Here is a 57671-nt window from a genome sequence, read left to right as displayed (position 1 = left end):
CCGGCCAGGGGGGGCATGCGGCGAAATTCAATGTAGAGGAGCAACGTCCCCCATTCGTCCCCCAAAGAATAATCCGGCGTCGGCTTCGTTGGTGCGTGGCAACACTTCCCTGTCCGGCGTCGGTGTTCGCAGGTCCGCCGGCCCTCTACAATGCGCTTACCTGCCAAGTCCAATAGAAAACATCTTTATGGTTTCCGAACCGCCTTCAACGCCCAACGGGCTTTCGCATCATGGACTGGACGATGCGCTGCAAGTGAGCGGATCGCTTTGGGTGCATCGTGGCAATGCGTCGCTTGGCGGCCACGCCAGAATTGCATTGCTCGAACAGATTGCCGCGCATGGGTCGATCACGGCCGCCGCGAAAGCCGCCGGCATGAGTTACAAGGCCGCATGGGATGCCGTGGATGCGATGAATCAGCTCGCCGGCGAACCGCTGGTGGCACGCAGCACGGGCGGCCGTGGCGGTGGTGGCACCCGTCTCACCGCACGCGGCGCGAAGCTCGTGGCGGCGTTCCGGGCGGTGGAGGTGGCGCAACGGCAATTCCTCGCGCGCGTGGCGACCGATCTGGAACATTTCGACGAGCAGTGGCCCATCATCGCGCGGCTGGGACTGCAGACCAGTGCACGCAATCAGTTGCACGGCACGGTCACCGCGATTCGGCGCTGCGGCGTGAATGACGAAGTGACGCTCACGTTGCCCGGCGGTGAAGCGATCACAGCATCGCTCACGCACCACAGCACGCAGACGCTGGGGCTGGCGACCGGCAGCGATGCGTTCGCACTCATCAAGGCCCCGTGGATCGAAATCGCGCGCGGCGCCGATCTCGCGGGTTTGGCCACCGCGAACCGCCTTGCAGGCACGGTGGACGCCATCGCCGACGACGCGGGACAGGCCGAAGTCATTCTGGCGTTGCCCGGCGGCAGCCGGCTCGCCGCCGTCATGCCGCATGACACGCTGACCGCTCGCGGGTTGACGGTGGGTGTCGGCGCGACGGCCGCGTTCGCGGCCGCCAGTGTGATTCTGGGGGTCATGGCCTGACGCACTCGCGTCGGGCCCGCGTGTGGATCACAACGCGGGCGTTTCGCAGTTGGGCACGACGGATGGCTTTGCGTCGCGACGATCCAGACGCAGGCTCAGCAGCGCCACGCCCACGCCCGCCAGCGGCGCGAGCGCCGCCACCCAGGGCACGGCCGTCAGCCCGGGACCGTGTTCGATAACGAAGCCGCCGAGCCACGCGCCGATGGCGTTGCCGAGGTTGAACGCGGCGATATTGAAGCTCGACGCCAGGCTTTCCCCCGCCCCCGAGGCCTTTTCCATCACCCACAGTTGCAGCGGCGCGACCGTCGCGAAGGCGGTTGCACCGAGCAGGGCCACGAAGACGATGGCCAGCCAGTGCGAGTGCAACGCGAACGTCATCAGCCCCAGCACCCCAGCGAGCGCCAGCAGGCTGCCCAGCACTGTCGGTACCACGCGACGATCCGCAAACCTGCCGCCCAGCAGGTTGCCAACGACCAGACCGCCACCGAAGATCAACAGAATCGGTGAGACCGCGCCCTCGGCAAAACCGGTCACTTCGGTCAACAGCGGGGCGATGTACGTGAACACGCCGAACACGCCCACCCAGCCGAGCACTGTCGTGAGCAATCCGAGCAGCACGGGACGGCGTGCCAGCGCCCGCAGATCCGCCCGCCAGTCACCCGCATCCTTAGGCGCGGCGATCTTCGGCACGAACCCGGCGATCACGAGAAACGCGAGCGCACCGATCAGCGTCACCGCCCAGAAGCTCGCGCGCCAGCCAAAGTGCTGCCCCAGCCAAGTACCGAAGGGCACGCCGAGAATATTGGCGACGGTCAGCCCCGTAAACATCACGGCGATGGCCGACGCACGGCGCTCGCGCGGCACGAGGCCGGTGGCGACCACCGAACCGACGCCGAAGAACGTGCCGTGCGCGAACGACGTCAGTACGCGGGCTGCCATCAGAGCCGCATAGCTCGGCGCCAGTGCACAGGCGGCATTGCCGATGGTGAAGATCGCCATGAGCACCAGCAGAACGGTCTTGCGCGGCCAGCGCGCAGTGACCGTGGTCATGAGCGGGGCGCCGACCACGACACCCAGGGCATAGCCGGAGATCAGCAGGCCGGCGGCCGCGATCGAGACGCCGAAATCGGCGCCGACGTTGAGCAGCAGACCCATGATGACGAATTCCGTCACGCCAATGCCAAAGGCACCGGCGGTCAGGGCATAGAGAGCGATAGGCACGAAAGACTCCTGTCTCGGGATTAAGGAAGGTCAGGCCACTCAGGGAATGGCGATACACCAATGTGCGGAATATAGACGCCCTAGCATTGGTGAAATAGACTGCGCGAAGGAACATGATTTGTGACTTGATGTCACAATGGCCCGCATCCCCTTTCACAGGAACGCCGGAGGACACCGCCGATGGGTCGACAGGACGTCAATCGCTCCGGCGATATGGAAGTTTTCTCGCGTGTAGTCGAGCTCGGCGGCTTCTCGGCGGCGGCGCGCGCGCTGCATATGACGCCGTCCGCCGTGAGCAAGCTGATTGCGCGGCTCGAGGCGCGTCTGGGTGCCCGCTTGTTCAATCGTTCGACGCGCCGCCTGCAACTCACCCCCGAGGGCACGGCCTTTCACGAGCGGGCGATGCGCGTGCTGGCCGACATCGAAGCCGCAGAGCGCGAAGCGGCGGCGGGTGCGGTGCCGCGCGGGCTGCTGCGGGTGAATTCCAGCGTACCGATCGGCTCGCACTATCTGCTGCCGGTCATTCCGGCATTTCTCGCGCAATACCCCGAGATCCGTCTCGATCTGACACTCACCGACACGGTCGTCGATCTGCTGGAGCAACGCGCCGACGTCGCCGTACGGGCCGGCCCGCTGCGCGATTCCCGGCTGGTCGCTCGCAAGCTCGGCGAGAGTCGTGTGCATGTGGTGGCGTCACCGGACTATCTCGCCCGCAACGGCCCATTGCGCACGCCGGCCGACCTGATTCACCACAACGTCATGGCCTTCAATTTCGACCGTCAGGTGCAGGGTTGGCCATTTCTCGACGGCGCCGGCGGCATCACGCACTACCCGCAGGTCGGCAATATGGTCGTGAGCGACGGCGAGATCATGCGCAAGCTCGCGGTCCAGGGGCTGGGGCTGGCCCGCCATTCGCGCTACCACGTCGACGACGATCTGCGCGCCGGCCGGCTCGTCACCGTGCTCGATGACTACAACCCGGGCGATCTGGAGCCCGTGCATGCGGTGTATGTGGGGCAGGGCGGCCATTTGCCCGCACGCGTGCGGGCGTTCCTCGACTTTCTCGTGGCGAACGTGCGTCTGCCGTAGCGGGGCAAGCGTGTGGCACGCGTCGAGCCCATTTCACGCGCTTCCGCCATTGACAGACGCAATGCGCCCGGGGCCTGGCGCCCAGGGCTGCGCGGACGATCAAGCCCGCGCCAGGCCGCGATGCGACCAGACAAAGAGCGGCCATGCCAGCGCGGCACACACGAGCCCGCCGGCCCACACCAGTCCCCAGCCGCCAATCGACAGCAGCAGCGGAATCGCGAGCGGCGTGAGGAACATCGTCATAAACACACCGGTGTTGCCGATACCTAGCGCCGTTCCCGCACGCGACGCCCCGGCAAGCGTGGCCAACTCAGTGAATGCCACCCCATGCCAGGCCGACGCCACCACACCTCCCGCAATCAGCAGCGCGATCATCCACGGCGTGCCATGCGCCAGCCATTCCGGGCGATGCGTCAGCGCCGTCACGAGCAGCGCCAGCGAGGCGAAGACCGCCCCCACCGCCATCGCGCACAGACGCAGATATTGCGGACGGTTGCGGCGCTTGTCGGTGAAGCGCCCGCTCCACACCCGCGTGATGGCGGCCCCCGCCTGTACGGCGCCAAGCGTGAGCGAGATGGTTGCCACGCTGGCGTGCGCCACATCATGCAGAAACACCGTGCCGAACGTGAGCACCGCGATCTGCGGCATCGCAAGGACCGCCATGCCCAGCGCCGTACTCAGCAGGCGGGCATCGCGCAACGGCGAATAGCTTGCGGCCGCGCGTGCGTCGGCGGCCGTCTCCCCGCGTGCCGACTTGCCGGCGTCCTCCTGCAGTGCCTCCGGCGGTTCGAGCAGCCACCGCCATGCTACGACCGCGGCAGCAAACGACGCCGCAGCCAGCCCGGCATAGACCGCTTCGAAGCCGAAGTGCTGCGCCGCGCCGGGCAACACCAGCGCGCCGACCCCGCCGCCGAGCGGCACGGCGCATTGCCGCACACTCATTGCCAGTCCTCGCTCGCGATCGTGAAACCAGCGCATGATGGCGCGCCCGCTCGAGCCATTGACGCTGCCACCGAGGATGCCGATCGCCAGCATCCCCGCCGCAAGCATCGGCATCGACGGGACGAAATGCGCCGTCGGCACACCCCAGATCGCCAGGCCAACAAGCGCGAACGCCGTCACCATCAATCCGACAAGCAGCACGCGCCGGTCGCCCCAGCGGTCGGTGAGCATGCCCCACGGCAGTTCGGAGACGGCGATGCCCAGCCCGATCATGCCGAGCACGATGCCGAGATCGCTATTGGCCAGGGCGTAGGCGCTGCGCATTTGCACTGCGGTGGCGGGAATGCCACCCATCGCAGCGGCAAAGCTGGCATTGGCGGCCACGCCAACACCCAGCACCTTCCAGCGGTGGTTGCGGCCCAAACCGCGGGGGGCCATCGAGGCATTCGATGCCGGGGCCATCCGACGGGCAGTGGCGGGAGCGGTACACAGACGTTCGTTCATGTGTGACGGTGCGCGGCCCGCAGGCACACGGCTCATAGGGGAAGAGGGGGGAGTCGCGGCGTCCGACGCGTGCCGATGCACAGTTCGGGCCACCATGAACCGCATCCTACGGATAGACATTGCATCGGAAAAGCGGGAAAATTCGATGCCGTATATCGTGTTTTCCGGATCATCATCGCAAGGGCCACCATGAACCCCCGCGCCTTCGACCTCACGCAGTTGCGTACGTTTATCGCCATCCACGACGCCGGCAGCATTTCGGCGGCAGCGGAGCAGATCTTCCTGTCGCAATCGACGGTCAGCGAGCAACTTCAGAAGCTCGAAGCGCGCGCCGGCCAGCCGTTGCTGGTGCGATCGCGCAAAGGCATGCGTCCGACCCCGGCGGGCACGCGGTTGCTCACCTATGCACGGCAGATCTCGGCACTGTCCGAGGCAGCGTTCGAGGATCTGCAGGGCGTGCTGCTCGATGGCGAGTTGCGCATCGCCATCACCGACTATTACCGTCCGCACGACGTCGGCCGCGTGCTCAAGCGATTCACGAGCCTTTACCCGCGCCTGCGGCTGCATGTGAGCGCCATGCAAAGCGCGCAGATCGAGCGCACCGCCCTGACCGGCGAACACTTCGACGTAGGGTTGGTGTTGCGTCTGATGAACGAGGATATCGGCCGTGGCGCGAAGGCGCTGGGCTACCGGACGTCGGGCACGCTGGTGCGCCGCGAGCGTCTCGTGTGGGCGATGTCGTCGACGCTGGGCGAGCCGCTGGGCGAGCCGCTGCCGCTGGTGACAATGCCGCCGTCATGCACGCTGCAAAGCCTCGTACTCACCGTACTGGAGCGGCACAACGTGCCCTATCGCATCTCCCACTCGGCGGCGGGCGTGGCCGGCATGCAGTTGGCGCTCGGCGCGGGGCTGGGGATTTCGTGCCTGAATGAATCGGCACTCACCCCCGATCTCGTCGTATGTCCACCGTCGCTTGGCCTGCCCCCGCTGCCGCGCGCGGAATTCCACCTGCTGCCCGGACGCGCCGACGAGACCGACCTGATCCGTCACGCCCGCAATGCGCTGCTGCGCCTGTTCGCGTGATACCTTTGCCCCCTGATCCCGATTTTGTCCGCTCATTGCGGTTGCCGTCATGCCGGAAGCCACGCCGATTCGTCTGAATTTCAACACCCGCCGCGCGCTGCTGTTCGCGCTGACGGCCGAGCGTCTGTCGGCCTTTTACGAACATGGGCAGTGGATGACGGACAAGCAGGGCGCGACGCTCGCGCAACTGTGGCTGTCGCGCTCGAAGCTTCAGCTACCGCTCGAAGAGCGCCGCCTGCTTTCAACGTTGAGCGACGATTTCGCGCGCGAACTGGCCGGCACGCTCTCGCGCGAAGCCGGCCTGTATACGGCGCATGAAATGACGGAATCGCTCGACGCGGACTATGCGTTTGCGTCGGCGGTAGCGCAGGATCTGTTGGAAGACTGCACGCGGCGCCTCATCGAGGCGGGAATTCCGGAATCATGACGGCGTAGCGAATTCGAGGCGTTGACGGGGTTTATCAGCGCGCGCGTCACGCCATCATGCAACGATGCCACGTTCCTGTACGAGCACCCACGGCGCGACAACCACCGCCCAAAGCTCCGGCGTGCGCGCGGAGAAATCGGCGGCTTGCTCGGCCTGCATGCGCTGCACCAAGGCCGACGATAGCCATTGAGACACGGTGGCCTTATCGTCGTTGGCAACCGCCTCGGCGACCGATACGAGGTCGACGCCGGGCGCCACATACAGCAGCACACCGCGCGCGAAGAACGATTCCAGATCCTTCCAGTCGATCTTGGCGGTTTCACCGAGCAGGCGCAAATAGACGTCGCTGGCACCGGACGCGGCGGCTTGGGAAGCTTGAACTGATTGGGCGGACTTGGGCGAATCCATGACAACGGGCTCCAGAGGGCGCGGGTCGACGACAACGACTGCGCCGGGCAAGCGTAAATAACGAAAACCCGCATTGTAATGTGCCCCGGCATGCGCGACGGTGGTAGCATCGGAACCCCACGTAGCGCGCCGGTGCCGCAGCGACATGGCACGACCGCCGCGGGGTGGCTAACGTTTTACCGAGGAACCGCATGTCCAAACAAAAAACCGATCCCAAGCTGGAACAAGCGCTGACGCGCGGCGATCTCGCCATGCGCCAGATCAACTCTGCCCGTGCGACCGCGCTGCTGCGCGCCCTGGGCGAGATGATCGTGGCAGCGTCGGCAACGATCGGCGTCGAAGCGGTGGTCGACGTGCCCAATGGCGACAAGGTCTACGACCCGGAAGAGGGTGTGTGGCCGCAGGCGCTCATGCTGTCGTTCGACGGCCCCATCGAAGAGGCCGACGAAGAAGAGCTGCGCACCGTACGGTTGAGCGCTGAAAAGTATCCGGAAACCTTCGAAGTGGTGTGGCACCGCGCCGATGGCAAGATGGGTCGCCATGAAGCGCGTCCGCTCGCGATGGTCGCGTTTCTGACCGACGTCGAAGTACCTTGGCTCGACGACGAAGCCTGATCCCGAATCGGTCCTGACACTGTCGCTGTCGCTGACGGTACGAGGGGGCGGCATCGCCGCTGTCGCGTGTGCTGCGTGCCGGTAAACCGCCGCCCGAGGCTCACACCTGGGCGGCGGTTTGGTTTGCGCAGGGGCTACACGTCGTAGCGTGCCGACGTTGCGCCATCCCCCGGTCGATCCCAGACTGCAATCACGAGTCCGATGGCGATGAAGCCTGCGCCGAGCAGGCCTTCCTGACTCAGCCGGTCGCCGAAGAGCGCGAATCCGAAAAGCGTCGCGAACAGGGGATCGCTGGTCTCGATGATCTGCACTTTGCTGGCCTGACCGCTCTCCACCGCCCGAGTGGTGAAATAGAAGCCCCCGATCGTTGGAAGCAGCACGAGCGCGCATAGCGTTATCCAGGCCACGCCGCTGGGCATGGCGAATCCCTCGCGCAGCAGGGGTATCGACAGAAAGGCACTGCCGAACCCGAACAGCCAGACGAGCTGCGGCAGTCCCGACCCGATCCTGAACCACTTGGCGAGGAAGATGAACAGCGCGTAGCCGCATCCACCGGCCAGCGCCAGGGCGATGCCCGCCGTGCTGCCGTCGATGCCGCTTTCGAACAGGCCCATCACACCGACGCCGAGGACGATTGCCAGAAAGGCGGCCGTCTTCCGACGCGTTGTCGTCTCCCCGAGAAACCGACCGGACAACGCGAGCGTCGCGCCGCCCGCCGCATACGTGAGGAACGAGACGAGCGGAATCGATGCGTGCGAGAACGCCGTCGTCTCGAAGTGGTAAAGGCTGAAAATGCCGAGAAACGCGAGACATGCAAACTGAGGCCAGCGACGGGCCAGCCGAACGGTCTGCGTGCCGAGATCGTGACGACAGGCACAGAGCAGCGACACCACGACGAAGGCACCGAAGCACTTCCAGAAGGCGATCATCGCGGGCGTGGCCCCTTGATCCAATCCGGTTCGCGTCAACACGCCGATCGTGCCGTTCAGAACGGCGGCGACCAGCGCGCAGACCTCCGGCCCCAAGCCGGCCGTCATCTGCGCGAAGGCACGATGCCCGCGCGTATCAGATCGACGCCAGCGCAAACGTGCGGCCCGTCGCGAGCTTGTCCACCACACCGCCCTGCTTGAAATGCAACGCGTCGAATTCACCGAGCACGGTGGCGTTCTCGCCCTGCACATGCAGCGCCGTACCCTCTGGAATGGCAACGACGCGTTCGTCCGGATTGATCGCCAGATACTCGGCCAGACGCTCCTCGCGCGATTCACCGTTGTGCCCCGTCGGCTTCCCACTGATGAAATGCGGATTCACCTGGAACGGAATCAGGTTGAGCGCTTTGAGCGTCGGCGGCTCGACGATCGGCATGTCGTTGGTCGTGCGAATGGTCGGGCACACCACGTTCGCCCCGGCGCTCCACCCCACGTAAGGCATCCCCGCGTTCACACGCTCGCGCAGCAGGCCCACGATGCCCGCGTTGTACAGGCGATCGAGCAGCACGAACGTATTGCCCCCGCCCACCACGACGGCCTGCGCCTGCTCGACGGCGGCGCGCGGATCCTTGTGATGATGAATCGACTCGAGGGCATAGCCCAGCCGCTCGAACGTCGGCTTCACGCGCGCTTCATACTCGTCGTAGCTGTACGTGATGCCCCCGGCGTACGGCACGAACAACACGTGTTTCGCGCGATCCCTGAGCACCGCATGCACCTGATCGTCGGCATGCGCCAGAAAGCCCTGGCTGCCCTTGCGGGAACTGCTCATCATCAAGATCTGTTTCACGACTCATGCCTCCAGGGCAGATGTTTTCGGGGGAACGGCCCGGCGCGGGCGCGTCGCGCACCTTCGGCGCAAACGGTGAGTGTACCCGTCACCTCAACACAGGCACGACGCACCTCGAACCGCGTAGCGGTCGCCGCCGCGTACGGCGCCCCCATTTCTCATGAAGTGAAATGCCATATCGAATGCTGCAACCGCACCACCCGCTTTCGGTATCCGACGCAAAGCCCCGTGGCGCCGGCCTCATACGCAAATCCTTATGCCGCCTATAAGTTGCGGGAGTATCACGACGCGAAATCCCGGGTTTCCGAGCGCCCGGAGAAGGATTACACTCAGGGTCTTATATAAGACTGCCCCTTATCGTCAACCACCCGGTCGTCATCCTCACGCCAACCGCGTGGGTGTCTCGGCAAGGTCACTGGACGAAATCGCGTCAACCTGGTTTTCAAACTCGAGTACAGCATCATGACTTCCACTTCCCAGCGTGGCGGCCTGACGGTCGCAGACAATCTGATCGCGTTCATCGAAAAGGAAGCCCTGCCGGGCACCGGTGTCGATGTCGATGCGTTCTGGAAAGGCTTCGACGCCATCGTTCATGACCTCGGCCCGAAGAATCGCGCCTTGCTCGCCGAACGCGACCGCCTGCAAAGCGAACTCGACACCTGGCACCGTGCCAACCCGGGTCCCATCGCCGACGCCGCAGCCTATCGCGCGTTCCTCGAAAAGATCGGTTACCTGTTGCCCGCGCCTGCCAGCGTGCAGGCCACCACGGCCAACGTCGACCATGAAATTGCCGAGCAGGCCGGTCCGCAGCTCGTGGTGCCGCTCTCCAACGCCCGCTACGCCCTGAACGCCGCCAACGCGCGCTGGGGCAGCCTGTACGACGCGCTCTACGGCACCGACGCCATCCCCGAAACGGACGGCGCAGAAAAGGGCACCGGCTACAACCCGAAGCGCGGCGAACGCGTGATCGCCTTCGCACGCGGCTTCCTCGATCAGGCCGCACCGCTGGCCGACGGCTCGCATAAGGACGCCACCGGCTATCGTGTCGAGAACGGCAAACTCATCGTCACGACCAAGACCGGCGAGACGGGCCTGGCCACGCCTGCCCTGTTCGTCGGTTATCAAGGCGACGCCGCGGCGCCGACGGCCGTGCTGCTCAAGCACCACGGTCTGCACTTCGAGATCCAGTTCGACGCCAGCCACCCGATCGGCAAGACCGACGCGGCGCATATCAAGGACGTGCTCGTCGAAGCCGCCGTCACGACCATCATCGACTGTGAAGACTCGGTCGCCGCCGTGGACGCCGACGACAAGGTCGACCTCTATCGCAACTGGCTCGGCCTGATGCAAGGCACGCTGACGGAAGCCGTGGAAAAGGGCGGCAAGACGTTCACGCGCCGTCTGAACGCCGACCGCGAATACACCGGCGCCAACGGCCAACCGGTGACGCTGCACGGCCGCTCGCTGCTGTTCATCCGTAACGTCGGTCACCTGATGACCAACCCGGCGATCACCGATCGCGAAGGCCGCGAGATTCCGGAAGGCATTCTCGACGGCGTGGTCACCGTGCTCGCGTCGCTGCATGACCGCAAGCATCGACTGAACTCGCGCACCGGCTCGATCTACATCGTCAAGCCGAAGATGCACGGCCCGGCCGAAGTGGCCTTCGCCGATGAACTGTTCGGCCGCATCGAAGCGCTGTACGACCTGCCGCGCAACACGCTCAAGATGGGCATCATGGACGAAGAGCGTCGCACGAGCGTGAACCTCTCGGCCTGTATCGCCGCCGCCGCGTCGCGCGTTGCATTCATCAACACGGGCTTCCTCGATCGCACGGGCGACGAGATGCACACCGCGATGGAAGCCGGTCCGATGATGCGCAAGGGCGACATGAAGTCGTCGGCATGGATCACGGCCTACGAGAAAAGCAACGTGCTCGTGGGTCTGGCCGCCGGCCTGCGGGGCCGCGCGCAGATCGGCAAGGGTATGTGGGCCATGCCGGATCTGATGCAAGCCATGCTCGAGCAGAAGATCGCGCATCCGAAGGCCGGGGCGAACACCGCCTGGGTGCCGTCGCCGACCGCCGCCACGCTGCACGCCCTGCACTATCACATGGTCGACGTGCAGGCCGTCCAGCAGGAACTCGAGAAGATCGACTACGCGAAGGAACGCGACACGCTGCTCACGGGCCTGCTGACGGTGCCGGTCGTGGCGAAAGCCGAATGGTCCGCCGACGAGATCCGCAAGGAGATCGAGAACAACGCGCAGGGCATTCTGGGCTACGTCGTTCGCTGGATCGATCAGGGCGTGGGCTGCTCGAAGGTGCCGGACATCAACGACATCGGCCTGATGGAAGACCGCGCCACGCTGCGCATTTCGAGCCAGCATCTGGCGAACTGGCTGCGTCACGGCGTCATCACGCGCGCACAGGTCGAAGAGACCTTCAAGCGCATGGCCGCCGTGGTCGACAAGCAGAACGCGGGCGACGCGCACTATCGTCCGATGGCGCCGAACTTCGACGACTCGCTGGCGTTCCAGGCGGCAAGCGCCCTGGTGTTCGAAGGGCTGACGCAGCCCAGCGGCTACACCGAGCCGCTGCTGCACAAGTACCGTCTGGAACTGAAGGCAAAGCAACGCGGGTAATCGCACGACGATAAGTCGATCGGTTCGCGGCTTATCATTGGACGCCCGACGGGGTAACCTGTCGGGCGTCTTTGTATTTTAGGAGCCGGCTGCGCATGGACCCCGCCATCGCCCTGCAACGCGCCGAGCGTCGCGCCCTGTGGTTTCTTGTGGCCGCGCTGGTGATCTTCGTCGCCACGCTCTTCATGCCGGAGCACTTCGTCACGGGCTGGATCCGGGCAGCGGCCGAAGCCGCGATGGTCGGCGGACTGGCGGACTGGTTCGCGGTCGAAGCGCTGTTCCGGCGCATTCCGATCCCAGGGCTCGCGCGGCACACGAATATCCTGATTCGCAAGAAAGACGCCCTCGGCGACGGTCTCGCCCGCTTCGTGCGCGAGAAGTTTCTCGACACCCCCTCGGTCGTTCGGCTCATCCGGCAACAAAACCCGGCGGACGCCGTCGCGCACTGGCTCGGCTCGTACGAGAACACGCGTCAGTTGAGCGCGGTGCTGGTGAAAGTGGCCAGCGGTGTGCTCGACGTGATGGACGAGCGCAACGTGCAGGCCTTTATCCGCCGCGCGCTCGACACGATGATCGACCGGCTCGACCTGTCGCAATCGGCGGCCGCCATGCTCGACACGCTCACGCGCGACGGCCGTCATCAAGCGCTGCTCGACGAGACGCTCGACTACCTCGTCGAGCTCCTCAATGAGCCGCAGACGCGCGAATTCATTTCGGCGCGCATCGTCGACTGGCTCAAGAGTGATCATCCGAAGAAGGAGAAGGTGCTGCCGTCGGAGTGGATCGGCAACAAGGGCTCCGACATGATTTCGGCGGCCGTCACCCGCCTGCTGGCGCAAATGGAAGCGGACGAATCGCATCAATTGCGTCAGGCGTTCGATCGCGCGGTCGCGGGACTGATCGAGCGGCTCAAGCACGACGCCGACTTCCAGGCGAAGCTCGACGCTTTCAAGACCCAACTGAAAGGCGACACCGCGTTGAACGCCTATGTCGGCGGTCTGTGGAACGAGTGGCGAAGCTGGGTGAAGCGCGACCTCGCGCGCGACGACTCGGTGATCGGCGCCAAGATCGCCGGCGCGGCCGCGTGGATGGGTCAGGAGCTGGCGCGAAGCGACTCGCTGCGCAAAGCGCTCGACGCGCAATTGCTGGATGCCGCCGAGCGCATGGCACCGGGGTTTGCCGACTTCGTGACCGAGCACATCCGCGCCACAGTGCATGGCTGGAATGCCGAACATCTGTCGCAACAAATCCGCCTGAGCGTCGGACAGGACCTGCAGTACATCCGCATCAACGGCACACTCGTCGGTGGACTGATCGGCGCCGTGCTCTATTTGATTGCCCAGGCACCGGTGCTGCTTTCGCGCGGCCACTGACGAGCATCGGCGTCGGACCGGGTAGCAAACGCCCACCGCTCAACCGGACTGAATCTGCCGTCGCCCCCCTTTTGCTGCGTTGCGCCGACCGTTGCACAAATACCGGCCAACCCTAGGGAAAACCCGTGGTTTTTTCGCAACGCAGCGGCGTTGGCACCTCGCGGATTGCCGAATTCCAAAAAACCAATGAAAATCAATCACTTAATACGAGCAATAGGGGTGGATGCCACCGGTCTGACGCGGATCACAGCACGAATTAGAGGGAAATGTCGCGGCGCGCAACAACTTGTTTGATCTGACGGGGTTTATCGCGAAGTGCGACAGCAGTAGAGTGACAACATGATGAAGTCAGTCGACGTCGTGGCTCGCAGGGTGCACCGCACCGCGGACGACGCCGGCTCGTACAGGAGCATTACCATGGCTGCCCTCGGTTCTTTCCTTCTGCTGGCGAGTGCCTCGCTGCTCACCGCGTCGTATCTGCGCAGCCGTGCCGCGCGTACGCGCCGTCAGCAAGCGCGCGTGACGCGTCGCTGAACGCTTCGACGCCAAGCGATACCGGGCGCATCACTGCGGCGCATAGTGTCTGAGCTCGTTGTCCTGCACAACGAATCAGGCTTTTCGACGTTTGATTGTTTCATTTTCAGCAATACTCCCTTCTCCGGGAGCGCATTTTTCTCCTTGCTGCGTGGGCGTAGATTGGCGCCAATGATGGCGCCCATGGTGGACGTCTCGCCAGACAGGAGAAATGAAAATGAAGTCCATTCTGATCGCTTCGGCCTTCGCTGCCGCGCTGTTGAGCGCAGGTGCCGCGAGCGCCGCCGAGAATGCCCAATCGGCTGCCCAACCGCAGCAACCCCAGACGCAAGCGCAAGTTCAAGTGCGAACGCAGGCCCAGCCGGGTGCCGTGGCCGCCACCACGCAAACGACGACCGTCGCCCCGGCCTATGAAGTCCCGGGCCGCGTGAATCGCGCCGGTTCGATCTACTTCGGTCAGTAAGCTGCGCAATAAAACGGCAAGCCGGGGCGCTGCCCACCGGCCTGCCGAATTCCCGATGCTCGGGCACCCCCACACGCCTCCCCGTCCCGTCGTTCCCCCTCAGTAGGTTCGCTTCATCGCTGCCGCACACGCGGCGGACAGGCATCCCACCGCCAGCACATACACCGCGATCCACCATGGTTTGTGACCGCCGTATTCGAGCAGCGTCGCCGCCACCAACGGTGTGATCGAGCTGGAAACGATTCCCGACACTTGATACACGACCGAGATGCCCGTGTAACGAACCCGCGTGTCGAACAGTTCGCAGAACATCGACGCCTCGGGACCATAGACGAACGCATATACAACGCCCAGCGGCACAATCACCGCGAGCGACACCCACCAGACGCTCGTCGCATAGTGCATCACCGCCAATGCCGGTATCGCCGACACGCCACAGGCCAACGCACCCCAGCCGAACACTCGACGGCGTCCCACGCGGTCCGACAGCTTCGCGGCATACGGAATCGTGACGATCAAGACCATGGCCGCGAGCGTGACCGCCAGCAGGATCGGCGTCTTCGGAAAGTGCAGCGTGCCAACGAGATACGAGATGGCGAACACCGCATAGACATTGAACACCACGCCATCGATGTAACGCGCGCCCCAGCCCAGCAGCACGTTACGCCGGTAATCGCGCGCAATCTCCGAGAGCGGCACATGCGCGACGCGCTGACTGTCCTTGATGCGCGCGAACTCGGGCGTCTCCAGCACGCGCAGCCGGATGAACATACCCACCGCCACGAGCACCACGCTGAGCATGAACGCCAGACGCCAGCCCCATGCCATGAACTGTGCATCGGTCAGTGTCGACGAGAGCAGCGCGACCACACCGGTCGACAGGCACAACCCCACGGCGAGCCCGATCTGCGGATACGCCGCGAACCGCCCGCGCCGGTCGCGCGGCGCGTACTCAAACGCCATGAGCACCGCGCCGCCCCATTCGCCGCCCAATCCAATGCCCTGCAACAGACGCAGGAACAGCAGAATCAGCGGGGCCGCCATGCCAATACTGTTGTAGGTCGGCACCAGTCCGATCAGGAACGTCGACACCCCCATGATGGAGAGCGTGACAATGAGCAATGGCTTGCGTCCCAACCGGTCGCCGAAATGGCCGAACAGGATGCCCCCGATCGGCCGCGTGGCGAATCCCACCGCGTAGACCGTATAGGCGAGCGCGGTGGCAATGAAGGCATCGCCGCTGGGAAAGAAGAGCTTGTTGAAGACGAGGCCTGTCACGGTGCCGTACAGGAAGAAGTCATACCATTCGACGGTCGTGCCGATCAGGCTGGCCAGCGCGACCGTGCGCACCGCTTTTTCGGCGGAGACGGCATCGCTGCCGCCCACGCCCGTGAGAACCTGTTCCATTGCGCCTCCTGTTGATGCGCCGCGCCGTGGCGGCGCGCTGCGACGCACCGGTCTGCGCCGGGCGTCTGTCTCCTGGATGTCTCGGTGCCGCCTTTGGATCACGCGGCTATGTTTTGATGATGCGGATTACGGGGACTGCGGGTAAGACGCGAAAACACGCATGCGCGCGAACGCATACGACCGTAGCGGCCACCTGACGATCAGGCGGTGGCGCCGATGAAATTGCGTCCGCGCGGACCGTCGAGCGCGGCGGCGATCATCGCGCTCGATTCCGGCTCGGACACGCCATAGGCCGAAAACTCGGTCGCCACGCCCAAACCGTTGAGAAACGCGGTGAGCTTGTCCGGGGCGCGGCCAATGTCGCCGTCGAACACCTGCGCCAGCACCGCGTCGCGATCGACACGGCGGCCTATCGCCAGACGCATCACCGCCGGCAAGGTGAACGAGCACGCAATGCCGTGCGGGAGTCCATGTCGAATCGTCATGTCGTACGAAATGGAATGCGCCAACGCGGTCTTCGTGTTGGAGAACGCCATGCCCGCTTGCAGTGCCGCGAGCGCCGCCTGAGCGCGCAACGTCTCGTCGTCCAGTGACACCATCAGCTGCGGCAACACGCGCATCATGTCGCGCGCCGCCGTCACGGCGAAGGTGTCGGAAATCGGATTGGCGTTGACATTCCAGATCGCCTCGAGCGCGTGCGAGAGGGCGTCGAGCCCGCTTTGCAGCGTGATGGCGTGCGGCAGCGAGCGCGTCAGTTGCGGATCGACAATCGCCGCCTCCGGCCACGTCTCGGGTAAATGCAGCGAGTACTTCTTGTGCTTCACATGACGATCCCACAGCGTGGCCCACGGGGTGACTTCGCTGCCGGTGCCGGCCGTCGTCGGAACGGTGATGAGACGCTTGGTCCGCGATGGCCGGAAGTCGCCCCCCGCATCAAGCGCATCGACGAGCGTCGCAAAGCGATCATCCTCGCCCGCGACCATCAACAGCTTGGCCGTGTCGAGCGCGCTGCCGCCGCCCAGCGCCACGATCACCTCGCACTGGCCGTACCGCCGCCAGAAATCGCTGTACATCGGGGCGAGTTCGCGCACATCCGGGTTCGGGCTGACACGATCGATCGTCCCCGCCAGCCGTTGCCCGAGCAGCGCTTCGACGCGTCCCGTCATGCCGAGCGCCCGCGCTTCGGGCATGGTGACGAGCACAACCCGCCGCTCGCCGACCAATTCGGGCAACTGAGCAAGGGCACCCGCACCGAAGCGAACATCGACCGGATTATGGAAACGTGAACATGCAGTCATGGTGAGGAGGTGCCGCTGCACCCGCGGGCGCTGCGATCGATTGACGAAGATTGAGCTGGATTATGGTGAGGACCGTTCTATACTTCCAATTCACAATTTTTCGTTAAAGTATTGATAAAACCTATACCTCGTCACGGGAGCGTCATCGATGCGGATTACCCAACTGCGCTCGTTCCATGCGGTGGCGCACCACGGCAGCGTGACGCGCGCGGCCCAGGCGCTGCATGTGAGCCAGCCCACGATGACCACGCAGATTCGTGCGCTGGAGGAGACCTACGGTGTCGAACTGTTCTACCGGCACGGCCGTGGACTGACGCTCACGCCGACCGGAAAATCGTTGTATGCGGTGAGCCTGCGTATCTTCTCCGACGAAGCCGAAGCGCTTGGTCTGCTCAAGGAGCACGGTGAGCTACGCACCGGCGAACTACGCCTGGGTGCCGTCGGACCGCATCACGCGATGGAGATCGTGGCGGCATTCCAGCCGCGTTACCCCGGCATTCGCATTTCCATGCGGCCGGGCAATTCCGAAGAGATGATCGAGAGCCTGCTGGCCTACCGCACGGACGTGGCGGTGCTCGCGCGCTATCACGACGACGCGCGTCTGCATGCCGTGCCCTATCGCACGCATCCGGTCGTGCTGTTGGTGCCGCGCGCCCACCGCTTCGCCAAGCGACGCAGCGTGCCGCTCGCGGCGCTGGCTGACGAGCCGATGCTCATGCGCGAGCCGGGATCGACCACGCGTCACGCGCTCGAAGCGGCGTTGCAAGCGGCGGGGGTGACACCGACCGTGGCGATGGAGATCGGCAGTCGCGAAGCGATTCGCGAGGCGGTGATTCTGGGGCTGGGAATCGCTGCAGTGTCGGCGCGTGAGCATACGCCCGACGCGCGACTTGCCACCGTATCGATCAGCGACGCACGCGTGGAGACGACAACGGTCGTTGTGTGCCTGGCGCAGCGGCGAGCGTCGCGAGCGATTGCGGCGTTTCTGGAGGTCGTGGCGGGACTGGTGTAACGCCCGTGGGTATGGCGTAGGCAGCGCCTGGCACGCCGCCCACGCAAGACGTCACCTGACCGACTACAGATACTGGCTCGCCGCCAGCACGACGCCCGAGGCCACGAGGCAGTAGATGCCGAACAGATACCAGCGGCCGTGTTCGAGCCAGCGCGACAACCAGCGCAGCGCCACCAGACCGGCGAGGAAGCTGAACACCATGCCGACGAGGCTCGGCGTGAGCACCGTCATGTAGTGACCGGAGAACGATTGCGCGCCGCCCGACTTGTACAGGCGGTAAGCTTCCTTGACGATCACCGGTGGCGTGAGCACCACGGCCAGCGCGAAGCTGAATTCCTCGACACGGATTTTATCGAGCCCGCGCATCATCCCCGTCGAGATGGTCGATCCCGAGCGCGAGAAACCGCGGAACGGCAGGCACAAGCCCTGCACCGCGCCGATCCAGGCCGAGTCGGCACCGCGCAACGGGCGATCGCCCATCGGCGGACGCTTGCTGCCCGAAATCAGAATCAGGATGCCCGCCATCGCGAGGCCGCCGGAGATGATGTACAGATTGCCGAACAAGTGCTCGATCTCGGCGTGTTGGGAGCCACGCATCAAGACCTTCTCGATAAACAGCATCAAGGCCAGCCCGATCACGCCCGTGAAGCCCGTCGCGATGACGACTTGCTTCGCGTTATGCATGAAATCGTGCTTCGACGAGAAATAGCGCTCGCGCCACGACTTCCAGAAATAGACGATGACGGCGAGCATCGTGCCGGTGTGCAGCATGACGAGCAACAACGTCATGGCGGGCGCCGACGGGTCAAGACCCATCAGTTTCTCGGCCATGATCACGTGTGCCGAACTCGACACGGGAAGCAACTCCGCCACGCCTTGCACAATCGCGAGCACGAGCACTTGCAGATAATCCATGCGAAATCCTTGTGAAATGGGCAAGGAGCCTACGCCGGATACATGACACTTTCGTGACGATCACATGACGGCGGCGCCGGTTCCCTGCCCACCACCGGCTGCCGCGCATGATACTCCAACAGACGTGTCACGAAGCGAGCAAGTGAGCCGTTTCCGACGGACACCTTGGGTCAATGCGGCGCGACTTGCCCACCGGAAATCCACAGCTTGGTCACAGGTGCGCCACAGCTTACCCACAGGGTTATCGACAGATTTGTCCACAGGGCGCGACGCATCGCAAAGGGGGGAAGCACAAAACAAAATCGGCCACGCGATGTGGCCGATTTGTGATCGGAGGCAGCGACCCGGAGTCACGACGCGCCGCACAGGCGCTGGCTCACGGGAGGTGCCGCCGGTACTGCGGTGGGTGACGCGAATCAGCTACCGAAGTACGTGCTGCCGGCAAGGGCGAGGTTGATGATCGACCCCGGGGTCGCGGCTACCGCTGCAGCGCCCGAGTTGGCGATCGACTTCGGATAAACCGAATCGTGTTGCTGCAGCAGACCGGCTTGCTGGGCTTGCGCCAGCTCCTGACCGACCTGAGCGCGGGTCAGCATGCTGGTTTGCGGCACCCACGAGAATTCCGTCGGGCCGTCGAAGGCATCGCTGGCAAAGGCCGAACCGGCCGACACGGCCAACATTGCGGAAACCAGGGCTGAGGTAATAAGAGCGCGCTTCATGATGTTTTCTCCTGTCTGTTTGAGTCGCGGCGATGTTCAATTCATCGTCGACAATTGCAGTCTATTGGCATCGACATGCGCAATAAAGACGATATTCGTCCATATTAAATTGCTGAATATGAAATAATCGGGTTGACTTTGGGCGATTCTGCCCATCTCGGTGCGCGCACACTTACGCGCCCAATGAAAACGGGACGCCATCAGGCGTCCCGCGTCCCCCAGTTGGGATTCCGGATCGCGAGCCCGTGATCGGCGCGCGATGTGGGTCGGCTATTTCGACGTGGCGGCGGCTTCCGATATCGCTGTCGAGGCCCCCGGCGCCACCGTTTGCGCAAGCACTGGCTTGAGTGCGATGCCGGTGTGGCTCGCCGCGACCTGCGTCAGCGCATCGGGTGACGTCGCGGCGACGACCGTCCCGCCGTTCTTGCCGCCCTCCGGGCCCATATCGACGATCCAGTCGGCTTCGGCAATCACATCGAGGTTGTGCTCGATGACGACGACGGTATGCCCGCCATTCACCAGCCGATGGAGCACATGGATCAGACGCGCCACGTCCGCCATGTGAAGGCCGACCGTGGGCTCGTCGAGCACATACAGCGTGTGCGGCGTCTTTTGTCCGCGGCGCGTGACGTCGTCGCGCACCTTGGTCAACTCCGTCACGAGCTTGATGCGCTGCGCCTCGCCCCCCGACAACGTCGGCGACGGTTGTCCCAGCGTGAGATAGCCGAGCCCGACGTCCTGCATCAGTTGCAGCGGATGCGCAATGCTCGGCATCGACGCGAAGAACTCGACGGCTTCGTCCACTTCCATCGTCAGCACGTCGCCGATGCTCTTGCCGCGCCACGTGACGGCCAGCGTCTCGGCGTTGAACCGCTGCCCGTGACAGACGTCGCACAGCACCTTCACGTCGGCGAGAAAGCTCATGCCGATGGTACGCACGCCCTGCCCCTCGCACGCCGGGCAGCGGCCTTCGCCGGTATTGAATGAGAAGCGTGACGCCGCATAACCACGGGCGCGGGCTTCGAGCGTATCGGCAAACAAGCGGCGAATCGTGTCCCAGAAGCCGATATACGTGGCCGGGCACGAGCGCGGTGTCTTGCCGATGGGCGTCTGATCGACTTCGAGCACGCGATCGATGGCCTCCCAGCCGGTCACCGACGCGCAACCGTGCCACGCGTGCACCACAGGACCGCGAGGCTGCGCCGGTGCCGCCGACGTCGCACGCGGCTTACCGTCCGCCTTCACCGCGTGACGCACCGTTCCCTTGCGGGCACGTCGCTCGGCGGGTGACGACAGCACCGAACGCCCCACCGCGTCGAGCAGGTTCGTCATCAGCACGTCGCGGGCGAGCGTCGATTTTCCCGACCCCGACACGCCGGTAATGGCCGTAAGTCGCGCCAACGGCAACGACGCCGTCACGTCCTTCAGATTGTGGAGCGTGGCGCCATGCACCGTCAGCCAATTCGGCGGCACCGCCTCGACGCCGGTCGCAGGCGCAATGACTTCACGGCGTGGATGAATCGGGTGTTGCAACGGTTGCGCCAGGAACTTGCCGGTCAGCGACTCGGGGTGCGAGGCCAGATCGGCGACGCTGCCCTGCGCGACCAGCATGCCGCCACGTTTGCCCGCACCGGGACCGATGTCGATGATGTGATCCGCGCGGCGAATCGTGTCTTCGTCGTGCTCGACCACCACCAGCGTATTGCCCTGATCGCCCAACTTGCGCAACGCGCCGAGCAGAATGCCGTTATCGCGCGGGTGCAGGCCGATGGTCGGCTCGTCGAGCACGTAGCAAACACCCTGCAGATTGCTGCCAAGTTGCGCCGCGAGCCGAATGCGCTGCGACTCGCCGCCCGAGAGCGTCGGCGCCGCGCGATCGAGCGTGAGGTAGCCGAGCCCGACTTCCTCGAGAAATGCCAGACGTCCCTGAATCTCGCTGATCAGATCGCGCGCGATGCTCGCTTCGCGACCGTGCAATTCGAGGCCTTCGATCCACTCGCGCACATCGGTCACGGTCCACTGCGCAACGCCGGAGATCGCGTGCTCGTCGAACGTCACCGCGCGCGCGACGGTATTGAGCCGCGCCCCGTGGCAATCCGGACACGGCTGATCGCCCACGCCCTCCGGCTCCTGCTCCTCCGACGGCAACGAATGCTCGCGCCCCCGGTTGTCCTGATTGAGCACGGTGTCGTCGAACGCTTCGCGCTGCTCGCGCGTGAGCGCCAGGCCCGTGCCCACGCACGTTTGACACCAGCCATGCTTGCTGTTGAACGAAAACATGCGCGGATCGAGATCCGGATAGCTCGTGCCGCACACCGGGCAGGCGCGCTTGACCGAGAACACCTCGATCTGGCCCACGCCTTCGCCCGGTTGCTCGTTGCCCATCGCGTCGCCGAGACCGTCGAGCGGCGCGAGCAGATGCATCACGCCCTTGCCTTGCTCGAGCGCCGCCGCCAGCAGCGTGCGCAGCAAGCCTTCGGTCTCGGGCGTGACGATCACGTCGCCCACCGGCAGTTCGATGGTGTGCTCGCGGAATCGATCGAGCTTTGGCCACGGGTCGACCGGCAGGAACACCCCATCGACACGCAGATGCGAATGCCCGCGCGCCTTGGCCCACTTCGCGAGATCGGTGTAGATCCCCTTGCGGCCCACGACCAGCGGCGCGAGCAGCCCCACATGCTGGCCGCGCCGATCGCGCATCAGTTGCGCGACGATGGAATCGGGGCTTTGCGCCGTAACGGGCGAACCGTCGTGAATGCAGTGTTGAATGCCGAGCTTGACGTACAGCAGACGCAGGAAGTGCCAGACTTCGGTCGTGGTCGCCACCGTACTCTTGCGTCCGCCGCGCGAGAGGCGCTGCTCGATGGCGACCGTCGGTGGGATGCCATACACCGCATCCACTTCCGGGCGCCCCGCCGGTTGCACGATGGATCGCGCATAGGCGTTGAGCGATTCGAGATAACGGCGTTGCCCTTCGTTGAAGAGGATGTCGAAGGCCAGCGTCGACTTGCCCGACCCCGAGACACCCGTGATCACACTGAACTTGCCGCGCGGAATGGCGACGTCGAGCGCTTTCAGGTTGTGCTCGCGGGCGTTGACGATACGAATGTCATTGCCGCCGGCCGGCTTGCGCTGCGCGCGTGCCGCACGCAAGGCCGTTTGCAGCGGCATACCCGGATCAGCGACGGCATCGGCCGCCGCCGCTGACCGGCCGGGCGCCACGATATTACGTTCATAGTCGGCCAGGGCGCGCCCGGTGTGCGACCCCTCGCACGCCACCACCTGCGCGAGCGTACCCGCGCACAGCACTTCACCGCCGCCCTCGCCGCCTTCCGGCCCAAGGTCGATGATCCAGTCGGCCGCGCGCACCACATCGAGATTGTGTTCGATGACGAGCAGCGAATTGCCGCCGTCGAGCAGCTTGGCGAACGCGCGCATGAGCTTGGCGATGTCGTCGAAATGCAGCCCTGTTGTCGGTTCGTCGAAAATGAAGAGCCGACCGCGATGCGCTACCTTCTGTCCGCTCGCCGTCTTCTTCTGCGCCGCTTCCGCCAGGAAACCCGCAAGCTTCAGGCGCTGGGCTTCGCCGCCGGAGAGCGTGGGCACCGGCTGACCGAGCTTGACGTATTCGAGACCCACGTCGACGATCGGCTGCAAGACGCGCAACACTTCGCGATCCGACGAGAACAACTTCACCGCCTCGTTGACGGTCAACTCGAGCACGTCCGACACGCTCAGCTCGCGCATCGCTTCACCGGGCACGGCGCGCTGAATCTTCACGTCGAGCACTTCGGCGCGATAGCGCTTGCCATCGCAATCGGGGCAACGCAGATACACGTCGCTCAGGAACTGCATCTCCACGTGTTCGAAGCCCGAGCCGCCGCATGTCGGGCAGCGCCCGTTGCCGGAATTGAAGCTGAAGGTACTGGCGTTGTAGCCCCGTTGCAGCGCCGCTGGCACGGCTGCGAACAGTTTGCGAATCTCGTCGAACGCGCCGACATAGCTCGCCGGGTTCGAGCGTGCCGTCTTGCCGATCGGCGACTGATCGACGAACACCACGCCCGACAATTGTTCGGCGCCGATGAGTTCGTCGTGGGCCCCCGGGGCTTCGGTCGGGTCGCCGAAGTGGCGCGCGAGTGCCGGGTTGAGGACGTCCTGCACCAGCGTCGATTTGCCGGATCCGGACACGCCGGTCACGCACACGAGCCGCCCAAGCGGAATCTCGACACTGACCTGCTTGAGGTTGTGTTCGCGCACGCCGGTGAGCGTGAGGCGCGGCGTCGCGGCGTCGACCGGGCGCGCGCGCCAGTTCGACGCGTTCGCCACGTGCTTGCGTCCGCCCAGGTAGCTGCCGGTCAGCGTATCGGCATGGCGCACTTCCTCTGGCGTGCCGTCGAAGACGATCTGGCCGCCGCGCTCCCCGGGTCCCGGCCCCATGTCGATCACGCGGTCGGCGGCCAGCATCACCGCCGGATCGTGCTCGACCACCACCAGCGTATTGCCCGCGTCACGCAGGCGATGCATGGCGGCGACGATGCGGTCCATGTCGCGCGGATGCAGGCCGATACTCGGCTCGTCGAGCACAAATAGCGTATTGACGAGCGACGTGCCGAGCGCCGTCGTCAGATTGATACGCTGCACTTCGCCGCCCGAGAGCGTGCGGCTCTGACGGTCGAGCGTGAGGTAGCCGATGCCCACGTCGCACAGATACTTCAGCCGCGTGCCGACCTCTTCCTGCAACAGCTTGAGGGCGTCGTCGAGCAGGCTCGACGGCAACGTGAGCGAATCGAAGAACTGACGCACACGCGAAATCGGCATGAGCATCAGGTCGTGCATGGTGAGGCCGGGCAGCGCTTCGAGCGACTCGCGCGACCACGCCACGCCACGCGGCATGACGCGCTGGGCGGGCGGCAAAACCGCGTCGGCGTTCTCCTTCGAGCCGAGCCGCCAGAGCAAACCCTCCGTCTTCAGGCGAGCACCGCCGCAGGTTTCGCACGTGGTGTAGCTGCGGTACTTCGAGAGCAGCACGCGAATGTGCATCTTGTACGCCTTCGACTCCAGATAGCCGAAGAAGCGGCGGATGCCATACCACTGCTTGTTCCACTCGCCTTTCCAGTCGGAATCGCCTTCAATGACCCACTCGCGATGCTCGGGCGAGAGTTTCGACCAGGGCGTGTCGCGCGGAATGCTCGCCTTGCCCGCGTATTCGAGCAGGTCGCCCTGAATTTCTTTCCACGCCGGCGTCTGAATGGTCTTGATCGCGCCGCCGCGCAGCGTCTTGCGCTCGTCCGGGATCACCAGACCGAGGTCGACACCGATCACGCGGCCGAACCCGCGACAGGCTTCGCAGGCGCCATAGGCCGAGTTGAACGAGAAGAGCGCCGGTTGCGGATCGGCGTAGTGCAGGTCGCTGTCGGGGCAGTGCAGATCCTGCGAATAGCGCCAGATGTCGGGCTCACCTTCGTCGGCCAGCACGTAGACATTCACACGGCCGCGCCCGCGCTTGAGCGACGCCTCGATGGCTTCCATCGCGCGCGCCTTCTCGGTGTTCTGCAGGCGGAAGCGGTCCGCGACGACATCGAGCACCTTGCGCGCGCCGTCTGCCGATGCGACTTCGCGTTCGGCCTGCACGCGCGTGTAGCCCGATGCCGAGAGCCATTGTTCGACCTCGTCGGCCGTGACACTGCCCGGCAACTCGACGGGGAACGTAACGACCAGACGCGGATCGCCGGGCGCGGTGCGCGCCATCAGGTCAGCGTAGATCGTCTCGGGGGTGTCGTGTCGCACCGGCTGTGCCGTCTCGCGATCGAACAGCGCCGCCGCGCGGGCGAACAGCAGCTTGAGGTGGTCGTTGAGTTCGGTCATCGTGCCGACCGTCGAGCGCGAGCTGCGCACGGGGTTGGTCTGATCGATGGCGATGGCCGGCGGCACGCCTTCCACGTGATCGACCTGCGGACGATCCATGCGGTCGAGGAACTGGCGGGCGTAGGCACTGAAGGTTTCGACGTAGCGGCGCTGGCCTTCGGCAAACAGCGTGTCGAAGACCAGGCTCGACTTGCCGGAACCGGACGGGCCGGTCACGACGGTCATTTCACCGGTCTGGAGATCGACGTCGAGATTCTTGAGGTTGTGCTGGCGGGCACCACGAATACGAATGGCGTGGTTGGACGACGGGTCGGGTTTCGGGGATGAGGTATCCACTGGATCAGGGCCGCTTGGTTGACAATGAACAGCGTGACGTCTGACAGCGCGCGTGCGCGCCTCGGGGGAACTACTGTATCAGGCCGATGCGACAGTCGCTGACAGCATCCACGCGTCGCTCGGCTTGACGTGATTGTACTGTATATTTGTACAGCATTCACACCACCCCCGAAGGCACGGCAGCGCCTCGTTGCATGCCTCGCCGCGCGCTTCAATTTCACGCCTGTGTCGATGGAGTAGCATGACGACATCCGGACTCTCTTTCGCATAACATGGGTGCCCTCCTTGCGGCGCGCGGCGTGATCGTGCGTGCCACGTCTTCCGTCGCGCATGTCATGCACATCACGCGGCGCAACGCCTCGAACGCCCCGCGGCGCCCCGTTACCCGCCTTGCCGGCCTCACGTCGCTGCTGCCGCTCGTCGTGCTCGCGGCGTGCGCAGGCGCACCGCAACCGCCCACGGCGTCTCAGTCGGCGGCGGCTGGCACGGCAACGCACTACAACGTCGGCCGCTTCCCCATCGAGCATTACGATCAGAACGTCGATCACTGGATCCGGCCCGATGCGCCCGACTACGATCGGCCGCTGCTCTCCGCGCAGGAGCAAACGCGTCGGTTCGAGGCCTTCCGCGCGCGCTACTTCGGCATCTCGCCGCGCGACCCATCGCCGTGGAACGGTACGTGGCTGTCGACATCGCTGCTCAACGCCGCCGGTGCGCAGCAGATCGCGGATTCGCAAGCGCGGCGCGCCAGACGTTTCGATAACGGCGTGCCCGGCGTTGCCAAGACCTATGGCGAGAACTTCCATGCGCACACGTCGGCGTGGATCCGCGCCATCGAAACCAACATGGCGCTGGCGCAACTCGACGCCGATCAGGCCGGTGGGCAATACGATCCGCGCCGTCGCGGCATCACTGTCGATAACGCGCTGGTACGACAGCTCCCCACGCACGACCCGGCCTTCTACGATTTTCATCAGGCGGGCGAAGGCTATCCGTTCGATGCCCTGCAGGACTCCGCGCTGCGTCCCGGCACGCCGGTCTACACGCTCGCCCGCAGCGCCGACGGTGCGTGGCTGCTCGTCTATTCGCCGGATCTGATCGGCTGGGTCGATGCCCGCACCGTGGCCTCGGTCGACGAGCATTTCATCGCCACGTGGCGTGACGCGGCACAGCGCCGCCTCGGCGCCATCGTGCGCGCCGACGTGGCCTTGGCCGACACGCCGCCCGGCGCGACCGCGCCCATCTACCGAACGTTTGCACCGATCGGCACCGTGCTGCCTGTGATGTTGCGCGACGGGCAACAGATCGCGATGTTCCCCGTGGCCGATCATCGGCGTCAGGCACACATTCGCACGACCGCGCTCGACGCCTCGACGCTGGTGCCGATGCCATGGACAATCACGCCGCGTCATATGGCGCAGGTGATGAAGCAACTGATCGGGCGTCCGTACGGGTGGGGCAACACGCTGTTCTACAACGACTGCTCGGCAGAAACGCGCAGTCTCTTCGCTCCGTTCGGCGTGTGGCTGCCGCGCCATTCGTCGGATCAGTTACGGGCGGGCGTACGCACCGACCTGCGCGCCGCCGATATCGACACAAGGTTGCGCACGCTGGCCGAGCGCGGCCGGCCGCTGATGACGCTCATCCATATCAATGGCCACATCATGCTGTACCTGGGCAATGCGCAGCGCGACGGCGAAAGCGTGCCGATGACCTATCAGAACGTGTGGGGCTTGTCGCCGGCGGATAACAGTCGTCGCAATGTCATCGGTGGCTCGGTGATCCTGCCGTTGCTCAAAACTTACCCGGAAGATCCCGAGGCTCGCTCGCTCGCGGGCAAGTCGCTGTTTGAGATCAGCGTGATCGGCAGCGAGACCTCGGCAAACGGGGACGCCACGCGCGTACCGAGCACGGATACTCCGGAGGAGATGCCACAGTAAAACGCTCGCCGGCGCGGTGCCGCAAAGCCTATAAGACGCTTGCGCACCGCCTGCGCCGGCGGATCACTGCCGAATCAGCGCCATCGCGCAGTCGAGCACGGTGCGCTTGAGATCGGCCATGCCTTCGGGCGGCAGGAACGGTCCCATCATGTGGCGATACGACACTGTCTTGCTGATGGCCGACGTCAGCATGAAAAACATCACGTCGGCGTCCTGCCCCGGGCGCTTCTGCGCTTCGAGCCAGTCGGCCACGAGCGGCACCATCGCGTCGCGATACGGGCGCACCAGTCGCTGCATGATGATGTCGAGCCGCTCGCCTTCCTCGGTCGCGGCCGTCGAGAAGAACATACCGATGTCCGGATTCTCGAATACGACTTCCACGAACCCCCGTACCGCCTGCTCGATACGCTCGGCAGGTTCCAGCGGCGCGTGCCGCAGCGCCAGCGTCTGCTCGATCATCGAGCGCGTGAGCGTCGCGATCTGATCGACGACCGCGATCCACAGGGCCTCCTTCGAGCCGAAGTGGTGCGAGATCAGGGCGGCGTCGACCCCGGACGCCTCCGCGATCTGCCGCACGCTGCTCGCATAGAAACCGCGCTGCGCAAAGATACGCCGCGCGTTAAGCAACAACGCGTCGGCCCCATGCGAGCAGTTGCACGTGGGACGCCCACGTGTGCGTTTGCGGGGCGGTTCAGCTTGCGAGACGGCTTTGTTCGGAGTCATGGAGCAATGGGTGGGTCGAGTTCGCGACAGCAATGCGCCAAGTCTACCCGACCCTAACGCCTCTGCCTGCCCAGGCAATTGCCATTTGACACGCCGGGGCCACGCTCGCTATTATGCGCTTATTCATCACTTGTTGAATTTGGCATTTCCCCCAAATGTCTCGTGCAAACCGAATCGTGATTGTCGGTGGCGGTATCGCCGGCCTGAAGCTGGCAACGCGGCTGGGCCGCACGCTCGGGCTTGCCGGCACGACGCATGTGACGCTGGTCGACAGTCACCCCACCCATCTTTGGAAGCCGATGCTGCATACCGTGGCGGCAGGCACGCGCGATGTCACGCATACACAAGTGACATATCTCGCCCATGCGTGCGGCAATGGCTTTACGTATCAGGCGGGGCGCATGTGCGGGCTGGATAGAACGCGCCGGGAGGTTGTGCTTGGGGAGATGGACGCGCCCGACGGCTCGCGATTGTTGGGCGAGCGTCGTGTGCCATACGACGCGCTCGTGCTGGCGCTCGGCTCGCAGGCCGACGATGCGTGTCTGCCCGGTGTGCGCGACGTCTGCCATTTCATCGACAGTCAGCCGCAGGCCGAGGCATTTCAAGCGGCATTGCGATGTGAAGCGCTGCGCAGCGCCGTGAACGACGACGCGCTGCGTGTCGTGATCGCCGGTGGCGGCGCCACGGGCGTGGAACTCGCGGCGGAGCTGAGCCGCACGTTCGCGCTGGCGGCCGGCTATGGCGATCCGCGCATTGGCGAGCGGCTGAAGCTCACGCTCGTCGAGCGTGGTCCGCGTGTGCTCGGGGCGTTTCCGCCGGAGGTGTCCGAGTCGACGCAGGCGGGGCTCGAGCGCCTGGGCTTTCGCGTGCTGACGGACACCCGCATCGTGTGCGCCGACCGCGACGGTTTCTATCGTGACGACGGCCAGTTGATTCCTGGCGACCTGCTCGTGTGGGCGGCGGGCGTGAAAGCGCCGGACGTCTTGCAGGGCATTGGCGGGCTCTTGACCAACGATGCCAACCAGATCGTGGTGCGTCCAACGTTGCAGACGGCACAAGACGAGCGAATCTTTGCGCTGGGCGACTGTGCGTCGCTCGTGCCCGCGAAGGGCGAGTGCCCGTTGCCGCCAACGGCCCAGGTCGCCACGCAGCAGGCGGCGCATCTGGGCCGACATCTTGGCGCGTGGTTTGAGGGACGCGCGATTCCGCCGTTCGTCTATCGCGATCCTGGCGCGTCGGTCTCGCTTTCCGGCTACAACGCGTTTGGCGCCCTTGGGCGATTCGGCTTTTTCAAGGGTGGCATCGTGCGCGGACGCTTCGCGCAATGGAGCCACGCCATGTTGTATCGGCGCCATCAGCATGCGCTGCACGGGTTCGCCCGCGCGACGGTGCTGTTGGGCGCGGAAAAACTCGGCGGCCTTCGCGGGCCGCGCACCCGGCTGGCCTGACCATGCGAAGCGACCGAACTCACTGCCCCAAACGAAGCGGTACCCACCGCGATGCCTGCACATCCCCGACGTCCGCGACGTCACGGACTTCGCGCACGTCGCGCGCCGCGCCGCGCGATCAAGGCGTGTGGCAACACACCGTGGCGATGCTCGATGCCGAACCGGTCGTGTGCCGGCCCGTCATTCCCTACACGCGCCGCGCGCCCATCGTGCGTGTGCTGGAGATCTCCAGCGAACTGACGATCACCGTGTCGTGGAACGACGCCATGGGCGGCAACTACGGTGCACAGATCTGGCGAATTCGCCGGGCGAATCATCCTGGTGTTTGCGCGTTGACGGGCGAGACGATCGACGTGGGCGACTTCGTCTATCGGCCGCTGTTCGGCGATGTGCCGCCGCTCAATGTCGACGCGATGATATTGGCCGAGCCCATTCGTGCCATGCGCGAATCCAGCAGCCGGGAACTCGAACCGGCATAACACCGCGACTGACAACCCCGTATGGATCGGCCGCCGGGGTATTTGGTGCGAAGTCCGCGCGCGCCTCAAACACGGTGCGCGCACACGCCACGAGCCCGACACTCGATCCTTGATTCGTCGCGGTCGACAATCTTCCTGTCCCGTTGAACGACGCTCCGCACTCAGCGGAGCTTCGCCGCCCGGCGAAGCGCACAACGCCGTTCGCCCCCCGTTCGGCGCGTCCTCCCCTCATTCCGCCCTTCGTCAACCGAACGCCGCTACCACCGCCGCCTTTCGGGCGACATTGACGACCGACGCGTTCTGACGTCGCGCCCGACGCATCCAGACTCGAAAATTCCCGACCAGAACAAGAAGTCTGTTTTTGACTTAACCATTAGTCTTGCTAACGTTTTTCGTTGAACCACCGCCGCACTACCGCGGTGAAGTCCAACGTCTCAATGCCCCCTCGTCACGTTCAGTGACATCCCACTCCGGCATCGCCGTTATCTCCCCACGCTGCGTAGATCGATTGCGCGTTGGCGCGAGTGGCTGCCGTTGATGACGATCCACACGTCGACCGTAATTCGCTCAATCCGCACTTTGAAATCGCCGCAAAGCCCTGATGCCGATCACCAAAACGAAAGCCGTGCTGCTGGCCTGTTCGCTGTTCGCGATGGCGGCGCAGGCGCAGCAAACGTCCGCACCCACCCCCGCCGACACGGCGGCCGCCGCCCGAACAGGCGTCGAGCAAGACCAGTTGATCCAACAACAGCGAGAGGCACAACAACGCGAGGCAGCGGTCAGCGCGCCATCGGTACGCTCAACACGTGACGATGCACCTGCCTGGCCTGCGCTACCCAACGAGACCCCATGCTTTCGGGTCGACACATTCGTCTTTGAAATCCCGACGACATCGCAAGAGACCCTCGGGGCAACCGCTGCCGAGACGCAGTCGCTGGGCCGATTTACGTTCGCCCGGGACTGGGTCGGGCGCTATGCCGGCGCCTGCATAGGCAAGCAGGGATTGGACGCGCTTGTCAAAGGCCTGCAAAAGGTCGTCTTAAGTCGCGGCTACCTCACGACGCGCGTGCTACTGCCTGAACAGGACCTCGCGAGCGGTACGCTCCGATTCGCGTTGATCCCCGGCGTCATCCGTCAAGTGCGCTTTGCCGATCCAGCGCTGCGGGGCACGTGGAAGAGCGCCTTCCCGACGCGTGACGGCGAGTTGCTGGATCTGCGTGATCTCGAGCAGGGTCTCGAGCAGATGAAGCGCGTGTCGAATCAGGACGTCTCGATGCAAATCGTGCCGGCGGATCTGCCGGGCCAGAGCGACGTTGTGCTCGATGTAAGGCGCACCAAACCCTGGACCGTCGTGGCGTCTGTGGACAACGCCGGGTCACGCGCAACGGGTCAACTGCAAGGCAGCCTCTCGGCCGGTGTGTACAACCCGCTCGGCCTGAACGACATCTTCAATGTCGGGGTTTCACAGGATCTGCTGTTCAAAGACCACGATCTGGGCTCGCGTGGCTGGCATGGGAGCTACGCGATTCCGTGGGGCTACTGGAGCGCAACGCTCGCGGCCTACACCAGCCGCTACTACCAGCGAATTGCGGGCGTCAACGAGACGTTCATCGCAAGCGGCAACTCGAAGACGCTCGACGCCACGCTCAGCCGCGTGCTCTCCCGCAGCCAGAACCACGTGTTTGGCACCCAGCTCCGGCTGTCGCGCCAGTTCGGTCAAAGTTTCATTGAAGACATCGAGATCACACAACAGCGACGTAACAACACGCTCGTCGAGTGGGGCCTGACGGATCGGCACTATTTCGGTGCCGCGCAACTCGATGCGGCGCTTGCGTACCGGCAAGGAATCGGCGCGCTCGGTGCGCAGGATGACCTTCTCGCGGCCTCGGGAGGCCCGACTTACCGCTATCGCATGGCCGTGCTCGACGCGAACCTCGCCGTCGGCTTTGCCGTGGCGCAGCAGCCGATTCGCTACGTGACGACCTTCCACGGCCAATACACCGGCAACACGCTTTACTACATCGACAACCTTTCCATCGGCAGCCGCTACACCGTGCGGGGCTTCGACGGCGAGACGATGCTCTCGGCCGCGCGCGGATTCTATTGGCGCAACGAGCTTCAGGTGCCGCTCGGTCAGACCGGACAGTCCGTGTACGCGGGACTCGATTACGGCCGGGTCTGGGGACCGCAACCCGTCGCGCAAGACGGCACACAGCTCGTCGGCGCCGTCATCGGTCTCAAAGGGAGCGTTGCCACCCGCTTTGGCGGCTACGGCTACGACGTGTTCCTGGGCACACCGATCTACAAGCCATCCGGTTTTCCCACAGCGCAAGTCACGGTCGGATTTCAACTGACCGCCCAACTTTGAGGCTTCCAGCGCATCGGGGTGGCAAGCCGATCCGCATCGCGATGACGGTATCCGCATTCCATGACCGCCTGGCGGATCCCCGCCGCGGCATTTCTCTTCAGGTCGTTCACGAAAATGAATAAGAACCTTTTCCGATTGGCGTACAGCCGGCCACGGGGCATGCTGGTGGCGGTAGCTGAAACGGTCAGCGCGGGCGCTCAGGCGGATGCCCGTCAGACACGACGCCTCGGTTCGGCCCGACAGGTTTCGCGGCGCCTCTCGTGCGTCTCGCTTTTCTCGATGCGATGCGTGGCCTTCGTCACCCTCGTGACATTGGGGGCAGTCCCCGCGCGGGTGCTGGCGCAAGTGACGGGCGCGGGTGAGCGAGCTCCTTCCGTTGTGCAGACCCCGAACGGTCTCCCGCAAATCAACATCAACACGCCCAGCGCGGCGGGCGTGTCGCAGAACACCTATTCCCAGTTCGACGTGCCGCGCGGCGGCGCGATCCTGAACAACGCGTCCGTGATGACGCAGACGCAGCAGGCCGGGATGATCAACGGCAACCCGAACCTTGGCCCGGGCCAATCCGCGAGGATTATTCTGAATCAGGTCAACAGCACCGCACCGAGCCAGTTCAGAGGCTACCTGGAGGTCGCAGGCAGCCGGGCCGAAGTCATCGTGGCAAACGGGTCGGGGATCGTGGTCGATGGCGGCGGCTTCATCAACACCACGCGCGGCATTCTTACGACCGGCACACCGATCCTCGATGCCAACGGCGGGCTGCGCGGCTTTCAGGTGACGGGTGGCAGCATTGCCGTTCAGGGCGCGGGGCTGAACGCGAGCAACGTTGACCAAGTCGATCTGATCGCCCGCGCGGTGCAGGCCAATGCCGCGATCTACGGCAATGCATTGAACGTCATCACCGGCACGAACCAGGTCGATCACGACACGCTTTCGGCGAGCGCCATCAGCAGCACTGGCGCCTCCCCGGGGGTCTCGATCGACGTCAGCGCACTCGGCGGCATGTACGCCAACCGCATCATGCTGGTGGGGACGGAGAAGGGCGTCGGTGTGTCGAACGCGGGCGAGATCGCCGCGCAAGCCGGCGACCTCACGCTTACCAGTGCGGGACAGCTTGTGCAGTCCGGCAAGCTGAACGCGAGCGGCAACGTCGGCATCGACGTGGGCAGCGTTGCCAACAGCGGCACGATCTACGCAAAACAGAGCACGAGCCTCCGCGCGTCGGACATCGTCACGAACGACGGGACGCTGGCGGCGCAACGAGATCTGTCTGTCATGGCGAGCCGCCTGACATCGACCGGTACGCTGGGCGCCGGCGTGAACGGCGACGGTTCGGTCGGCAGCGGCGGCGACCTGTCGGTAGCGGCATCGGCACAGCTCGACGTGAGCGGCCTTGGCGTGGCGGGCGGCAACGCGATGTTCACGGGCGGCGGGCTCAATCTCGCGGGCAGCGAAACGTCCACAAACGGTGACCTGACGTTGATAGCCAGCATAGGCGACCTGAACCTCGCTGGCGCGACCACGCGCGCAGCGGGGCAAGTGACGGCTCAGGTCGCGGGAGCGCTGATCAACGATTACGGCACGCTCGCGGGGGCTCAAGGCGTGACGCTCAACGCGGCCTGGCTCTCCAATGCGGCGGGCAAGATTGCGTCACAAGCCATGCTCATTGCGCGGACCTCGGGGCAATTGACGAACCTGGGCGGCGAAATCGTCTCTGCAGGCACCATGCAATTGCGTGGCGGCGCCATCGCAAACGACCGCGGCACCCTGCAGAGCGGCGCTGCGCTGTCCCTTGTGGGAGATTCGCTGGACAATACGGCGGGCCGCATCACCTCCCTGAATGGCGATGGTCTGACGGTCACGGTCACGGGTGCGCTCACGAACACGATCGGCACGACCGCCACCGGTTCGCAGGGGTGCGTAATCGGCGGCAATGGTGCTGTCACGCTCATGGCGGGAAGCGTTGTGAACCAAGGCAGGGTGAGTGGGCAGACGGACCTGCAAGTCGGCACCGGGTCGCTCGATAACAGCGATGGCACGCTGCAAGCGGCGGGGAATACGACGATCGACGCCGGCACGCAACTGACCAACCACCGCGGCAATATCGTCGCCGGTCAGGCCGCGACGGTGAGTGCCGCGACACTCGACAACAGTGCTGGGACTCTGCAGGCGACACAACTGTCGCTGGGTGCCACCAATCTCGTCAATCACGCGGGCACGATCACGCAGACGGGTACCGGGTCGATGCGCGTCGCCGTCCTGGGCTTGCTTGACAATTCGGCGGGCGGCACGCTGCAGACGAATAGCGTGGATCTCACGTTGGCGCCGTCCATGCTCGATAACCACGGCGGCACGATCACGCACGCGGGCGCCGGCGCGCTCACGGTGAATGCCGGTAACGGAACCGGCACGATCTCGAATGCGGGCGGCAAGATCACCAGCAACGGGCAGGTCGTCGCGCGGGCGAGGAGCCTGGACAACGCAGCGGGTCTGATCATGGGGCAGACCGGGCTTACGGCGACGCTTGGCGGCGCGGTCGATAACGCAAACGGCAAGCTGCTGTCGAACACCGACCTGACGCTCACGAGCGACACGCTGGCGAACGATGGCGGCGAGATTGGCGCAGGCACGAACGAGACGATCCGCACCGGTTCACTGACAAACAAGGGCGGCGCCATCGTGGCGCCGAACCTGAGCTTGACGACGAACGCCACGCTGAACAACAGCGGCGGCAACGTGAAGGCGAATCAGTTGGCGTTTTCCGCGACCCACCTTCTGAATCACGGGGGAACGATCACGCATTACGGTGCCTCGCCGATGACCATCGACGTCAGGCATACGCTCGACAACTCGGCGGGCGGCACGATCCAGAGTCACGCCCAGGATCTGACGCTTGCGCCTACCCTTCTCAACAACAGCGGTGGCAAGATCCTTGCGTCCGGCACGGGACGGCTGACGATCGCGCCGGGCAACGGTGCGGGGACGCTGCTGAACGCAGGCGGCGAAATCATTGCGGGTGGGCAACTGGCGCTGAACGTCGGCAGCCTGAACAACTTGGCGGGCATGCTTGCCGCACGGGGCAACGCCACGGCGAAAGTGTCGGGTGACGTGAACAACACGCAAGGGGTCGTGCGCTCGCTCGCCTCCCTGTCCGTCATCGGCGGTGGTGCTCTCGACAATACGAACGGCCGGATCCAGTCGGGAGCCGACGGCGACGACAGCAAGCTCGCGGTGCAGGTCGCGTCCATCGACAACACTCGCGGTCTCATCGGCAATCTCGGCACGGGCGACGCGACGATTCGGGGCGGCACGCGGGTCGTCAACGGCGCCGGCGCGATCACGGGCAATGGTCGTGTGGCCCTCAGGGCCTCGACAATCTCGAACACGTTGGGCGGACAACTGAGCGGCGCGACCGTCTCGATCGATGCCGACACGCTCGATAACACGGGCGGCGGCATCGGCAACTTGTCCGGTTCGCGCGGAGACGTGGCCATCAAGACGGCGGGTGCGCTCACGAATACCAGCGGCCAGATCGGTGCGACGAACGACCTGAACGTGACGGCGGCAACGCTTGCGGGCGGCGGCGCCTACGGTGCGGCCCACGATGTAGCGGTGAACGTCGAGGGCGACTTCGCGATGACGCCGACGTTGAAGCTGGCTGCGGGGCACGAACTTGCGATTACGCTGTCCGGCACGTTCACGAACGACACACGGGTCGAAGCGGTCGAGAACCTAAACATCACGGCGGGGGATATCGCCAACAGCGGCGCGATGATGGCTGGCGGGACACTTACGACGCACTCGAACACGCTGCAAAACACGGGCACCCTGGTGGGCGGCGACGTATCGCTCAATGCGACATCGCGACTATCGAACGTCGGTCCAACGGCGCTCATTGGCGCGACAAACAGCGAAGGGACGCTGGAACTGCTGGCGCCGATCATCGAGAACCGCGACGACATGACGGCCACCGATACGCAGGCGACCGCCGCCATTTATGGTCTTGGCCGCGTTGTCCTCGCCGGGGGCAAGGACGCGAGCGGCAACTACACCCAGGCAAAGCTGATCCGCAACCAATCGGCCCTGATCCAGTCCGCACGCGATATGGCGCTGCACGCCAATCAGGTCACGAATACGCGGCGACAGATGCAGACGTCGGGATTCACGTCGTCAGTCTCGGCGGATCTTCTCGCCAGTCTTGGCATCAGCCTGAGCGGACGTACCGGGAAAATCAATACGCGAGATCCCAACGCTATTGGTGGTGTGTACGTCGAACCGCCGCACGGGGGGGAATGGAACAGCGACTACATCTACACGAGTTACACGGGCGCAGCCGTGGCCAATACGGTGACATCGATTAGCCCGCAAGCGCAGATCGTGTCCGGCGCGGACTTGAATGCTTCGTCGGTGGGCCTGTTCCAGAACTACTGGAGCGCGGTGTCGGCCGCAGGCGCGATCGCGGCACCGCTGACGCTCGACCAGAATAGCTGGCAAGGCCAGGTCGCTCCTGCCGTACGCGTCAGGTACTCGGGGCAGTACCACTACAACAATTACGACAATAGCAAGCACGACTGGCAATTGCCGTTCGGCGATGCTCGCTTCGTGACGATGCGTCCCGGCGGCTTCACGCAGGTGGCACCTGCAGATACTCGAACCTACGCTCTGCCCGCCTACGAATCGACCTTTGTTGCAGGCGGCACGCTGTCGGGGACGGGAGTGAGCATCGACAATACGGCTGGTAATGCAGGCGTGATGCCGCTCGGCCTTGCGGCCGGCCAGTCGGTGACCGGCGTGAACATCAGCGCGTTGGACGGCAAGGCGAGCGGTACGAGGGCGGTCACAACGTCCGTTCAGGGCAACAGGGTGCAGATCGATGCGGTCATCGCGCGGGCCACGGCGGTAAGCGTGATTGCCAACCTGACAATCCCGCAAGGGGGGTTGTTCCGGCCAGCCACCGCGCCGGACGCGACATACCTGATCGAGTCAAACCCTGCCTTTACGAACGTCAAGACGTTCCTGTCGAGTGACTACTACCTTCAGCAGATTGGGATAAATCCGCAAACGACCGCAAAGCGTCTGGGAGATGGCATGTACGAGCAGCAGCTTGTGCGAAACCAGATCACGGCGCTCACCGGCAAGGCAGTGCTCGGTCCCTACGGCGATACACAGGCGATGTATGAAGCGATGATGAACTCGGGCGCAGCCCTTGCGAAGTCGCTGAACCTGTCGTTAGGCATGAGCCTGTCTGCCGAGCAAGTCGCGGCACTCACCCGTCATGTAGTCATCATGCAAACGCAAATCGTCGATGGACAAGCCGTGCTGGTGCCGGTGGTCTATCTTGCGCAGACGGAACAGCAACAGATGAGCGGACCGCTGATCGCGGCGAACGACATCGACCTGAAGCAGGCGCAGACGTTCACCAACAGCGGTACGGTGCAGGCGACCCGCGCGCTCACCATCGATGCTACGTCCATCGACAATGCATTTGGTGGGTTGCGAAGCGACGGAGTGATGTCGCTGACGACAAAGGGCGATGTCGACTTGAGTTCGGCCACAGTGAACACCGGAAGTCTGACACTCAGCGCCGGGGGCGACCTGCTGCTGAGCACGATCACGAGCCAGGTCAGTCAGGTGAGCACCACGGGTGCCACGCGCGTCTCGACGACGCTCGGTCCCATCGCAAGTGTGACGGTAAGGGGCGATGCCGCGATCGTGACAGGTGGCAATGTCGAGCAGAACGCAGGCACGCTGAACGTGGGCGGAAACCTCGGCATGGCCATTGGCGGCAACTGGGAACTTGGCACGGTACAGACCGGCGAGCGGAAGGTCGTCGAGCGTGCGAACGGTGTATCGGATACCAACTTCAACGCGGCGACGGGGAGCGCTGTCACGGTGGGAGGCGTATCGCAGATAGGCGTGGGAGGTAATCTGACGGCCACGGGAGCGGCCCTCAACCTGAACGGAGGTGGCGCGCTGGCGGCGAAGGGCGATGTGACGTTGCGAGCGGCAGTGACGACCTCAACGTTACAAAGCAACAGCGCGGATAGCGACAGTAGCGGTAGTTACTCGGAATCGAAGCGGCAATCTGACGACGCGGTGATCGGCACAACCTTGCAAAGCGGCGACAGTCTCACGATTGCCTCAGGCAAGAATATCAACCTGGCGGGCAGCGGCATAACACTCGCCCAGGGCGCGGCAACGCTGGCGGCAGCCGGTGACATCAACATCGGTGAAATCACCGAGACGCACGAATTTCAAAGCCGGCACGACGGTAGTCGCAGTGGAGTGGTGAGCGGAAAAAGCACAACGAGTACGCTGGACATGAAAGCCACCCAAGCCAACGGCAGCCTGATTTCGGCGGACACCGTGGCGATCGCTGCGGGCAAAGATTTGAGCGTTCGGGGGAGCACGATTGTCGGAAACAAGGATGTCGTCCTACAGGCGGGTCACGATTTACGGATCGATTCGACGCAGAGCGTTAGCGAGACCCGTTCATTCCACGAGGAGACGAGCACGGGTCTGGGTTCGTCAGGTGGTGTAGGGATTTCGTACGGCACTAATGAGCAGAAGGACTGGGCCAACGACAGCAGCGTGACCCAAACGGGTAGCCTTATCGGCAGCGTTAGCGGTAACGTCAGTATGGCGGCCGGCAATGACTTGCTGGTTCGTGGCAGCGAAATCGTCGCGGGTGGGAACATAACGGGCATCGGGCAAAACGTCACCGTCGAATCCGCGCTCAATCGTGAGCATCACGACGAAACGCACGAGATGAAGAGCTCTGGCTTCACGTTGGCGGTTAAGTCGCCGGTGATCGACGCGATACAGAACGTTGCTGGGCAGGTGCGCGCGGCGGCGGATTCCGGCGGCGATACGCGTGTTTCGGCGTTGCGCGGTTACGCTGCGGCCAGTGGCGCCGTCGGCGCGCTTGGCGAAGGGAAGGGAGCGCTCGATGCGCTCGCCAGCGGTGCCAAACCGGAAGCCAAGATCGAGTTGAGCTGGGGGACGTCGAGCAGCAAGTCGACCTCGTCGTCCGACAGCGCGCAGAATATTTCGAGCAACATCAAGGCGGGAGGCACGGCGGCGTTCATTGCGACCGGGGATGCGGCGTCGGGGAAAGGCAACGTCAACATCATCGGCTCGAACATCGATGCGAAGGACGTTCTCCTGCAAGCCAACAATCAGGTCAACCTGAGTCACAGCACCGACACCGAGTCGTCGCGCAGCGAGAACGAGTCGAAGAGCGGCAGCGTAGGCGTGTCTTACGGAACGAGCGGATGGGGCGTATCGGCGTCGCTCTCGAAGTCGAACGGCGATGCCAACTCGGATTCCAAATTCCAGAACAACACCCACATCAACGCGAACCAGACGGCGGTGATCGCGAGCGGCGGCGACACGAATATCGTCGGCGCAAACGTGAATGCCGACAAGGTGATTGCGCGCGTAGGCGGCGATCTGAACATCGCCAGCGTGCAGGATACGAGCGAGAGTTCCGCACATCAGCAGAGCATGGGCGGTGGGCTAAGCGTCAGTATGGGGGGCGCATCCGGCAGCCTCAGTTTCTCCCGTGGAAATGCGAGCGGCAACTATGCGGGCGTGGAGGAGCAATCCGGAATCCAGGCGGGCGGCGGTGGGTTTGACGTCGGCGTGATGGGTAACACCGATCTGAAGGGTGCCTACATTGCGAGCACAGCCGATCCGTCAAAGAATCAACTGACGACAGCCACGTTGACGTTCTCCGACATTGAGAACCATTCGGAATACAGCGCCAATAGTTTTGGTGTCGGTGGTGGCGCTACCGTTGGGAATGGCGGTGCGAACGAGCGTACGACGGGCAATAGCTCCGGCAAGAACACAGGTGGGATTTCTCCGATGTTGCCGCAAATGGAGAGCGGAAGCGAGCGTGCGACAACGCGCACCGGCGTAAGCGAAGGCACGATCACGCTGACCGACGAGGCGAAGCAGACGCAGGATCTGGCGAGTTTGAATCGCGATACTTCTGACTTGAATGGGACGGTAACTCGCACACCGGATTTACAGGATCTGCTCAACGACCAGTCACGTCTGATGCAAGCGGCGACGGCAGCGGGTGAGGCCGTCGCGCGCGACATCGGAACTTATGCGGATAGGAAAGCCGATGAGGCGCGAAAGCTGGCGGAGAAGACCAACGATCCCGCGTTGAAGGCTCAGTACTTACAGGAAGCGAAAGACTGGTCCGAAGGCGGCGACTACCGCGCAACGATGCACGCGGCAGGTGGGGCGATCGTGGCGGGTCTCGGGGGCGGCAATGCGCTGGGTGGTGCGTTGGGTGCGGGGCTGACGTCAAAGCTTGGTCCGGTGCTAAACAAGCTGAGTGACGAGATTAAGAATGCCAGTCCGACGGGCAACGCCGATATCGATCGGGCATTGGGTCAGATTGTGGCGACGGGCGTAGGTACTGCGGTAGGTGCGGTGGCGGGCGGAACCTCGGGGGCGTTTACTGGGTTCAATGCGGATCGGTTCAATCGGCAGTTGCATCCGGATGAGCGGACCTTGGCGAAGCACATTGCAGCAAAAAGCAACGGCCGCTATACGCAGGAACAGGTCGAAGACCAGATGAGAATTATGGGCGTCTCTCAAACGGACGGGAGATCGGTGCCGGCAGGCGTGGCTGAGGAACTAAATGGACGCACGCCGACAGATCCGGGCGCACGATGGATTAACACAGGATTGACCAACGCCAACGGAAATCCGTTGATAGTTGAGTCATTGCAGGAGCCGAATCAGGAGTTGCAGGGGTTAATTATGGCGAACTACGACTCAGCCGCCCCAGGGCACGTGCCGAGTAACTTCACATACGCGCCGACGCCAGCTAAGACGGACGTCCGAGGTACTGTGGCCAATATGGCGAGCGGCGTCTCAACTGCAGCAGGCCGGTTTGGAGCAGCCACTGCGGCTGGAGCGTCCATACCTTCGCCTTTTGCACCGGGATTGGCCACAGCATCTTACGTTGCAACCGCGACGGGCATGGCGGCGGACGCGGTGGTACAGATAGCGAAGCCGGACGTTGGTCAATATTGGGTTTCTAGCGGAGTCGGGATTGCGGTTAGCGCGGCGTCGGAAAGGTTTCCAGGTTTTGGGCCTGCGATCAACGAGGCTGCGAACGCTATAAACACCAGTAGTGCGTCACAGTCCACGCAGGATCTCATCAATAAATACTGGAGCAAGGCAATTAAAAGTGTGAATGGATCCGAAAAGAAAGATGAAAAAAATTAAGATTTTTGAGGAAGGGAACTTCACACGATGGTTCAGGCTATGCCTGATCGCGGCCGGATTTAGCATTATGTATTACACGTTCAAGTTTATTGAGCCATCAATTTGGAGCGGGGCCTTGCTACTCGTCGGTTTGGGCATAGCCGCAGTGGGAGGGATGACAAGTCGTGCAGCGCTACTAAGAATCAAGCCGTTCGACAGCAGCAACAAGAAAGCACGCGACAGCTACAAGTCGAAGGACGACGAAGAGAATCAGTCGAAGTAGACGCGGCGAACCCGGCCAGCGCCGGGTTCGCCGCTTGTGGAGGGAGGTCTCAAGAGTCAAGTGCAACGTTGGGCTAATCCAGCCTTTTCCAATTCCTTGGCCATTGCTTCCTCGGGCGTGTCCCAGTCGAGCGTCTGACGCGGCCGTCCATTGAGCAATTTGGCAATGTCGTTGAGTTGTGTCTGGCTGACGCTCGAGAAATCTATGCCCTTTGGCAAGAACTGGCGCAGCAAGCCGTTGCTGTTCTCATTGCTGCCACGCTGCCAGGGCGCGTGCGGATCGGCAAACCAGATATCGAGATTCAATCGCTTGGACAGTTCGACATGACAAGTCATTTCCGTGCCCTGATCGTACGTGAGGCTCTCGCGCAGAAACGCCGGCAGCTTCTTCATCTGGCGCGTGAAGGCCTCCAATGCGTCCAGGGCCGTGCAGCCGTCCATACGGCACAGCACCACGAAGCGCGTCTTGCGCTCCACCAGCGTGCCCACGCAAGAACGATTGAAAGCGCCTTTGATGAGTTCGCCCTCCCGATGCCCAGGCCACTGTCGCAGTTCGATCTGAATCAACTGACGACAGCCACGTTGACGTTCTCCGACATTGAGAACCATTCGGAATGCAGCGCCAACACTTTTGGTGCCGGTGGCGGGGCACCCTTGGTAATGGCGGCGCGAACGAGCGTACGACGGGCAATCGCTCCGGCAAGAACGCAGGTGGGATTTCTCCGATGTTGCCGCAAATGGAGAGCGGTAGCGAGCGGGCCACGACGCGCACGGGCGTAAGCGAAGGCACGATCACGCTGACCGACGAGGCGAATCAGACGCAGACATTGGCGAGTGTGAATCGCGATACTACCGACTTGAATGAAACGGTAACTCGCACACCTGATCTACAGGATCTGCTCAACGACCCGTCGCGCCTGATGCAAGCAGCAACGGCAGCGGGTGAAGCCGTCGCGCGCGACATCGGAACTTATGCGGATGAGAAAGCAAATGAGGCGCGAGAGCTAAGGTAATACTCCCGTTTTCCTCGGCCCGGTACAGCGCCGACCGCTCCCTCCCCAGATCAATCGCCAAGTTTACTTCGCGCTACTGCGACGATTTCCGGTGCCGCAACGGCAGTCATTACAACAACCCCCGAATGTGCATCGAAGTGTCGTTAAGCACGGGCATTCGGACCAGACAATAGATTCAGAGGATTTCCCCGTGGTATTCAGCAGTATCGCCTTCTTGGGACTATTTCTCCCAATGACATTGGCCGCGTACTTTTTGACCCCGCGCGCGTGGCGCAACCTGACGCTCGCGCTGGCCAGCATCGTTTTCTATGCCTGGGGCGAACCTCGCTTCTTGATCTTGATGATGGTGTCCATCGGCATCAACTTCCGCTTGGCCATCAGCATCGATCGAGCGAAAAAACGTCTCCGGATGGTGGGAATTGGCGTCGGCATCAACCTCTTCATTCTCGGGGCATTCAAGTACGCAGGCTTCATTGTTGAAAACTTGAATGGGATCTTGACGCCTTTGGGCGTCGATCCGCTGGAGCTGCGGCCGCTGCCTCTGCCGATTGGCATTTCGTTCTACACGTTCCACGCGATTTCGTATCTTGTCGACATATACCGGAAAAACGCGCAACCGAACCGAAGTATCGTCAATTACTGTCTCTATATCACGTTGTTCCCGCAACTGGTCGCGGGTCCGATCATCCGATACAAAGACATTCAGTCACAACTTCGAGCGCGCATCGCTACTCTCGATGACGCGTCGGCCGGCGCGCTTCGCTTCACCATGGGCCTCGCAAAGAAGGTGCTTATCGCCAATCAGTTGGCGATCGTGGCCGACGCCGGCTTTAGCGTACCCTCCGGCGAACTGTCAGCATCTGTAGCGTGGTTCTCCCTCCTGTGCTACACGCTGCAGATCTACTTTGATTTCTCCGGCTATTCGGATATGGCCATCGGGCTCGCGCGCATGTTCGGGTTCCGGTTCCCAGAGAACTTCAACTATCCCTACGCCGCGACGTCGATGCAGGATTTCTGGCGCCGCTGGCATATCTCTCTGTCGACATGGTTTCGTGACTACGTGTACATCCCACTCGGCGGCAACAAGGACGGTACGAGCCGAACCCTTCGGAATCTCTGGATCGTATTCCTTCTGACTGGGTTTTGGCATGGTGCAACCTGGAATTTCCTGCTTTGGGGTGCGGCGCATGGCGCCCTGCTTACTCTCGAAAAGTTGGTTCCGTCGAACGTAGTGTCGAGATCTGCCACGTGGCGATATGCTCGCCACGGCTACCTCGTCCTGGCCGTCATGCTGACGTGGGTGCTTTTCAGAGGCGACAGCATAGACCGCGCGCTGAGCTATTTCGGGGCACTCGCCGGCATATCCACGCCGACAGATCCGTCGGTAACCGTCAAGACCCTGTTCTCTGGCCATCTCGGATGGCTCATACCTGCCGCCATCGTGTTGGCGGCTGGCTTCTACCCTTGGGCACTCGAACGCCTCACCTCGGTACGTGCCTGGTTAGTGTCGCGCAACATCGACGGTGTCGTCGCGGCCGCGTTTGTCACACCCGCTCTCGTCCTCGCGACGATGTCGATCGCACTTGGGCAGTACAACCCGTTCATCTATTTCCGCTTCTGACCCGTCATGCTTGAAAACGTCGAAATTCAACCTCGGGCGAAACGACCTCTGACCTGGCTGAGGAAGCTAAATAGGGTGGCGGTGCCTTTGGCATTCTTTTCGCTGATCGCGCTGCCGATCGCATGGTTCGGCCGCGCGAGCTTCGCGCCCTCGCCTCTTCATGAAAACCGGGTGCTAGAGCCATTCCCTGATCTCTCGATACGCTCTTTGCAAAGTCTCGAACGTTGGTTCAGCGATCGCTTTGGCATGCGCGATGCACTCGTGTATTACGGCTCACGGTTGCAAATCGCGCGGACCGGGTCGCCGACAAATCAGGATGTCGTCGTTGGCCCCAATAAGTGGCTCTTTTTCGATCAATACTACGTCCCTGGCCAACCACACTTTGCCGATGTGCGAGGCAAGGACCCGCTCTCTCGAGGCCAGTTGCGCGCGATCGTGGAGAATCTTGGGGTCACGCAAAACGCGCTCTCGGCGTGCGGGATCCCCTTCTATTTCATCGTCGCCCCCGACAAGCAGTACGTCTACCCCGAACAGTTGGGGATTCATGTGAATCCCAACGGCACGACCCAACTTGATCAACTGCTCGACTATTTCAAGGTGGAACTCCCCGGACTTCGGGTGGTTGACCTTCGTCCTGCCCTGAACGATGCGAAACGTAACACTCCGTACGAGATGTACACGCGTACGGATACGCATTGGAATTCGCTGGGCGCTTTTTATGCCTACCAAGCCCTGGCCAAACGGTTTATCCGCGACGGAATCATTATCTCGGCACCAGCAGCTTCGTTGAACGCCTGGACCGTTACCCAGTCTTCATTCGATCAAGGTGACATCGCAGTATCCCTGCTGTCCCTGCCCGGATACTTCGAGGACTTCAACACCCACTTCGAAAAGCGTTCTCCTCGTCTCGCGCAATGGGTGGATGCGCCGGCAGATGCTCCTCAAAGTGGCGACAGCGCATTCTCTACCAACGCAAATGGGCACGGCCGACTGCTCCTCTACAAAGACTCGTTCAGTGGCGAGCTGCTGCCATTTGTCGCCGAGGACTTCGCTGCCACATGGTCGTATCTCGGTCGTGATTTGGACGGCAATGAGATTCGACGGCGAAAGCCGACAGTAGTCGCGTTACAGATTGTCCAGCGAAATATCAAGATGCTCCGTAATAGCCCACCGAAGAACATGACCGGACTCTGTGAGGACTGAGTCATCAACTTCTCCGATGACGCACAACTCCCGTTGGCACCGCTTGGCGAGCCCCATTCGGTTACAACCATTACACCGGTTACGTTCGTTACATCGTCGTGCCGCGAGTACGCGTCAATTTGCGATTACGCTTCGGGCATTGATCACCGCGCTTTACCATGACGCCGAATCGGCACGCGGTACCGTCGTGCCTCATGCGTCCTAAGCCCCCCACACGGAGACGACCCTCGATGACAAAGCCCTATCTCGCCGTTTTCGCCGCACTTTCGGCGACCGCCGCCATCACCTGTATGACGTTCAGCGAGCGCACGTACGCCGCAGAGCCGCAAGCACAGGTCCAGACCAATCCTCGGCAAGACGAAATCAAATCGCTCGTCGACAAGACGATCACCCCGCTCATGGCCCGAGGGCAAATTCCCGGCATGGCCGTCGGCATCGTCTTCGACGGGCATACCTACGTCTTCAATTACGGCGTGGCCGACAAGAAGGCCAACACACCCGTCACGGCCGACACGCTTTTCGAATTGGGTTCGGTCAGCAAGACTTTCACGGCCACGCTCGCCGCCTATGCGCAAGGCGTCGGTGCCCTCTCGCTCACCGACAAGACCAGCCGCTTTGTCCCCGAACTTGCAGGCACCCCCTTCGGCGACGTGAAACTCGTCAATCTCGGCACGCACACGACCGGCGGCATGCCGCTTCAAGTGCCGGACAACGTTCATAGCACCCACGACGTCCTGCAATACCTCAAGTCATGGAAACCGGCGAAACCCACCGGCACGGTGCGCACCTATTCGAACGTGAGTATCGGTGCCCTCGGCTGGATCGCCGCACGCGCCATGCACGGTGACTTCGCGACACTCGTGACGGAGCACGTCTTCAAGCCACTGGACATGCAGCACACCTACCTCCGGGTGCCGAAGGATCAGCAGGCCAACTACGCGTGGGGATATGGGAAGGATGGCAAGCCGATTCGCGTCTCACCGGGCGTATTCGATCAGGAAGCCTATGGCGTGAAGACGACGGCGAGCGACCTGCTGCGGTTCGTGCGCGCCAACCTCGGACAGCCAGTGCAGGACGACCGGCTGCGCCAAGCGATCAACGCGACCCACACCGGCTATTTCTTCGACAAGCCGATCACGCAGGACCTGATCTGGGAGCAGTACCCGTATCCGGTCAGCGTCGATGCGCTGCTTGACGGCAACTCGGCCCGAATGGCTTACGAGCCGACCGCCGTTCGTGAACTCGCGCCTCCGATGGCCCCCACGCCCGTCGCCTGGATTAACAAGACGGGCTCGACGAATGGGTTCGGCGCTTATGTCGCCTTCGTCCCGTCGAAGCAGATCGGCATCGTACTGCTCGCGAACAAGAACTACGCGATGGACGAGCGCATCCGCGCAGCGCACGACATCCTGACCAGCCTCGACGGTGGTGCACACGCCTCCCCCGCTGGGAAGTGACGACGTGCGCGGCTGCGGGCGTCCTCGCCCGCGCCGTCGTCGTGAATTTGACTCGGCGCTGAAGTCCCTGAGGCTTTAGCGCCCAAACACCTGCTCAAGCGCCGCCGCCATATCCTCGATCAGATCCTGCGGGTCTTCCAGACCGATATGTAGACGCACGATCGGGCCGGCGGACGTCCAGTCCTCGCACGTGCGCGTGCCCGCCACGTTCGACACCGTCGCCAGACTCTCGAAGCCGCCCCACGACGCGCCGATGCCAAACAGCTCGAGCGCATCGACGAATCGGTCCGCTTGCGCCGTCGTGGCGTTGGCGAACTCAAACGAAATCAGGCCGTTCGTGCCCACGCAATCGCGTTGCCACAGCGCATGCCCCGGATGCGTCGGCAGCGCCGGGCAGAACACGCGCGCCACGTCCGGCAGACTGCCGAGCCAATGCGCAACTTCCAACGCATGACGCTCATGCATCTGCAGACGCGCCCCCAACGTGCGCGTGCCGCGCAGCACGAGATACGCGTCGTCTGGACTCACGGCCACGCCCTGCGCATCCGCCATCGTGGCGAGCGTGTGCCAGACGTCCTGCGTCGTGGTCGCTGTTCCCATCATGACGTCGGAATGCCCACTCAGATATTTCGTCGCGGCCATCACCGAGACGTCGGCCCCCAACATCAGCGGACGGCACTGCACGCCCGAGCCCCACGTGTTGTCCGCCACGAGCAGCGCCCCATGACGATGCGCCAGATCGGCCAGCGCCGGGATGTCGCACATCTCGTAGACGAGTGAGCCCGGCGTCTCCACGTAGATCATCTTCGTACGGGCCGTCATGTGCTCCGCCGCGTCGCTGCCATCGGCGCGGAAGTAGGTGACGTGCACACCCCACGGCTTGAGAAACGTCTCAACGAAGTGACGCAGCGGCTGATACACGCAGTCCGAAATCAGCACATGGTCGCCCGGACGCACGTAAGCCAGAAATACCATCGAAATCGCCGCCAGCCCCGTCGGGAACAAACGCGTGCGATAGCCGCCTTCCAGCTCGGCGACGACATCCTCCAGCGCGAAGCCCGTCGGATTGCCGCGCGCCCCGTAGGTGAACATGCGCTCGGTGCCGCGACGGCGGCGCGCGTCGTTCAGGTCGTCCATCGTATCGAACAGCACGGTGGACGCACGCACCACCGGCGGATTGACGGCACGACCGCCAACCACGGCGGTGTGCATGCCGCCCTTGACCAGACGGGTAGCGAGACGTTTGGGGGTCGATTGTCGGGACATGATCGGACGTTGGGGGGATAAGGTTTTGAACGATTCGAACAAATCAGAAGATAACGCATGGCGTGCGCAACGCTTGCGCACGCCAGCGTCTGCACTTACTTCGCGGCGGCAGGCTCACCGATACGGAACGCACCGCGCTCGCGGTCGTCGAGCTGGGCCAGCAAACCCGTCTCCCACGCCAGATACTGGCGCGCCGCCGCCTTGTTGCCGTCGTGACGATCGTGCACGAAGAACAGATAGTCGATGCATTCGGCGTCCGCCGGCACATCGGGCGTGCTCTGCACCGGCTGGCCGGCCACGGCCCAAGCCTTGAAGCCGCCCGCAAGCAGCGAGACCGTGCGCACGTCGTTGGCATGCGCACGCCGCCAGTCGGCCGCGAACAGTTCCGCGATGCCGCGCTCGTCCGCGATCAGCACGATGTTACGCGACGCAGGCAGGCTCGGCAGCCGCGGACGAATCGCCCACTGCGCACCGGACACATGCTCGCGACGGTAGCTCATGCTCGGCCGCAGGTCGACGACCGTTACACGCTCGTCGGCCAGTGCCGCGGCGAGCGCGGCGACATCGATCTCGGGCAGCGTCGTGTCCACAGCCGGCGCACGGCCCGGCAACGACGCGCCGCTGGCGAGTCCGCCGCGCAACACATAGGCGTCGTGACCCAACTGACGCAGCCAGCTCGCGACGATGGGAGCGCGCACGCCGTCGTCGTCGAACAGCACCACCCGCGCGTGTCGCACGCCCACGTATTGATCCGTCGCCTGAATCAACTGGCCGCCCGGCGTGTGCTGCGCACCGGGCAGCGACCCGGCAGCGAATTCTTCCGGCGTGCGCACGTCACACAGGAACAGCGTGCGCGTCGTGTCCGTGGCCCATTGCGCAAACGTCGCGGCATCCACCTCGGGCACAGCGAAGCGCTCGGCCAACGCACCGCTCGCTTCACGCATCTGCGCGACGCTCGACGGCGCAACCGCGTCCGGATAGCGGCGCGTGCTGCCATGCTCCAGCGGCAAATCTTCCAGATACCAGCCCTGCGTGCCGTTCTCCAGCGCCATCACCGGGTTGGGAATGCCGAGGTTGATGAGCGTTTGCGCGCCGATGATGCTGCGCGTACGGCCGGCGCAGTTCACGACGATGGGCGTGGTGGGGTTCGGCACCAGCTCGCGAATGCGATAGCCGAGTTCGCCGTTCGGGCAGCAAATCGACGACGGAATCGTCATCTTCAGGTATTCGCTCACGGGACGTCCGTCGAGAATCACGACGTCGTCGCCGCGCTCGCGCATGGCGGCCAGCTCGCGCGCCGACACACGGGGCGTGTGATACGCCATCTCCACCAACTCACCGAAGGTCTTTGACGGCACGTTCACGCCGGCGAACAGACGAAAGCCGGCTTGTTGCCAAGCCTGTGTGCCGCCTTCGAGCACGTACACGTCGGAATATCCGAGCGCGGCCAAGCGCTGCGCCCCCTGAACGGCGACACTCCCGTCGGTGTCATAGAGCACCACGCGGGCGTCGCGGCGCGGCGCAAGCCGCACGATGTCGAGTTCGAGACGGCTGTAAGGCAGCGTCACGCCGTAGAAGAGATGCGCTTCGCCGTACTCGCCATGCTCGCGCACGTCGAATACGGCGATCTCGGCGCCGTCGTGCAACCATTCCTTGAGGCGGGCGGGCGGCACGAAGTGAGGAGTAAACGAGGTCATAGCGTTGCGTCGGTTGTCAGGTTCCGCCCGGTCATGTCCAAAGCGTAGGGATGAACGGGCCCGCACCGCCCGGCGGGGCGATGTGAATTGGGGGCACGAGGAACGCTCGCGCCGTCAGGGAGTTCGCCGCCGGATTTCGCCGGCGGTCACGGTAGCTTTAGCGGCGGGTCTTCACGCCGATATCCATGACTTGATACGTGCCCTTAGCGAGATCGAACGTGATGCGCTCGGTCAGCGTCTCGAGCGCGCGGCCATACATGTGCAGGTGGCGAATCGGCGCGTCGCCCTGGATCTCGACGGCATGAATGTCGTCCGACGCCAGCGCAATGCCGTGGCCCGGATCGACCACGACGGTGTCGCTCACGTCCAGCGTGCCGACGCCGGGTGTCTTGCCGTCGTCGGTGCGACGGTAGACGTAGTTGTATTCGACGCCTTCGACCGCCGCGATGCAGGCCCACGTCGTATGGTTGTGCGGCGTGATCTTCTTGCCCGGACGCATGACGTTCAGGTACAGCGCGTAGGTCTTGTCAGCATCTTCATGAATCAGATAACGCGCTTGCAGTTCGCCATCGGCCGGCGGCGGGAAGTCGGCCTCGTTCCACAGCGCGGTGCGCGCGGCGAGCGATTTGACCTGATCGAGTACGGCGGCCAGCGCGGGGCGCGTCTCGCCCTCAGGGGCCAGCGACGCCTTCATGGCTGCAATGGCGTCGCCGACGGCGGCCTGACGTTGTTCGGCTAGGGTGGGCGTGGACATGTGAAGTCTTCTCCGTAGGATCTTGTTCTGCGACGGGTCCCGGCTGGGGCGCGGTCGCGTGTTCGGGTATGGCGTAAGTGTCGTGTGCGTCGTGCTTGTCGGGTCGGCCTTAGGCAGGCACGGCGTCGCGCGGCACGCCGATCATCGGCGACGGGCGCAGCACGTCCTGCAGGAATCGCTGCGCACGCGCGTGCTTCGGCTGGCTGAAAAATTCCGCCGGCGGCGCGTCTTCGAGCAACTGCCCCTGGTCCATGAACCAGACGCGGCTCGACACGTCGCGCGCGAAACCCATCTCGTGCGTGACGATCATCATTGTCAGCCCCTCCTCCGCCAGCGAGCGCATGACTTGCAAGACCTCCTGCACCATCTCGGGATCAAGGGCGCTCGTCGGCTCGTCAAACAGCATGAGCGGCGGCTTCATGGCGAGCGCGCGGGCAATGGCCACACGTTGCTGCTGACCGCCCGAGAGGTTCGCCGGCATGGCGTCGATCTTGTGGGCAAGGCCGACCTTGGCGAGCAACGTCTCGGCCTGGGCCGTGGCTTCGTCACGCGACATGCCGAGCACCTTCGTCGGTCCGAGCATCAGGTTCTGGCGCACCGAGAGGTTCTGAAACAGATTGAAGCTCTGGAACACGAAGCCGATGCGGGCGCGCAACTGATTGAGCTTGATGTCGCGCGCGGTGACGTCCTTGCCCTCGAAAAGGATGCGGCCTTTCTGAATAGCTTCGAGCCGCGTGACGGTACGAATCAACGTCGACTTGCCGGAGCCCGACGGGCCGCACACGACCACGACTTCGCCACGCCCGATGGTGGCATCGATCCCCTTGAGGACGTGATGTTCGCCGTAATACTTATCGACTTTCTCGAATGCGAGCATGGTCATGATCGCGTTCTCCTTCTTGAATCCTGCACTTAGGCCAATCCCGCACGCTGACGGGCGATACGACGCTCGAGCCAGCCGGCGAAACGCGAAATGGCGAAACACAACACGAAATAGAAAGCTGCGAGCACGAGGAACGTCTGCAGCGGCTTGGTCAGCACGATCGTATTGACCTGCGCGGCCGAGTACGTCAGCTCGGGCACCCCGATCACATAGGCGAGCGACGTCGCCTTGATGATCGACACGAACTGGTTGACGATCGACGGCAACATGTTCGCGAGCGCCTGCGGCAATTGCACGTAACGCATGCTTTGCAGCCACGACAGCCCGTTCGAGCGCGCCGCTTCCATCTGGCCGCGCGGCAGGCCTTCAAGGCCGGCACGCACGATCTGCGACAGGAAGGCGCTCTCGTAGACGATGATCGCGCACACGGCCGTCGTGAATGCGGATACCTCGGCGCCCACGAGCAGCGGCACAGCAAAGTACGCCCAGAAGATGATCATCAGCAGCGGGATGCCGCGCACCAGTCGCGTCCATACACCGGCCGCACGTCGCAGCCAGCGCAGCGGCGAGACTTGCGCCATGCCGATCACCACCGCGATGGGAAACGACATCACCAGCCCGAGCGCCGAGAGAATGAGCGTGATCGCCACGCCGCCAAGCGGGCCGTTGGGCCAGCTCCCGACGAGGAACAGCGCGAGATAGTCATGCAGGATCTCGTACATCGTCTCAAACTCCCGAGGGTGCCGTACGGCGTTTGGCAACGTGCTCGGAGAGCGCCATCAAGGCCAGCGTGCCGATCAGATACAGGATCGTCGCCACCATGAACACATCGAACGTGCGGAACGTCAGGTTGTCGATCTGACGCGTGCGATACATCAGTTCGTGCACGCCAATCGCCATTGCCAGCGAGCTGTTCTTGAAGAGCAACAGCGCCTGATTGAGCAACGCGGGCGTCGCCACGCGAATACCCTGCGGCAGCACGACATAACGGAACGACTGCAAGTACGTGAGACCGATCGACCACGCGGCCTCCTGCTGCGTGTGCGGAATCGCGCGCAGCCCCGAGCGCAGGTCTTCGGAGATGAACGCGCCGGCATTGAGCGCCAGCGCGAGCGTTGCGAAGACAAACTCGGTGTTGCCCGCGTTGATCCAGTCGCGCAGGCCTTCAGGCAGCAGTTGCGGCACGCCGAAGTACCACACGAGAATCTGCACCAGCACCGGTACGTTGCGGTGATATTCCACCACCACGATCACGAAGCCCTTGAAGAGCTTGACCGGCAGGGCGCGCAGCGTGGTGAGCACCACGCCCACCACGATCGCCAGGAGCCCCGAGACCACGAACAGTTGGAGCGTGGTCAGCACCCCGTCGCGAAACAGCTTCAGGTAGCCGTCTTCGAGCAGAAACGAAAGATCGAACATTACGCCGCGTCTCGCTTACTGCACCTTGATCGGCTCGACCTTATAGTCGCGCGTGAACTTGTAGACCGACTTGGCGCCGAGCCACTTATCGAAGCTGTCCTGCAAACCATTCGTCTTGTCGTAGTCGACCAGAATCTTGTTCACGGCGGCGAGCAACGCGGGTTCGTTCTTGTTGGTCACCACGCCCCAGCGCTCTTCGAAAACCGGCTTGGTGAGCAGTCGGTATTGCTGACCGCCCTTGGCGGCAGCTTCATTGGCGAAGCGCGCCAGAATCAGTTGCCCCGCCACCAGCCCCTCGACTTTACCTTGCTGCAGCGCGAGGAACGCCGACGAAATGTCGTGGAAGGTGAGCAGGTTCGAATCGGGCAGACGCGTGACCGACACGGCGGCCGAGCTGGACCCCTCGGACGCGGCAATCTTCTTGCCCGCGAGCTGATCGAGCGTCTGCACCGGCGAGTCGGCGCGCACCAGCACGCGAATCGGGGCAACGAAGTACTGGTCGCTGAAGTCGACCTGAGCGGCACGGGCCGGCATCCAGGCAACGGCGGCAGCCAGCACGTCGACGCGATGCGTCTTGAGTTCGGGGATGCGGGCGTCGGTCGACAGCGCACGGTGTTCGAGCTTCACGCCCAATCCCTTCGCGATCGCGTTGCACACGTCAACGTCGAATCCGACGATCTTGCGCGTGGCCGCGTCGGGAAACGCATACGGCTCGCTGGCGTTCTGCGTGCCGCATACAAGCGTGCCGCGCGCCTTGATGTCGGCCAGTTGGTCAGCGTGTGCGACGCCCGTGATGGCGAGTGTTGCGAACAGCGCGGCTGCAAAGTGTCGTTGCCACATGATCCTGAGTCTCCTTGAGTTCGACCGAAGGGCGAATCGATGATCGAGGGACCGGTCAACGCCGGCTTCCGCCCGATTACATAAATATTGCTTGAGTGTCAGGCAGGTTATCGACCAAAATCCCCGAGAACAATTTAATTTTTATCCCTTAAACATTAGCGCGCCTGAAGTATTGGCGCAGAACCGTCATGCGAAATCTGGATATCGACCTGTTGCGCACTTTCGTGGCGATTGCGCAGCACGAGACGTTTGCGGCAGCCGCCACGCGCGTGGGACGCACCCAGTCTGCCATCACCCAGCAGATGCAGCGGCTCGAACAGGAGATGGGGTGCGCGCTGTTCGAAAAGCAGGGCCGGCAGAAGGCGATGACCGCCGATGGCGTGCGACTCGTGGCCTATGCGAACAAGATCCTGGCGCTCAACGACCAGGCCGTACAGGTCATGCAAACGCGCGGACCGGTGGAAAAGCTGCGCATTGGATCGCCGCACGACGTGGCCGACTCGATTCTGCCGAGCATGTTGCGACGGTTATCGAAACTCTCGGCGGAATTGCAGTTGGAGATCATCGTCGGCCGCAGCCCGCATTTGATGGACGCCCTGCGCGACAAGGAGCTGGATCTGGCGATCTCGACGCGCTACGACGAAGCCTTCCCCGGCATCAAGCTGCGCACTTCGCCGATGGTGTGGATCTGTGCCGACGACTTCATCTTCAATTCGTCCGCGCCTGTGCCGCTGGTGATGGCCGACGAACTGAGCCTGTTTCGCCGCCTGTCCATCGAGCGGCTCAACGCGGCGGGCATCGCCTGGCGCACGAGCTTCATCTCGCCGACACTGACCGGCATCAGGGCGGCGATCAGCGCGGGCCTCGGGGTGACAGCTCGCACCACCGAGCTTCTCGATGCGAACATGCGCGTGCTCTCTGAAGCCGACGGCCTGCCGCGCTTGCCCGACGTCGCGTTCTATCTATACGTGCAGCCGACGTGTACAAGTCAGGTCCTGCGCGAATTGTTCGAGTCGACGGAGCACATCGCCACGCGCTTCGGTCCACCGTTTCTGATCGGCGAGTAATCGGCGGCGCGCCTCCGATCCGCGGGAAGCCGAATCGGGGATATACTGCCCCCTAGTATGTACGTGCTAACATTTTCGGCCATTTGAATGACACAGACAGGAGCGCGACAGACCGTGCACACGATTCGGGAAAAGCACAAGTTGCTGGCACGCGTACGTCGCATTCAGGGCCAGGCGCAGGCGTTGGAGCGGCAACTAAACGAAGAGGGCGACTGTATCGAGATTCTCCAGCAGATCGCGGCGATTCGCGGGGCGGTCAACGGCTTGATGGGCGCGGTCATCGAGGGGCATCTCGTCGATCACCTCGTCAACGAGTCCGAGCAGGCGCGTCGCGAGGCCGAACTGGCCCCCGTGCTTCATGTCATCAAGGCCTATCTGAAGTAGCCGTCACACGCCCATGCTTCGTTTCGAGAATCTTGCCAAACGCTTCGGCACTTTCACGCTTTTCCAGCACCTGAGCTTCCGCGCCGAGCGCGGATGCTTTGCTCTGCGCGACGAAGGGGGCGGCGGCAAGACCACGCTGCTCGGCATGCTCGCGGGCACGGTCGTGCCGGACGACGGCCAGGTCTGGATCGACGGACATGCCATGCGCGACGCCCCTGCCGAGGCCAAGGCGTCGCTCGCCGTGGTGCCGTTCGACTGCCTGGGCGAGCCGTCGCAAACCGGACGTGGCTTTCTCGAACAGCGCGCCGCCGACAGGCAAACGCACGTGAGTGCCAGCGTGCTCGATCTGGCCGAGCGGTTCGGGCTGATGCCGCATATGGAAAAGCGCTTCGACCAGATGTCGCTCGGCACACGTCGAAAATACTATTTGACCGCCACGCACTTCGGCAGCCCGCGTGTGATTCTCGCGGACGAACCCAGTGGCGGACTCGATGCCGCCTCGCGCGCCGTGCTGATCGACTGGTTCACGACCCTCGGCAAGGATTGCTGCGTCTTCTTCTCGACCCACGACGATGCGCTGGCTGACGGTTGCCACGCGACAACGCTCGGCTTCCCCGATCTCACGCGCCCCAGCACCCGCTGAATCCCCGCTCGCCCTGCCGTGGGCCGCAAGGCGCACTCATGCGCTCATTGATCCGCACTCATTAAAGTTTCGGCCTCCCCCAGCCGTAAGCGCAGAGAGTAATGCTGCAATGTATCAATGCGACGGCGCAGGTGGCACCGCCTGGCCCGTCGCCCCCCCATTCAACGGTCCGCACGCGGGCCTACCGATGAAAGCTCATGAAAGTCACTTCGTTGCGAACCCGGATTCTGCTCATTTCCTGCCTGACGGTGGTGGGCGCGCTGATTCTCTCTGGCATCACGACTTACGTCATCGTGCGTGACAGCATGATGTCGAGCATCGCCGACACGCTGTCGGCCGTGGCCAATGGGAATGCCGGCACCATCGAGCGCTGGTCCGCCGACAAAGCGCAGGCGGTCGTGGCGACGTCGCAAGTCGTCGAGAAAGGAGATCCGGCCGGGCTCGTGAAGCTCATGGGCAAGACCAACGACTTCCCGATCACGAGCATCGGCTGGTCGGACAAGACATTCTTCTCCACCGCGCCCACGCCGCCGGACTACGACCCGACGGCGCGTCCGTGGTACAAGAGCGCCCTGGCGGCAGGCAAGCTCACCGTCACCAAGCCGTATGGCGATTCGTCGACGGGCATTCCGTATGTCGCCTTCACCGCGCCGATCCTGCGTGACGGCCAGACCACCGGCGTGGTCAGCGGCGCCGTGGCGCTCACTGGTGTGCAGGACATCATCAAGGCGGTGCATCCCACGCCGTCGAGCCTCGCGCTGGTGGTGGCGAGCGACGGTCAGGTGATCGCTCACCCGGATAACAAGTTCTCGCTCAAGCCGTCGACGGACGTGGCGCCCGCGCTCACCGCCGACTCGCTGCCGGGCATGGCTGCCGACGGCGCCGCACCGGTCGCGATGGAACTCTCCGGCGCACCCAAGCTGCTCAAGGCCAAGCGCATTCCGGGCACGGACTGGTATCTGGTGGTGGCGCTCGACCGCACGGAAGCCACAGCGGGCCTGACGCATGTGCTGGACGCAACAGGCATCACGCTCGTGATATTGACGTTAATCGCACTGGTCATTGCCTCCATCTTTACGTCGCGCGCGTTCAAGCGTCTGTCGATCGTGCGCGACGCCATGGACACCATCGGCTCGGGCGACGGTGACCTGACGCAGCGTCTCGATGTCATCGGGCAGGACGAGGTGGCGCAAATCTCGAAGTCGTTCAACGCATTCGTCGACAAGATCAGCTCGGTGATGCTCGACGTGCGCTCGGGCGTCTCGTCGATGACATCGGCCAC

Annotated in this window: 40 protein-coding genes and 1 pseudogene (1 of these 41 only partly in view); 22 read left to right on the top strand and 19 right to left on the bottom strand. The window is 63.7% G+C overall.

Going from position 1 to position 57671, the window contains the following annotated elements:
- Window positions 1-187 precede the first annotated feature (187 nt).
- Window positions 188-1039 carry a TOBE domain-containing protein gene (locus OYT13_RS00440; protein ID WP_261939434.1) on the top strand — a complete coding sequence of 284 codons (852 nt, stop codon included), beginning with the start codon at window positions 188-190 and terminating at the stop codon, window positions 1037-1039.
- A 27-nt stretch (window positions 1040-1066) separates the two neighbouring features.
- Here OYT13_RS00440 and OYT13_RS00435 read toward each other — a convergent pair whose 3' ends face one another.
- A complete protein-coding gene (locus OYT13_RS00435; RefSeq protein WP_150561975.1) occupies window positions 1067-2260 on the bottom strand; it encodes an MFS transporter in 1194 nt (397 codons plus the stop codon).
- A 180-nt stretch (window positions 2261-2440) separates the two neighbouring features.
- Here OYT13_RS00435 and OYT13_RS00430 point away from each other — a divergent pair, with 180 nt between their 5' ends.
- Window positions 2441-3349: a LysR family transcriptional regulator gene (locus OYT13_RS00430; protein WP_017233695.1), complete on the top strand. Its 909-nt coding sequence runs from the start codon at window positions 2441-2443 to the stop codon at window positions 3347-3349.
- Between the two features lie 99 nt (window positions 3350-3448).
- On the opposite strand, the gene OYT13_RS00425 is transcribed toward OYT13_RS00430, so the two are convergent.
- A complete protein-coding gene (locus OYT13_RS00425; RefSeq protein ID WP_017233696.1) occupies window positions 3449-4729 on the bottom strand; it encodes an MFS transporter in 1281 nt (426 codons plus the stop codon).
- A 255-nt stretch (window positions 4730-4984) separates the two neighbouring features.
- On the opposite strand from OYT13_RS00425, the gene OYT13_RS00420 reads away from it, so the two are divergent.
- Window positions 4985-5878: a LysR family transcriptional regulator gene (locus tag OYT13_RS00420; protein ID WP_017233697.1), complete on the top strand. Its 894-nt coding sequence runs from the start codon at window positions 4985-4987 to the stop codon at window positions 5876-5878.
- 49 nt (window positions 5879-5927) lie between these two features.
- On the top strand, window positions 5928-6305 hold the full coding sequence (locus tag OYT13_RS00415; protein WP_017233698.1) for a hypothetical protein: 378 nt from the start codon (window positions 5928-5930) through the stop codon (window positions 6303-6305).
- Window positions 6306-6359: 54 nt separating this feature from the next.
- Here OYT13_RS00415 and OYT13_RS00410 read toward each other — a convergent pair whose 3' ends face one another.
- Window positions 6360-6713, bottom strand: a complete 354-nt coding sequence (locus OYT13_RS00410) for a DUF2288 domain-containing protein (RefSeq protein ID WP_017233699.1) — start codon at window positions 6711-6713, stop codon at window positions 6360-6362.
- 191 nt (window positions 6714-6904) lie between these two features.
- Here OYT13_RS00410 and OYT13_RS00405 point away from each other — a divergent pair, with 191 nt between their 5' ends.
- Window positions 6905-7327: a hypothetical protein gene (locus tag OYT13_RS00405; RefSeq protein WP_017233700.1), complete on the top strand. Its 423-nt coding sequence runs from the start codon at window positions 6905-6907 to the stop codon at window positions 7325-7327.
- A gap of 134 nt (window positions 7328-7461) precedes the next feature.
- Here OYT13_RS00405 and OYT13_RS00400 read toward each other — a convergent pair whose 3' ends face one another.
- Window positions 7462-8364 (bottom strand): DMT family transporter, encoded by a 903-nt coding sequence (locus OYT13_RS00400; protein WP_261939435.1) that lies wholly within the window; start codon window positions 8362-8364, stop codon window positions 7462-7464.
- Between the two features lie 28 nt (window positions 8365-8392).
- A complete protein-coding gene (gene pepE / locus OYT13_RS00395; RefSeq protein ID WP_261939436.1) occupies window positions 8393-9106 on the bottom strand; it encodes a dipeptidase PepE in 714 nt (237 codons plus the stop codon).
- A 462-nt stretch (window positions 9107-9568) separates the two neighbouring features.
- Here pepE and OYT13_RS00390 point away from each other — a divergent pair, with 462 nt between their 5' ends.
- From OYT13_RS00390 to OYT13_RS00380, 3 genes are all read left to right on the top strand, one after another.
- Window positions 9569-11749 (top strand): malate synthase G, encoded by a 2181-nt coding sequence (locus OYT13_RS00390; RefSeq protein ID WP_268567120.1) that lies wholly within the window; start codon window positions 9569-9571, stop codon window positions 11747-11749.
- A gap of 95 nt (window positions 11750-11844) precedes the next feature.
- Complete coding sequence (locus OYT13_RS00385; RefSeq protein ID WP_268567119.1) at window positions 11845-13122, top strand: DUF445 domain-containing protein; 1278 nt, start codon at window positions 11845-11847, stop codon at window positions 13120-13122.
- Between the two features lie 751 nt (window positions 13123-13873).
- Window positions 13874-14119, top strand: coding sequence for a hypothetical protein (locus tag OYT13_RS00380; RefSeq protein ID WP_017233708.1), 246 nt, complete (start codon window positions 13874-13876; stop codon window positions 14117-14119).
- Window positions 14120-14218: 99 nt separating this feature from the next.
- On the opposite strand, the gene OYT13_RS00375 is transcribed toward OYT13_RS00380, so the two are convergent.
- Window positions 14219-15526: an MFS transporter gene (locus OYT13_RS00375; protein ID WP_268567118.1), complete on the bottom strand. Its 1308-nt coding sequence runs from the start codon at window positions 15524-15526 to the stop codon at window positions 14219-14221.
- A gap of 200 nt (window positions 15527-15726) precedes the next feature.
- Window positions 15727-16824 (bottom strand): iron-containing alcohol dehydrogenase PsrA, encoded by a 1098-nt coding sequence (gene psrA, locus OYT13_RS00370; RefSeq protein WP_026131907.1) that lies wholly within the window; start codon window positions 16822-16824, stop codon window positions 15727-15729.
- Between the two features lie 148 nt (window positions 16825-16972).
- Between psrA and OYT13_RS00365 the strand changes: the two genes are divergently transcribed.
- On the top strand, window positions 16973-17836 hold the full coding sequence (locus OYT13_RS00365; RefSeq protein WP_150605927.1) for a LysR substrate-binding domain-containing protein: 864 nt from the start codon (window positions 16973-16975) through the stop codon (window positions 17834-17836).
- 63 nt (window positions 17837-17899) lie between these two features.
- On the opposite strand, the gene OYT13_RS00360 is transcribed toward OYT13_RS00365, so the two are convergent.
- The 3 genes from OYT13_RS00360 to uvrA all read right to left on the bottom strand — a co-directional run bounded on the left by OYT13_RS00360 (window position 17900) and on the right by uvrA (window position 25671).
- Complete coding sequence (locus tag OYT13_RS00360) at window positions 17900-18751, bottom strand: undecaprenyl-diphosphate phosphatase (protein WP_261939439.1); 852 nt, start codon at window positions 18749-18751, stop codon at window positions 17900-17902.
- Between the two features lie 416 nt (window positions 18752-19167).
- Window positions 19168-19470 carry a DUF4148 domain-containing protein gene (locus OYT13_RS00355; RefSeq protein WP_017233713.1) on the bottom strand — a complete coding sequence of 101 codons (303 nt, stop codon included), beginning with the start codon at window positions 19468-19470 and terminating at the stop codon, window positions 19168-19170.
- A 270-nt stretch (window positions 19471-19740) separates the two neighbouring features.
- On the bottom strand, window positions 19741-25671 hold the full coding sequence (uvrA, locus tag OYT13_RS00350) for an excinuclease ABC subunit UvrA (protein ID WP_261939440.1): 5931 nt from the start codon (window positions 25669-25671) through the stop codon (window positions 19741-19743).
- Between the two features lie 272 nt (window positions 25672-25943).
- Here uvrA and OYT13_RS00345 point away from each other — a divergent pair, with 272 nt between their 5' ends.
- Window positions 25944-27611 carry an SH3 domain-containing C40 family peptidase gene (locus OYT13_RS00345; RefSeq protein ID WP_268567117.1) on the top strand — a complete coding sequence of 556 codons (1668 nt, stop codon included), beginning with the start codon at window positions 25944-25946 and terminating at the stop codon, window positions 27609-27611.
- 63 nt (window positions 27612-27674) lie between these two features.
- Here the strand turns inward: OYT13_RS00345 and OYT13_RS00340 are convergent, their stop codons facing one another.
- On the bottom strand, window positions 27675-28334 hold the full coding sequence (locus OYT13_RS00340) for a TetR/AcrR family transcriptional regulator (RefSeq protein ID WP_017233716.1): 660 nt from the start codon (window positions 28332-28334) through the stop codon (window positions 27675-27677).
- A 155-nt stretch (window positions 28335-28489) separates the two neighbouring features.
- Here OYT13_RS00340 and OYT13_RS00335 point away from each other — a divergent pair, with 155 nt between their 5' ends.
- The 4 genes from OYT13_RS00335 (at window position 28490) to OYT13_RS00320 (ending at window position 41881) form a co-directional block, all read left to right on the top strand.
- Window positions 28490-29782 carry an NAD(P)/FAD-dependent oxidoreductase gene (locus tag OYT13_RS00335; protein WP_268567116.1) on the top strand — a complete coding sequence of 431 codons (1293 nt, stop codon included), beginning with the start codon at window positions 28490-28492 and terminating at the stop codon, window positions 29780-29782.
- Window positions 29783-29907: 125 nt separating this feature from the next.
- Window positions 29908-30261 (top strand): DUF3331 domain-containing protein, encoded by a 354-nt coding sequence (locus tag OYT13_RS00330; protein WP_174974907.1) that lies wholly within the window; start codon window positions 29908-29910, stop codon window positions 30259-30261.
- Window positions 30262-30862: 601 nt separating this feature from the next.
- The gene (locus tag OYT13_RS00325; protein ID WP_442796445.1) at window positions 30863-32629 is read left to right on the top strand and encodes a ShlB/FhaC/HecB family hemolysin secretion/activation protein; all 1767 of its coding nucleotides are present in this window, start codon (window positions 30863-30865) and stop codon (window positions 32627-32629) included.
- Window positions 32630-32743: 114 nt separating this feature from the next.
- Window positions 32744-41881 carry a hemagglutinin repeat-containing protein gene (locus tag OYT13_RS00320; RefSeq protein ID WP_268567115.1) on the top strand — a complete coding sequence of 3046 codons (9138 nt, stop codon included), beginning with the start codon at window positions 32744-32746 and terminating at the stop codon, window positions 41879-41881.
- Window positions 41882-42199: 318 nt separating this feature from the next.
- Here OYT13_RS00320 and OYT13_RS00315 read toward each other — a convergent pair.
- A pseudogene (locus OYT13_RS00315) lies at window positions 42200-42700 on the bottom strand (IS30 family transposase); the annotation flags it as partial.
- 167 nt (window positions 42701-42867) lie between these two features.
- Between OYT13_RS00315 and OYT13_RS00310 the strand changes: the two are divergent.
- From OYT13_RS00310 to blaPNC, 4 genes are all read left to right on the top strand, one after another.
- The gene (locus OYT13_RS00310) at window positions 42868-43155 is read left to right on the top strand and encodes a hypothetical protein (RefSeq protein WP_268567114.1); all 288 of its coding nucleotides are present in this window, start codon (window positions 42868-42870) and stop codon (window positions 43153-43155) included.
- 190 nt (window positions 43156-43345) lie between these two features.
- On the top strand, window positions 43346-44776 hold the full coding sequence (locus OYT13_RS00305) for an MBOAT family O-acyltransferase (protein ID WP_268567113.1): 1431 nt from the start codon (window positions 43346-43348) through the stop codon (window positions 44774-44776).
- 6 nt (window positions 44777-44782) lie between these two features.
- On the top strand, window positions 44783-45979 hold the full coding sequence (locus tag OYT13_RS00300; protein ID WP_268567112.1) for an alginate O-acetyltransferase AlgX-related protein: 1197 nt from the start codon (window positions 44783-44785) through the stop codon (window positions 45977-45979).
- Between the two features lie 230 nt (window positions 45980-46209).
- Entirely contained in the window at window positions 46210-47436 is a 1227-nt protein-coding gene (gene blaPNC, locus OYT13_RS00295) for a PNC family class C beta-lactamase (RefSeq protein ID WP_268567111.1), read from the top strand.
- Between the two features lie 75 nt (window positions 47437-47511).
- Here the strand turns inward: blaPNC and metC are convergent, their stop codons facing one another.
- The 7 genes from metC to OYT13_RS00260 all read right to left on the bottom strand — a co-directional run bounded on the left by metC (window position 47512) and on the right by OYT13_RS00260 (window position 54295).
- A complete protein-coding gene (gene metC / locus OYT13_RS00290; RefSeq protein ID WP_268567110.1) occupies window positions 47512-48702 on the bottom strand; it encodes a cystathionine beta-lyase in 1191 nt (396 codons plus the stop codon).
- 95 nt (window positions 48703-48797) lie between these two features.
- Window positions 48798-50399: a rhodanese-like domain-containing protein gene (locus OYT13_RS00285; protein ID WP_268567109.1), complete on the bottom strand. Its 1602-nt coding sequence runs from the start codon at window positions 50397-50399 to the stop codon at window positions 48798-48800.
- A gap of 157 nt (window positions 50400-50556) precedes the next feature.
- Window positions 50557-51153 (bottom strand): cysteine dioxygenase family protein, encoded by a 597-nt coding sequence (locus OYT13_RS00280; RefSeq protein ID WP_268567108.1) that lies wholly within the window; start codon window positions 51151-51153, stop codon window positions 50557-50559.
- A 109-nt stretch (window positions 51154-51262) separates the two neighbouring features.
- Window positions 51263-52030: an amino acid ABC transporter ATP-binding protein gene (locus OYT13_RS00275; RefSeq protein ID WP_051060034.1), complete on the bottom strand. Its 768-nt coding sequence runs from the start codon at window positions 52028-52030 to the stop codon at window positions 51263-51265.
- Window positions 52031-52065: 35 nt separating this feature from the next.
- Window positions 52066-52758, bottom strand: coding sequence for an amino acid ABC transporter permease (locus tag OYT13_RS00270; RefSeq protein WP_017231483.1), 693 nt, complete (start codon window positions 52756-52758; stop codon window positions 52066-52068).
- 4 nt (window positions 52759-52762) lie between these two features.
- Window positions 52763-53455: an amino acid ABC transporter permease gene (locus tag OYT13_RS00265; protein ID WP_017231482.1), complete on the bottom strand. Its 693-nt coding sequence runs from the start codon at window positions 53453-53455 to the stop codon at window positions 52763-52765.
- A 15-nt stretch (window positions 53456-53470) separates the two neighbouring features.
- Window positions 53471-54295, bottom strand: a complete 825-nt coding sequence (locus OYT13_RS00260) for a transporter substrate-binding domain-containing protein (protein ID WP_268567107.1) — start codon at window positions 54293-54295, stop codon at window positions 53471-53473.
- 188 nt (window positions 54296-54483) lie between these two features.
- Here OYT13_RS00260 and OYT13_RS00255 point away from each other — a divergent pair, with 188 nt between their 5' ends.
- The 4 genes from OYT13_RS00255 to OYT13_RS00240 all read left to right on the top strand — a co-directional run.
- Window positions 54484-55362, top strand: coding sequence for a LysR substrate-binding domain-containing protein (locus tag OYT13_RS00255; protein ID WP_017231480.1), 879 nt, complete (start codon window positions 54484-54486; stop codon window positions 55360-55362).
- 87 nt (window positions 55363-55449) lie between these two features.
- Window positions 55450-55746, top strand: coding sequence for a metal/formaldehyde-sensitive transcriptional repressor (locus OYT13_RS00250; RefSeq protein WP_268567106.1), 297 nt, complete (start codon window positions 55450-55452; stop codon window positions 55744-55746).
- A 13-nt stretch (window positions 55747-55759) separates the two neighbouring features.
- Entirely contained in the window at window positions 55760-56389 is a 630-nt protein-coding gene (locus OYT13_RS00245; protein WP_017231478.1) for an ABC transporter ATP-binding protein, read from the top strand.
- A gap of 197 nt (window positions 56390-56586) precedes the next feature.
- Window positions 56587-57671: the 5' portion of a methyl-accepting chemotaxis protein gene (locus tag OYT13_RS00240; RefSeq protein ID WP_017231477.1), read on the top strand. 784 nt of this gene lie beyond the right edge of the window; only the first 1085 of its 1869 coding nucleotides appear in the window; the start codon lies at window positions 56587-56589; its stop codon lies off the right edge, out of view.

This window comes from Pandoraea sp. XJJ-1, assembly GCF_026802345.1.
Taxonomy (GTDB): domain Bacteria; phylum Pseudomonadota; class Gammaproteobacteria; order Burkholderiales; family Burkholderiaceae; genus Pandoraea; species Pandoraea cepalis.
The sequence above is the reverse complement of the archived record's forward strand: the minus strand, read 5'-3'. Positions and strand labels throughout refer to the sequence as shown.

Excerpts from the sequence above, each read along its gene's own strand:
- OYT13_RS00440 (WP_261939434.1), top strand. The coding sequence starts at position 188 with ATGGTTTCCGAACCGCCTTCAACGCCCAACGGGCTTTCGCATCATGGA.
- OYT13_RS00430 (WP_017233695.1), top strand. The coding sequence starts at position 2,441 with ATGGGTCGACAGGACGTCAATCGCTCCGGCGATATGGAAGTTTTCTCG.
- OYT13_RS00425 (WP_017233696.1), bottom strand. The coding sequence starts at position 4,729 with ATGGCCCCCCGCGGTTTGGGCCGCAACCACCGCTGGAAGGTGCTGGGT.
- OYT13_RS00420 (WP_017233697.1), top strand. The coding sequence starts at position 4,985 with ATGAACCCCCGCGCCTTCGACCTCACGCAGTTGCGTACGTTTATCGCC.
- OYT13_RS00415 (WP_017233698.1), top strand. The coding sequence starts at position 5,928 with ATGCCGGAAGCCACGCCGATTCGTCTGAATTTCAACACCCGCCGCGCG.
- OYT13_RS00410 (WP_017233699.1), bottom strand. The coding sequence starts at position 6,713 with ATGGATTCGCCCAAGTCCGCCCAATCAGTTCAAGCTTCCCAAGCCGCC.
- OYT13_RS00405 (WP_017233700.1), top strand. The coding sequence starts at position 6,905 with ATGTCCAAACAAAAAACCGATCCCAAGCTGGAACAAGCGCTGACGCGC.
- OYT13_RS00400 (WP_261939435.1), bottom strand. The coding sequence starts at position 8,364 with ATGACGGCCGGCTTGGGGCCGGAGGTCTGCGCGCTGGTCGCCGCCGTT.
- OYT13_RS00390 (WP_268567120.1), top strand. The coding sequence starts at position 9,569 with ATGACTTCCACTTCCCAGCGTGGCGGCCTGACGGTCGCAGACAATCTG.
- OYT13_RS00385 (WP_268567119.1), top strand. The coding sequence starts at position 11,845 with ATGGACCCCGCCATCGCCCTGCAACGCGCCGAGCGTCGCGCCCTGTGG.
- OYT13_RS00380 (WP_017233708.1), top strand. The coding sequence starts at position 13,874 with ATGAAGTCCATTCTGATCGCTTCGGCCTTCGCTGCCGCGCTGTTGAGC.
- OYT13_RS00375 (WP_268567118.1), bottom strand. The coding sequence starts at position 15,526 with ATGGAACAGGTTCTCACGGGCGTGGGCGGCAGCGATGCCGTCTCCGCC.
- psrA (WP_026131907.1), bottom strand. The coding sequence starts at position 16,824 with ATGACTGCATGTTCACGTTTCCATAATCCGGTCGATGTTCGCTTCGGT.
- OYT13_RS00365 (WP_150605927.1), top strand. The coding sequence starts at position 16,973 with ATGCGGATTACCCAACTGCGCTCGTTCCATGCGGTGGCGCACCACGGC.
- OYT13_RS00360 (WP_261939439.1), bottom strand. The coding sequence starts at position 18,751 with ATGGATTATCTGCAAGTGCTCGTGCTCGCGATTGTGCAAGGCGTGGCG.
- OYT13_RS00355 (WP_017233713.1), bottom strand. The coding sequence starts at position 19,470 with ATGAAGCGCGCTCTTATTACCTCAGCCCTGGTTTCCGCAATGTTGGCC.
- OYT13_RS00345 (WP_268567117.1), top strand. The coding sequence starts at position 25,944 with ATGGGTGCCCTCCTTGCGGCGCGCGGCGTGATCGTGCGTGCCACGTCT.
- OYT13_RS00340 (WP_017233716.1), bottom strand. The coding sequence starts at position 28,334 with ATGACTCCGAACAAAGCCGTCTCGCAAGCTGAACCGCCCCGCAAACGC.
- OYT13_RS00335 (WP_268567116.1), top strand. The coding sequence starts at position 28,490 with ATGTCTCGTGCAAACCGAATCGTGATTGTCGGTGGCGGTATCGCCGGC.
- OYT13_RS00325 (WP_442796445.1), top strand. The coding sequence starts at position 30,863 with ATGCCGATCACCAAAACGAAAGCCGTGCTGCTGGCCTGTTCGCTGTTC.
- OYT13_RS00320 (WP_268567115.1), top strand. The coding sequence starts at position 32,744 with ATGAATAAGAACCTTTTCCGATTGGCGTACAGCCGGCCACGGGGCATG.
- OYT13_RS00310 (WP_268567114.1), top strand. The coding sequence starts at position 42,868 with ATGTTGCCGCAAATGGAGAGCGGTAGCGAGCGGGCCACGACGCGCACG.
- OYT13_RS00300 (WP_268567112.1), top strand. The coding sequence starts at position 44,783 with ATGCTTGAAAACGTCGAAATTCAACCTCGGGCGAAACGACCTCTGACC.
- blaPNC (WP_268567111.1), top strand. The coding sequence starts at position 46,210 with ATGACAAAGCCCTATCTCGCCGTTTTCGCCGCACTTTCGGCGACCGCC.
- metC (WP_268567110.1), bottom strand. The coding sequence starts at position 48,702 with ATGTCCCGACAATCGACCCCCAAACGTCTCGCTACCCGTCTGGTCAAG.
- OYT13_RS00285 (WP_268567109.1), bottom strand. The coding sequence starts at position 50,399 with ATGACCTCGTTTACTCCTCACTTCGTGCCGCCCGCCCGCCTCAAGGAA.
- OYT13_RS00280 (WP_268567108.1), bottom strand. The coding sequence starts at position 51,153 with ATGTCCACGCCCACCCTAGCCGAACAACGTCAGGCCGCCGTCGGCGAC.
- OYT13_RS00275 (WP_051060034.1), bottom strand. The coding sequence starts at position 52,030 with ATGCTCGCATTCGAGAAAGTCGATAAGTATTACGGCGAACATCACGTC.
- OYT13_RS00270 (WP_017231483.1), bottom strand. The coding sequence starts at position 52,758 with ATGTACGAGATCCTGCATGACTATCTCGCGCTGTTCCTCGTCGGGAGC.
- OYT13_RS00265 (WP_017231482.1), bottom strand. The coding sequence starts at position 53,455 with ATGTTCGATCTTTCGTTTCTGCTCGAAGACGGCTACCTGAAGCTGTTT.
- OYT13_RS00260 (WP_268567107.1), bottom strand. The coding sequence starts at position 54,295 with ATGTGGCAACGACACTTTGCAGCCGCGCTGTTCGCAACACTCGCCATC.
- OYT13_RS00255 (WP_017231480.1), top strand. The coding sequence starts at position 54,484 with ATGCGAAATCTGGATATCGACCTGTTGCGCACTTTCGTGGCGATTGCG.
- OYT13_RS00250 (WP_268567106.1), top strand. The coding sequence starts at position 55,450 with ATGACACAGACAGGAGCGCGACAGACCGTGCACACGATTCGGGAAAAG.
- OYT13_RS00245 (WP_017231478.1), top strand. The coding sequence starts at position 55,760 with ATGCTTCGTTTCGAGAATCTTGCCAAACGCTTCGGCACTTTCACGCTT.